Annotated in this window: 49 protein-coding genes (2 of these 49 running past the window's edge); 11 read left to right on the top strand and 38 right to left on the bottom strand. The window is 65.4% G+C overall.

The window, feature by feature from the left end; genetic code table 11:
• Together ACSQ25_RS00760 and ACSQ25_RS00755 are read right to left on the bottom strand one after the other, a co-directional pair.
• Positions 1-1,938 carry the 5' portion of a M3 family metallopeptidase gene (locus tag ACSQ25_RS00760; RefSeq protein WP_436103821.1) on the bottom strand. The gene continues 174 nt to the left of window position 1, outside the view, so 1,938 of the gene's 2,112 nt are visible here — the first part of the coding sequence; its start codon is at positions 1,936-1,938; its stop codon lies off the left edge, out of view.
• Positions 1,939-2,032: 94 nt separating this feature from the next.
• The gene (locus tag ACSQ25_RS00755; RefSeq protein ID WP_436103820.1) at positions 2,033-4,156 is read right to left on the bottom strand and encodes a M3 family metallopeptidase; all 2,124 of its coding nucleotides are present in this window, start codon (positions 4,154-4,156) and stop codon (positions 2,033-2,035) included.
• Positions 4,157-4,327: 171 nt separating this feature from the next.
• On the opposite strand from ACSQ25_RS00755, the gene ACSQ25_RS00750 reads away from it, so the two are divergent.
• Positions 4,328-5,635, top strand: coding sequence for an FAD-dependent oxidoreductase (locus tag ACSQ25_RS00750; RefSeq protein WP_436103819.1), 1,308 nt, complete (start codon positions 4,328-4,330; stop codon positions 5,633-5,635).
• Here the strand turns inward: ACSQ25_RS00750 and ACSQ25_RS00745 are convergent.
• From ACSQ25_RS00745 to ACSQ25_RS00735, 3 genes are all read right to left on the bottom strand, one after another.
• Positions 5,610-5,813 carry a SlyX family protein gene (locus tag ACSQ25_RS00745; RefSeq protein ID WP_231059241.1) on the bottom strand — a complete coding sequence of 68 codons (204 nt, stop codon included), beginning with the start codon at positions 5,811-5,813 and terminating at the stop codon, positions 5,610-5,612. The genes ACSQ25_RS00750 and ACSQ25_RS00745 overlap by 26 nt on opposite strands.
• Positions 5,814-5,866: 53 nt before the next feature.
• Complete coding sequence (locus tag ACSQ25_RS00740) at positions 5,867-7,981, bottom strand: DUF4214 domain-containing protein (RefSeq protein ID WP_436103818.1); 2,115 nt, start codon at positions 7,979-7,981, stop codon at positions 5,867-5,869.
• 148 nt (positions 7,982-8,129) lie between these two features.
• Entirely contained in the window at positions 8,130-10,190 is a 2,061-nt protein-coding gene (locus ACSQ25_RS00735) for a UvrD-helicase domain-containing protein (protein WP_436103817.1), read from the bottom strand.
• A gap of 67 nt (positions 10,191-10,257) precedes the next feature.
• On the opposite strand from ACSQ25_RS00735, the gene modA reads away from it, so the two are divergent.
• The 3 genes from modA (at position 10,258) to ACSQ25_RS00720 (ending at position 12,299) form a co-directional block, all read left to right on the top strand.
• Entirely contained in the window at positions 10,258-11,022 is a 765-nt protein-coding gene (gene modA, locus ACSQ25_RS00730) for a molybdate ABC transporter substrate-binding protein (RefSeq protein WP_436103816.1), read from the top strand.
• Complete coding sequence (gene modB / locus ACSQ25_RS00725; RefSeq protein WP_436103815.1) at positions 11,015-11,731, top strand: molybdate ABC transporter permease subunit; 717 nt, start codon at positions 11,015-11,017, stop codon at positions 11,729-11,731. Before modA ends, modB begins: the two co-directional genes overlap by 8 nt.
• An 82-nt stretch (positions 11,732-11,813) precedes the next feature.
• Positions 11,814-12,299, top strand: coding sequence for an SRPBCC family protein (locus ACSQ25_RS00720; RefSeq protein WP_436103814.1), 486 nt, complete (start codon positions 11,814-11,816; stop codon positions 12,297-12,299).
• A gap of 1 nt (position 12,300) precedes the next feature.
• Here ACSQ25_RS00720 and ACSQ25_RS00715 read toward each other — a convergent pair whose 3' ends face one another.
• The 4 genes from ACSQ25_RS00715 to hemE all read right to left on the bottom strand — a co-directional run bounded on the left by ACSQ25_RS00715 (position 12,301) and on the right by hemE (position 18,343).
• The gene (locus tag ACSQ25_RS00715; RefSeq protein WP_436103813.1) at positions 12,301-13,740 is read right to left on the bottom strand and encodes a dihydrolipoyl dehydrogenase; all 1,440 of its coding nucleotides are present in this window, start codon (positions 13,738-13,740) and stop codon (positions 12,301-12,303) included.
• Positions 13,741-13,774: 34 nt separating this feature from the next.
• Complete coding sequence (locus ACSQ25_RS00710; protein ID WP_436103812.1) at positions 13,775-14,629, bottom strand: hypothetical protein; 855 nt, start codon at positions 14,627-14,629, stop codon at positions 13,775-13,777.
• Between the two features lie 79 nt (positions 14,630-14,708).
• Complete coding sequence (locus ACSQ25_RS00705) at positions 14,709-16,715, bottom strand: primosomal protein N' (protein WP_436103811.1); 2,007 nt, start codon at positions 16,713-16,715, stop codon at positions 14,709-14,711.
• 545 nt (positions 16,716-17,260) lie between these two features.
• A complete protein-coding gene (hemE, locus tag ACSQ25_RS00700; RefSeq protein WP_436103810.1) occupies positions 17,261-18,343 on the bottom strand; it encodes a uroporphyrinogen decarboxylase in 1,083 nt (360 codons plus the stop codon).
• A 90-nt stretch (positions 18,344-18,433) separates the two neighbouring features.
• Here hemE and ACSQ25_RS00695 point away from each other — a divergent pair, with 90 nt between their 5' ends.
• The 7 genes from ACSQ25_RS00695 to ACSQ25_RS00665 all read left to right on the top strand — a co-directional run bounded on the left by ACSQ25_RS00695 (position 18,434) and on the right by ACSQ25_RS00665 (position 30,495).
• Positions 18,434-20,344: a S9 family peptidase gene (locus ACSQ25_RS00695; protein WP_436103809.1), complete on the top strand. Its 1,911-nt coding sequence runs from the start codon at positions 18,434-18,436 to the stop codon at positions 20,342-20,344.
• Positions 20,341-24,462 (top strand): DEAD/DEAH box helicase, encoded by a 4,122-nt coding sequence (locus tag ACSQ25_RS00690; RefSeq protein ID WP_436103808.1) that lies wholly within the window; start codon positions 20,341-20,343, stop codon positions 24,460-24,462. The genes ACSQ25_RS00695 and ACSQ25_RS00690 overlap by 4 nt, the downstream gene beginning before the upstream one ends.
• A 43-nt stretch (positions 24,463-24,505) precedes the next feature.
• Positions 24,506-24,988, top strand: a complete 483-nt coding sequence (locus tag ACSQ25_RS00685; RefSeq protein WP_436103807.1) for a hypothetical protein — start codon at positions 24,506-24,508, stop codon at positions 24,986-24,988.
• A gap of 129 nt (positions 24,989-25,117) precedes the next feature.
• The gene (locus tag ACSQ25_RS00680) at positions 25,118-27,034 is read left to right on the top strand and encodes a DUF885 domain-containing protein (RefSeq protein WP_436103806.1); all 1,917 of its coding nucleotides are present in this window, start codon (positions 25,118-25,120) and stop codon (positions 27,032-27,034) included.
• Positions 27,035-27,322: 288 nt separating this feature from the next.
• A complete protein-coding gene (locus ACSQ25_RS00675) occupies positions 27,323-29,059 on the top strand; it encodes an extracellular catalytic domain type 1 short-chain-length polyhydroxyalkanoate depolymerase (RefSeq protein ID WP_436103805.1) in 1,737 nt (578 codons plus the stop codon).
• 217 nt (positions 29,060-29,276) lie between these two features.
• Positions 29,277-29,567, top strand: coding sequence for a hypothetical protein (locus tag ACSQ25_RS00670; RefSeq protein ID WP_436103804.1), 291 nt, complete (start codon positions 29,277-29,279; stop codon positions 29,565-29,567).
• Between the two features lie 136 nt (positions 29,568-29,703).
• Positions 29,704-30,495, top strand: coding sequence for a CsgG/HfaB family protein (locus ACSQ25_RS00665; RefSeq protein WP_436103803.1), 792 nt, complete (start codon positions 29,704-29,706; stop codon positions 30,493-30,495).
• Between the two features lie 8 nt (positions 30,496-30,503).
• Here the strand turns inward: ACSQ25_RS00665 and tatC are convergent, their stop codons facing one another.
• The 29 genes from tatC to ACSQ25_RS00520 form a co-directional block, all read right to left on the bottom strand.
• Positions 30,504-31,259, bottom strand: a complete 756-nt coding sequence (gene tatC / locus ACSQ25_RS00660; RefSeq protein ID WP_436103802.1) for a twin-arginine translocase subunit TatC — start codon at positions 31,257-31,259, stop codon at positions 30,504-30,506.
• Positions 31,260-31,769 (bottom strand): Sec-independent protein translocase protein TatB, encoded by a 510-nt coding sequence (gene tatB / locus ACSQ25_RS00655; protein ID WP_436103801.1) that lies wholly within the window; start codon positions 31,767-31,769, stop codon positions 31,260-31,262. It lies immediately after the preceding gene.
• A 9-nt stretch (positions 31,770-31,778) separates the two neighbouring features.
• Entirely contained in the window at positions 31,779-32,033 is a 255-nt protein-coding gene (gene tatA, locus ACSQ25_RS00650; RefSeq protein ID WP_436103800.1) for a Sec-independent protein translocase subunit TatA, read from the bottom strand.
• A 102-nt stretch (positions 32,034-32,135) separates the two neighbouring features.
• Positions 32,136-32,510, bottom strand: coding sequence for a histidine triad nucleotide-binding protein (locus ACSQ25_RS00645; protein WP_436103799.1), 375 nt, complete (start codon positions 32,508-32,510; stop codon positions 32,136-32,138).
• A gap of 117 nt (positions 32,511-32,627) precedes the next feature.
• Positions 32,628-32,966 (bottom strand): phosphoribosyl-ATP diphosphatase, encoded by a 339-nt coding sequence (locus ACSQ25_RS00640; RefSeq protein WP_436103798.1) that lies wholly within the window; start codon positions 32,964-32,966, stop codon positions 32,628-32,630.
• Positions 32,959-33,372, bottom strand: a complete 414-nt coding sequence (gene hisI / locus ACSQ25_RS00635) for a phosphoribosyl-AMP cyclohydrolase (RefSeq protein WP_436103797.1) — start codon at positions 33,370-33,372, stop codon at positions 32,959-32,961. Before hisI ends, ACSQ25_RS00640 begins: the two co-directional genes overlap by 8 nt.
• A gap of 8 nt (positions 33,373-33,380) precedes the next feature.
• On the bottom strand, positions 33,381-34,142 hold the full coding sequence (gene hisF / locus ACSQ25_RS00630; protein WP_436103796.1) for an imidazole glycerol phosphate synthase subunit HisF: 762 nt from the start codon (positions 34,140-34,142) through the stop codon (positions 33,381-33,383).
• A gap of 130 nt (positions 34,143-34,272) precedes the next feature.
• On the bottom strand, positions 34,273-35,049 hold the full coding sequence (gene hisA, locus ACSQ25_RS00625) for a 1-(5-phosphoribosyl)-5-[(5-phosphoribosylamino)methylideneamino]imidazole-4-carboxamide isomerase (protein ID WP_436103795.1): 777 nt from the start codon (positions 35,047-35,049) through the stop codon (positions 34,273-34,275).
• Between the two features lie 43 nt (positions 35,050-35,092).
• Entirely contained in the window at positions 35,093-35,734 is a 642-nt protein-coding gene (gene hisH / locus ACSQ25_RS00620; RefSeq protein WP_436103794.1) for an imidazole glycerol phosphate synthase subunit HisH, read from the bottom strand.
• Positions 35,735-35,743: 9 nt separating this feature from the next.
• The gene (hisB, locus tag ACSQ25_RS00615) at positions 35,744-36,334 is read right to left on the bottom strand and encodes an imidazoleglycerol-phosphate dehydratase HisB (RefSeq protein WP_436103793.1); all 591 of its coding nucleotides are present in this window, start codon (positions 36,332-36,334) and stop codon (positions 35,744-35,746) included.
• A 45-nt stretch (positions 36,335-36,379) separates the two neighbouring features.
• Complete coding sequence (gene hisC, locus ACSQ25_RS00610; protein ID WP_436103792.1) at positions 36,380-37,468, bottom strand: histidinol-phosphate transaminase; 1,089 nt, start codon at positions 37,466-37,468, stop codon at positions 36,380-36,382.
• Entirely contained in the window at positions 37,465-38,286 is an 822-nt protein-coding gene (locus ACSQ25_RS00605; RefSeq protein WP_436103791.1) for a DNA-methyltransferase, read from the bottom strand. Before ACSQ25_RS00605 ends, hisC begins: the two co-directional genes overlap by 4 nt.
• Positions 38,283-39,602: a histidinol dehydrogenase gene (gene hisD, locus ACSQ25_RS00600; RefSeq protein ID WP_436103790.1), complete on the bottom strand. Its 1,320-nt coding sequence runs from the start codon at positions 39,600-39,602 to the stop codon at positions 38,283-38,285. The genes ACSQ25_RS00605 and hisD overlap by 4 nt, the downstream gene beginning before the upstream one ends.
• A gap of 5 nt (positions 39,603-39,607) precedes the next feature.
• Positions 39,608-40,282 (bottom strand): ATP phosphoribosyltransferase, encoded by a 675-nt coding sequence (gene hisG, locus ACSQ25_RS00595; RefSeq protein ID WP_436103789.1) that lies wholly within the window; start codon positions 40,280-40,282, stop codon positions 39,608-39,610.
• Entirely contained in the window at positions 40,279-41,532 is a 1,254-nt protein-coding gene (gene murA, locus ACSQ25_RS00590; RefSeq protein WP_436103788.1) for a UDP-N-acetylglucosamine 1-carboxyvinyltransferase, read from the bottom strand. The genes hisG and murA overlap by 4 nt, the downstream gene beginning before the upstream one ends.
• A gap of 2 nt (positions 41,533-41,534) precedes the next feature.
• Positions 41,535-41,771 (bottom strand): BolA family protein, encoded by a 237-nt coding sequence (locus ACSQ25_RS00585; RefSeq protein ID WP_436103787.1) that lies wholly within the window; start codon positions 41,769-41,771, stop codon positions 41,535-41,537.
• Between the two features lie 20 nt (positions 41,772-41,791).
• Entirely contained in the window at positions 41,792-42,559 is a 768-nt protein-coding gene (locus ACSQ25_RS00580) for an ABC transporter permease (RefSeq protein WP_436103786.1), read from the bottom strand.
• Complete coding sequence (locus tag ACSQ25_RS00575) at positions 42,556-43,479, bottom strand: ABC transporter ATP-binding protein (RefSeq protein WP_436103785.1); 924 nt, start codon at positions 43,477-43,479, stop codon at positions 42,556-42,558. The genes ACSQ25_RS00580 and ACSQ25_RS00575 overlap by 4 nt, the downstream gene beginning before the upstream one ends.
• Before the next feature lie 238 nt (positions 43,480-43,717).
• Positions 43,718-43,987 (bottom strand): STAS domain-containing protein, encoded by a 270-nt coding sequence (locus tag ACSQ25_RS00570; RefSeq protein ID WP_436103784.1) that lies wholly within the window; start codon positions 43,985-43,987, stop codon positions 43,718-43,720.
• Complete coding sequence (locus ACSQ25_RS00565) at positions 43,987-44,619, bottom strand: MlaC/ttg2D family ABC transporter substrate-binding protein (protein WP_436103783.1); 633 nt, start codon at positions 44,617-44,619, stop codon at positions 43,987-43,989. The genes ACSQ25_RS00570 and ACSQ25_RS00565 overlap by 1 nt, the downstream gene beginning before the upstream one ends.
• Positions 44,620-44,722: 103 nt before the next feature.
• Complete coding sequence (locus ACSQ25_RS00560) at positions 44,723-45,529, bottom strand: MlaA family lipoprotein (protein WP_436103782.1); 807 nt, start codon at positions 45,527-45,529, stop codon at positions 44,723-44,725.
• Positions 45,526-45,999 carry an outer membrane lipid asymmetry maintenance protein MlaD gene (gene mlaD / locus ACSQ25_RS00555; RefSeq protein WP_436103781.1) on the bottom strand — a complete coding sequence of 158 codons (474 nt, stop codon included), beginning with the start codon at positions 45,997-45,999 and terminating at the stop codon, positions 45,526-45,528. Before mlaD ends, ACSQ25_RS00560 begins: the two co-directional genes overlap by 4 nt.
• Positions 46,000-46,030: 31 nt before the next feature.
• Positions 46,031-46,813: a lipid asymmetry maintenance ABC transporter permease subunit MlaE gene (gene mlaE, locus ACSQ25_RS00550; protein WP_436103780.1), complete on the bottom strand. Its 783-nt coding sequence runs from the start codon at positions 46,811-46,813 to the stop codon at positions 46,031-46,033.
• Complete coding sequence (locus tag ACSQ25_RS00545; protein ID WP_436103779.1) at positions 46,810-47,613, bottom strand: ABC transporter ATP-binding protein; 804 nt, start codon at positions 47,611-47,613, stop codon at positions 46,810-46,812. The genes mlaE and ACSQ25_RS00545 overlap by 4 nt, the downstream gene beginning before the upstream one ends.
• Positions 47,614-48,060: 447 nt before the next feature.
• Complete coding sequence (locus tag ACSQ25_RS00540; RefSeq protein WP_436103778.1) at positions 48,061-49,524, bottom strand: glutamate synthase subunit beta; 1,464 nt, start codon at positions 49,522-49,524, stop codon at positions 48,061-48,063.
• A gap of 251 nt (positions 49,525-49,775) precedes the next feature.
• On the bottom strand, positions 49,776-54,503 hold the full coding sequence (locus ACSQ25_RS00535; RefSeq protein WP_436103777.1) for a glutamate synthase-related protein: 4,728 nt from the start codon (positions 54,501-54,503) through the stop codon (positions 49,776-49,778).
• A 322-nt stretch (positions 54,504-54,825) separates the two neighbouring features.
• Positions 54,826-55,536 carry a transposase gene (locus ACSQ25_RS00530; protein ID WP_436103776.1) on the bottom strand — a complete coding sequence of 237 codons (711 nt, stop codon included), beginning with the start codon at positions 55,534-55,536 and terminating at the stop codon, positions 54,826-54,828.
• A gap of 116 nt (positions 55,537-55,652) precedes the next feature.
• Complete coding sequence (locus ACSQ25_RS00525; RefSeq protein ID WP_436103775.1) at positions 55,653-56,333, bottom strand: response regulator transcription factor; 681 nt, start codon at positions 56,331-56,333, stop codon at positions 55,653-55,655.
• 12 nt (positions 56,334-56,345) lie between these two features.
• Positions 56,346-57,419: the 3' portion of an ATP-binding protein gene (locus ACSQ25_RS00520; RefSeq protein ID WP_436103774.1), read on the bottom strand. Its footprint extends 78 nt past the window's final position; the window shows 1,074 of its 1,152 coding nt (coding positions 79-1,152); its start codon lies off the right edge, out of view; its stop codon occupies positions 56,346-56,348.

Genomic DNA, 57,419 nt, shown 5'->3' with positions numbered 1-57,419 from the left:
GGCATCGAGGCGCTCGGCCCACAGGTAGCTGTAGTAGCCGGCCGAGTAGCCGCCCGAGAAGGCGTGCGAGAAGTAGGTCGAGCTGTAGCGCGGCGGGACCGGCGCGAAGTCCAGGCCCGCATCCTTCAGCGCCTGCTCTTCGAAGCTCTTGACGTCGGAAGGAATGGCTTTCGAGCCGAGCTGGTGCCAGCGCTGGTCGAGCACCGCGGCCGCCAGGTACTCGGTGGTGCGGTAGCCTTCATTGAACTGCTGCGAGGCGCGCAGCTTGTCCAGCAGTTCTTTCGGCATCGGCGCGCCGGTCTGGTAGTGCTTCGCATAGTTGGCCAGCACTTCCGGCCAGGCCATCCACATCTCGTAGACCTGCGAGGGCAGCTCGACGTAGTCGCGCGGTACGCTGGTGCCCGAGAAGCGCGGGTACTTCACCTTCGAGAACCAGCCGTGGGTACCGTGGCCGAACTCGTGGAAGGTGGTGCGCACTTCGTCCCAGGTCAGCAGGGTCGGCTCGCCCGGCGCCGGCTTGGCCAGGTTCAGGTTGTTGGTGATGACCGGCTTGTCGCCCAGCAGGGTGCTCTGGCTGACCAGGGCGCCCATCCAGGCGCCGCCGCGCTTGTTCGCGCGCGCATACGGATCGAGCACGAAGATCGCCAGGTGTTCGCCGTTCGCCTCGAACACGTCGTACACGCGCACGTCGGCGTCGTAGGTCGGCAGGTCCTTGCGTTCCTTGAAAGTGATGCCCCACAGCTTGTTGGCGGCGAAGAAGGCGCCGTCTTCCAGCACGCGGTTCAGCTCGAAGTAAGGTTTCAACTGCTTGGCGTCGAAGGCGTACTTCGCGGTGCGTACCTTGTCGCTGTAGTAGTTCCAATCGTAGGCCGCGACCTTGAAGTTACCCTTCTCGGCATCGATCATTTCCTGGATCTCGGCCGCTTCCTTCTTCGCATTGCGCACGGCCGGCACGGCCAGGTCGGACAGCAGCTTGTTGACGGCGGTGGTGTCCTTGGCGGTCTGGTCTTCCAGCGAGTAGGCGGCGTGGCTGGCGTAGCCCAGCAGCTCGGCGCGTTCGGCACGCAGCTTGGCCAGCTGCAGCACGGCTTCGCGGTTGTCGAATTCGCCGCCGCGCGAACCGCGCACCAGCGACACGGCCAGCAGCTTCTCGCGGGTGGCGCGATTGCTCAGCTGCGACAGCGGACCCTGCTGGGTGGTGTTCACGACCGGGATCACGAACTTGCCGTCCAGGCCGCGCTTCTTCGCTTCGGCGGCGGCGGCGTCGATCACCTTCTCCGGCAGGCCAGCCAGCTCCTCGCGGGTGTCGACCACGAAGGCCGAGGCATTCACTTCCTTCAGCACGTTCTGGCTGAACTGGGTCTGCAGCGCGGCCAGCTTGCCGTTGTACTCGCGCAGCTTGTCCTTGTCGGCGCTGGAGAGCTTGGCGCCGGCGCGCACGAAGTCCTTGTGGTAGCGCTCGATCAGGTAGGCCGACTCGGCGTCCAGGCCCAGCTTGGTGCGCTTGGCGTACAGGGTCTCGATGCGCTGGAACAGCTTCGGGTTCAGGCGGATCGCGTCGCCGTGCGCGGCCAGCTTGGGTGCCAGTTCCTTGTCCAGGGCCTGCAGGGTATCGTTGGTGTAGGAGCCGACCAGGGTGCCGAAGACCGCGGACACGCGGTTCAGGAGGCGGCCCGAACGTTCCATCGCGACGATGGTGTTCTCGAAGCTCGGTGCCGCCTTGTTGTTGGCGATGGCGTCGACTTCAAGAGCCTGCTCGCGCATGCCTTCCGCGAAGGCCGGTGCGAAGTGCTCGTTCCTGATCTTGTCGAAGGCCGGGTAGCCGTACTGGAGGGTGCTCGGCTTGGCGAAGGGGTTGGACGCGTCGAGCGGTGCGGCATAGGCCAGGTTGGCCATCGCGACGCTGGCCGCAATCAGGAGCATACGGGGACGATTCATGGTGTCTCGGTGTTGAATGAACTGCGTTGAAACACGCCCGCCCCGGCACCGCCGGGCTTGTGGCCCGGCGGCGCTGGACGTGCGCAGGAAAAGATTAGTTACCGGTCAGGCCACGGCGTTCGAGCAGCGGCTCGATGACCGGGTCGCGGCCGCGGAAGCTGCGGAACAGGTCCATCGCATCGGCGCTGCCGCCGCGCGACAGCAGGGTCTTGCGGAAGTGGTCGCCGTTCTTGCGCGACAGCCCGCCGCTCTGGGTGAACCATTGCACCGTGTCGGCGTCGAGCTTCTCGCTCCACAGGTAGGCGTAGTAGCCGGCCGAGTAGCCGCCGTTCATCGAGTGCGAGAAATAGGTCGTGCGGTAGCGCGGCGGAACCGGGGCGAAGTCGACCCCGGCTTCCTTCAGCGCTTTGGCCTCGAAGGCCAGCACGTCGCTCGGGATCTCGCTCGGCTTGAGCTGGTGCCAGCGCTGGTCGAGCAGCGAGGCGGCCAGGTACTCGGTGGTCATGTAGCCCTGGTTGAACTTCTTGGAAGCGACCACCTTGTCCAGCAGTTCCTTCGGCATCGGCGCGCCGGTCTGGTGATGCTTCGCATAGTTGGCCAGCACTTCCGGCCAGATCGCCCACATCTCGTTGACCTGCGACGGGTACTCGACGAAGTCACGCGGCACGTTGGTGCCCGAGAAATGCGGGTACTTCACGTTCGAGAACATGCCGTGCAGCGCGTGGCCGAACTCGTGGAAGGCGGTGCGCACTTCGTCGTAGGTCAGCAGGGTCGGCTCGCCCTTCGGCGGCTTCGGGATGTTCAGGTGGTTGCCGACCACGGGGCGCTTGCCCAGCAGCTGCGACTGCGACACGTACTCGTTCATCCAGGCGCCGCCCTGCTTGTTGCCGCGGGCGTAGGGGTCGAACAGGAAGATCGCCAGCTGCTTGCCGTCGTGGTCGAACACATCGAACACGCGCACGTCCGGGTCGTAGACCGGCAGGTCCTTGCGTTCCTTGAAGGTGATGCCGTATTCCTTGGTGGCGGCGAAGAACACGCCATCCACCAGCACGCGGTTCAGCTCGAAGTAGGGGCGCAGCTGGTTCTCGTCGAAGTTGTACCTGGCGGCGCGCACCTTGTCCTGGTAGATCGGCCAGTCATAGCTGGCGACCTGGAAGCCGCCCTTTTCCTGGTCGATCACCTTCTGGATCTCGGCCGCTTCCTTGCGCGCGTTATTCACCGCCGGCTTGGCCAGTTCGGCCAGCAGCTTGTTCACGGCCGCCGGGTTCTTGGCGGTCTCCAGCTCCTGCGAGTAGGCCGCGTAGTTCGGGTAGCCCAGCAGCGCGGCGCGTTCCGCGCGCAGTCTGGCCAGCTTGAGCACCAGCTCGCGCGAATCGAACTGGCCGCCACGGCTGCCGCGGTTCAGGGACGCGGCCATCAGGCGTTCGCGGGTCTTACGGTTGGTGAGGCTGGACAGCGCCGGCTGGCTGCTGGTGTTGACGATGGCGATCGCGTACTTGCCCTTCAGGCCGCGCTTTTCCGCTTCGCTTGCCGCCGCATTGATCTCGGCATCCGAGAAGCCGGCCAGTTCTTCGCGGCTATCCACGACCAGGGCCGAGGCATTGGCTTCCTTCAGCACGCGCTGCGAGAAGTCCGACTGCAGCGAGGCGATTTCGGCGTTGTACTTCTTGAGCTTGTCCTTGTTGGCGGCGGACAGGTTGGCGCCGGCGCGCACGAATTCCTTGTACACGCGCTCGAGCAGGTGCTTCGATTCGGCGTCCAGCCCCAGGGTGGCGCGCTTGTCGTGCAGGGTCTTCACGCGCTGGAACAGGGCCGGGTTCAGGTAGATCGCGTCGTTGTGCGCCGCCAGTTTCGGCGACATCTCGCGGTCGACCGCATCCAGCACGTCGTTGGTGTTCGCCGTCTGCAGGTTGGAGAACACCGCGGCCACGCGCGACAGCATCTGGCCGGTGCGCTCCATGGCGACGATGGTGTTGTCGAAGGTCGGCGCCGCCTTGCTCCTGGCGATGGCGTCGATCTCGCGCAGGTGCTCGGCCATGCCGGCGGCGTAGGCCGGCAGGAAGTGCTCGTTCTTGATCTTATCGAAGGCCGGGTAGTTCAGCGGCAGGCTGCTGGGCTGGGCGAACGGATTGGCGGCGTCGAGGGAAGGTGCGGCGACTGCGGCCGCATGCGATAAGGCGAGGCTTGCGGCAACGATGAACAGGGATGGTCGGTTCATTGGATCTTTCGGACGCTGGGGAAGGAGCTGCCGGGCGTGCTCGACAGCCGTTGCGCGAAGATCATAGCAACTAATACGCATGCCGTCACAACAAAAACGGTATGTATCAGGCATGTATCCGCATGTATCAGCCGTGTTTCAAAAGCGCGTGCTAGGATCCGCCTCGACACCATGGATTCTTCTACCGCACCCTCCTTCGACGCCATCGTCGTCGGCACCGGCCCCAGCGGCGCCAGCACGGCGCGTGAACTGGCGCGCGCGGGCGCCCGCGTCCTCATCCTCGAACAGGGCAGCGCCGCGCCCCTGCGCGGCACCCTGGGCCAGATGGCCACGATGGCGCTGCCCGGCCGCGGCGCCTGGCTGCACCGCGACGCCTCGCTGCTGGTGGCCGGCACGGGATTGGGCGGCAGCTCGGCACTGAACTTCGCCACCGCCGCCCCGCCCCCGCCCGCCATGTTCGCGGCCCATGGCATCGACCTGGCGCCCTTCCTCGCCGCGCTGCGCGAGGAACTGCCGCTGGCGCCCCTGCCCGACAGCCTGGTCGGCCCGATGGCTACCCGCATCATGCTTGCCGCGCGCGCCGCCGGCCTCACATGGGAAAAGCTCGACAAGATGATCCGTCCCCAGGCCTGCCGCAGCGGCTGCTGGCGCTGCGTGTACGGCTGCCCCTACGGCGCCAAGTGGAGCGCGCGCGATTTCGTCGACGAGGCCTGCGCCCACGGCGCCGTGCTGCTGGACCGCAGCCGGGTGCGGCGCGTGCTGATGGAAAACGGCCGTGCGGCCGGCGTGGCATTCCGGCGCGACGGCGCCGACCGCGAGGCGCGCGCGCCGCTGGTGGTGCTGGCTGGCGGCGGCATCGGCAGCCCGCGCCTGCTGCATGCCTCCGGCCTGGGACCACGCCTTGCGCCCTTCTTCAGCGACCCGGTGGTGGCGGTCATGGGCAGCGTCGAGGAACTCGACGGCGGCGCCGAAGTGCCGATGGCGGCCGGCGCCAGCTTCCATGAGGACGGGATTTCCCTGGCCGACCTGACTTTGCCGGCGCCGATGTACGCGGCCTTCGCGCTGCAGGCCGGCCGCGTCGACCGCCTCGCGGCGCACCGGCGCACGCTGAGCCTGATGGTGAAGATCCGCGACGACATCGGCGGGGCCGTCGGCCCGCGCTGGGTGGACAAGCGCCTGAGCCCAGGCGACCGGGGGCGTCTTGCAAGGGGTATCGGGATGGCGCGCACGATCCTGGAACAGGCCGGCGCGAAACAGCTGTTCACGACCCACCATTTTGCCGCGCATCCGGGCGGCAGCGTCCGTATCGGCGAGGGCGTGGACAGCGAGCTGCGTGCCGCGCCGGGACTCTACGTGTGCGATGCGTCGGTGATTCCGCAGCCGTGGGGATTGCCCCCTACGCTTACCCTGCTGTGCCTGGGCAAGCGGCTCGGCGCGATGCTGGCGAACGCGGTCAGTAGTGAGGCGGTTTCTCGTTGACCGGACCCTGGCGGGTGGATTGCAGGGTGCGGACGTGGTCCACCAGCGAGGCGACCAGGGCTTCGAGCTGGTCGATGCGGCGGCCCTGGCGGTAGATGGTCTCGTTCAAGGTCTCGACCAGGTCTTCCTGATGCGCGAGCTTGATCTCGATGTCGATAAAACGGTCTTCCTGGCTCACGATTGACTCCGGCGCAAAACCGGCATTATGCCAGTCTCGCGCCTACTCCTGCGTCAAGCGCCGGTCCAGGGAGTGTAGTCGATACCGCCGCTGATGGTGCCAATCACCTGGGCCTGGTTCTCAAAACCTTCGCTGAATTCCATCAGGATCTGCTCGCGACTGCTGTCGACGATACGCTCCACCCAATATGCGTAACCGGCAGCATCCGGTGCGCGGTCGAGGATGTTCTGATACAACTTGATCAGGAAATCGCCGTCGCTCGGGTTCGCGCCATACAGTTTGTCGAACTCTGGCTGGTTGGTGATGAATTCCTTGGATACCTGCAGCAGGCTGGTACCTTTTTCCATGCGATTGATCCAGTAGCCCATGCCGGTCGTGTCCGACGGGCGGCCAAAGACAGCCTCGTACAGGCGGTAGACCTGGCCGCCAATGCCATCGATGTCGATCGCCTTCCAGCCGTCGGCGAACTGGATACGTTCGACGTTGACCAGGTTATCAGTGCCCAGCGCACCGCTCTTGTCGGTGACGCCCACGCCATAGACACCGCGCTGGATCGTGAAATTGCTGATCGCGCCGGCGTACGCGACGGTGTCGATGCCACCCATGCCATCGATGGCGTTATTGCCGGCGCCCGGCGCGAAGCGGTTGGCGAGGCCGTCACCGGTCAGGTTGAGCGCACTGTCGATCGTGAAATCGAGGTAGGCCAGACCGCTTCGCGAGTTGTTCGCGATGTCGACCGACGACGGCAGGACCTTGTAGGTGCCGTTCGGCAGCGCAGGCGAATCGACGCGCCAGGTGCCATCCGCCTTGACGACGGTGCGCCCGATCTCGACGGCGTCGGTGACGCGTACCAGCTGGATCAAGGTGCCGGCTTCAGCCTTGCCCTCGAAGACCGGCTGGTTGGGGCTGGCGAAGCTCATCGACCCGGTGGGCGCGACCGGTGGCGTGGCGTCGACATTGAAGCTGATCGGCGCGCTGAACGCGGACACATTACCGGCAGCGTCGGTGGCGGTCGCGCGCACCGAGTAATTGGTGCCATCGGCGAAGACGCCTGCCTTGATGCTGAAGACCCCGGTGTTATCGATCCTGGTCTCGGAGATCAGCTGGTTGCCGCTATACACCCGCAGGAGCGAATTCGCTTCAGCCTGGCCGTTGACGACCAGGGTGTTGCCGGTCGAAAGATATCCTGTCGAGGCATTTTTTTGCACGACGATGACCGGCGTACCCGGCGGCGTCACATCGACGACGTTAGCGCGCTGCACGGTCATGTCGGCAAAGCGCAGTTGCTCGATCGATTTCAGGGTAACTGTGCTTCCCCCGCCGTTGACGGTCAGGTCGCCATTGCTGGTGGCAGCAATGTTGTAGGTGCTGCGGGCGCCGCTGAACAGCGCCGTGTCGTTGCCATCGCCTCCATCAATCACGTCATTTCCTCCCTTGCTTTGCAATGTGTCATCGCGGGTCGTTCCAGTGATGTAGCGTCCGGTCGAGTTCAGGCCCAGCGCGCCGCCCAGGCCGTCGCGGCCGTAAAGCCAGTTCAAGGCGGCGATATCGTAGGGGCTGAAGACGCTGTAGGGGCCACCCGCGTCGGTGTAGGACATCAGCGTGTTCGAGGTGTTGTCGCCGCCCGCCAACTGGACGCCTTCGTCGAACGGGTGCTTCAGGCCGAGCGCATGTCCCAGCTCATGCAGCAGGGTCTGGTAACCGGTGCTGCCTGGTGCGAGGCTGAAGTTGGCGTCGCGCCACTCTGCGTTGTCGAGATAGACATAGGCGTCCGGCTTGTAGTTGAGCAGGGTGGTCCCGGAATACGAATACGGGGCCAGCCAGCTGCACAGGCCGGTCGTCAAGGGGTCTTGAATATTCAGGTTCGCGAGGTGGAGCTGGGCACTGCTGCCGGTCGTAGTCTCGACGAAGTTGATGCCGGTGACCTCACGCAGGTAATTGAACGCGGTGCGCGCGCCAGCCTGCTGGGACAGGGTAAATGCCTCCTGCCCGGTGACCGCCACGCCGGTATCCGGATTCACCTCGTTGCCCGAGTTGATCGAGAACGTGTAGTAAATCGTATTGCCGCCCGCGGTCATGAAGTTCCAGTCGGGGCCGATGTCGAGCAGTGCGTCGATGTGGTTCAGCCCGGACAGGGGCGTAATTTCTAAATCGGAAACGGTTGCCATTGCGCGCTAACAGTAAAAAAGTGGACGCGAACGCTCGTACGCTGAGCTCGCTTTCCGGAAAGTATTTCCTGCGGCACAGTCGAAGTCAAATAAGAATTTCAATCGTGCGCAGCGATTGACAGCCCTACAAGGCTTATGCGCAACGTACTTATGCTTTCGGCATGGCCAGCAGGGCCTTCAGGCTGGCCAGTCTTTCCTTCGGGCTCAGGATCTCGGTCTCCTTCGGCGGGGCGTCGCCGACGTCCAGCGCCATCTCCTTGATGAAGCGGGAGGGCTCGCAGTGCACCAGTTCGCCGGCGCGCTTGCGCTTCTTGCACCAGGTCAGGCGCAGGGTGCGCTGGGCACGCGTGATCCCCACGTACATCAGGCGCCGCTCTTCCTGGATGCGGGCGGCGATGACTTCCACCGGCGCATCCGGGTCACCCTTGTGCGGCAGGATGCCCTCTTCCACCCCGACCAGGAACACGTGCGGGTATTCCAGGCCCTTGGACGCGTGCAGGGTCGACATGCGCACGGCATCCTGCTCCTCATCCTGGCCCTCGAGCATCGACATCAGGGCCACCATCTGGGTCAGTTCCAGCAGGTTCTTTTCTTCGCCGTCGCGGTCGCGCCCGCCCCGGCCGCGTTCCTTCAGCCAGTTGGTGAACTCGAGCACGTTCTGCCACTTGGCCTGGGCCGCGCGGTCGTCGAAACTCTCGTACAGGTAGTGCTCGTAGTTCATCTCCTTCATCATGTCGTCCAGCACCTCGGCGGCATTGTCGCCGCTGCCCGAGGGGCCCGGGCGGGTGGCGCGGTCTTCCAGCTCCAGCAGGAAGCGGCAGAAGTCGCGCAGCGGCGCCAGCTGGCGCTCGGCCAGCTTGGCTTCCAGCCCGTTCTTGCGCGCCGCCTCGAACAGCGAGCAGTTCCACTGCTTGGAGAACTCGCCCAGGGTCTCGAGCGTGGCCATGCCGACCCCGCGCTTCGGCGTCGTGACGGCGCGGATGAAGGCGGGGTCGTCGTCCTGGTTGGCGATCAGGCGCAGGTAGGCGATGATGTCCTTGATCTCGGCCTTGTCGAAGAAGCTCTGGCCGCCCGACATGGTGTAGGGGATGCGTTCCTTGCGCAGGGCCTGCTCGATCACGCGCGACTGGTGGTTGCCGCGGTACAGGATGGCGTAGTCGGTCCACTTGTTCTTGCGCTGGAAATGGTCGGCCGAGATCATGATGGCGATCTGCTCGGCTTCCGTTTCGTCGCTCTGCATGCCCAGCACCTCGATCGGCTCGCCCAGGCCGTGCTCGGACCACAGCGACTTCTCGAACAGCTTGGGGTTGTTGCCGATGACGGCATTGGCCGCCTGCAGGATGCGGGTAGTCGAGCGGTAGTTCTGTTCCAGCTTGATGACGCGCAGGTCGGGGAAGTCGGTCTGCAGTGTCTTCAGGTTTTCGACCGAGGCGCCGCGCCAGGCGTAGATCGCCTGGTCGTCGTCGCCCACGGCCGTGAACATCGGCTTTTTACCGAGACCCGTGACCAGCAGCTTGACCAGCTCGTACTGGCAGGTGTTGGTGTCCTGATATTCATCCATCAGCAAATAGCGCAGGCGGCGCTGCCAGCGGTCGCGGATCGATTCGTTGTTGCGGAACAGCTCCACCGGCAGGCGGATCAGGTCGTCGAAGTCGACCGCCTGGTAGGCCTGCAGCGTGGCCAGGTAGCTGCGGTAGACCCGCGCCGACATGGCTTCGTCTTCGTCCTTCGCATTGCGGATCGCGTCTTCCGGATCGACCAGGCCGTTCTTCCACAGCGAGATGGCGTTCTGGATGCGGCGGATTTCCTGCTTGTCCGTGGTCAGCGCCAGGTCGGACACGACCGTATAGCAATCGTCGCTGTCCATGATCGAGAACTTGTCCTTGAGGCCGACGCCGGCCGCTTCCTGGCGCAGGATCTTGACGCCCAGCGAGTGGAAGGTGGAAACGGTCAGCTGCTTGGCCTGCTTGGGCTGCTTGAGCAGCTTGGCGATACGCTCCTGCATCTCGAGGGCCGCCTTGTTGGTGAAGGTCAGGGCGGCAATCGTGCGCGGGTCGTAGCCGCGGTCTTCGATCATGTAGGCGATCTTCTGCGTAATGACGCGCGTCTTGCCCGAGCCGGCGCCGGCCAGCACCAGGCAGGGGCCGTCGAGATAGAGCACGGCTTCGCTTTGCGGCCCGTTGAGGCCGAATTTTGGTGCGTTGGACATGGGAAAGATTTCTGCAGAATGGCCGGGTATTGTAACGATGAGTCGGCCGGCGCGCTAAAATGAATCCATGAAAAAATTGCTTGTCATCTTGTTTGCAACACTGCTTGCGGGGCCGCTCCAGGCAGCCCCATTGCTGGTGGCCGCGGCCAGCGACCTGGCGTATTGCATCGATGAGCTGGCGGCCGCCTTCCGCAAGGAGGTGCCCGAGGCGGAAGTGAAGGTGTCCACCGGCGCTTCCGGCAATTTCTTCGCCCAGATCCGCCACGGCGCGCCCTTCCACGTTCTTCTCTCGGCCGACATGACGTACCCGACCCAGCTGGCGAAGCTGGGCGCGGCCGACGCCGCCACCCTGCGTCCCTACGCCATCGGCCGCATCGTACTGTGGACCCTCGATCCCCGCTTCGATGTGGCGCAGGGGCTGTCCGTGCTGCGCGACCCGCGGGTGGCGCGCGTCGCCATCGGCAATCCCGACACCGCTCCCTATGGCCGCGCCGCCAGGGCCGCGCTGGAACGCGACAAACTGTGGGACGCGGTGCAGCCGCGCCTGGTGATCGGCGAGAACATCGCCCAGGCCGCCCAGTTCGTCCAGACCGGCAATGCCCAGCTGGGCATCGTGTCGCTGGCCACCGTGCGCTCGCCGAAGATGGCGGGCGTGGGCCGCTACCACCTGATCAGCGACGCGGGCCTGGCGCCGATCGAACAGGGCGCCATCGTCACCCGCGCGGGTAGCGGCCAGCCGCTGGCCGCGCGCTTCGTGCGCTTCCTCGGTTCGCCGGCGGCGCGCGCCATTTTGGAGCGCAACGGTTTCGGCCTGCCCCCGGCGAATGACTGAGTTTTCCGCGGCCGGCTTCGCCTTTACGCCCGAGCTGTGGGACGCGCTCGCGCTCACCCTGCGCCTGTCGCTGGTGACCGCGCTGGTGCTGCTGGCGATCGCCATTCCCCTCGCCAACTGGCTGAATACCAGCCGCATGCGCGGCATCCTGTTCATCGAGACCCTGGTCAGCCTGCCGATCGTGCTGCCGCCGACGGTGATCGGCTTTTACCTCTTGATGCTGATGTCGCCGCAGCAGCCGCTGGGCGCGGCCTGGCTGTCGATATTCGGGCATCCCCTGCCCTTCTCGTTTGCGGGGCTGGTGGCGGGCTCGGTGGTATACAGCCTGCCCTTCGCGGTGCAGCCGATCCAGTCGGCCTTCCGCAACGTCAGCCGCGACCTGGTGCAGTCGGCCCTGGCCCTGGGCCTGACCCGGCGCCAGACCTTCTTCTCGGTGGTGCTGCCGCTGTCGCGCAACGGCATCCTGACCGGCCTGTCGCTCAGCTTTGCCCATACCATGGGCGAGTTCGGCGTCGTGCTGATGTTGGGCGGGAACATCCCGGGCCAGACCCGGGTGGCCTCGATCGCCCTCTACGACGAGGCGCAAAAGCTCAACTATGCGGCGGCGCATTCCTATGCGCTGGTGCTGCTGGCGATCTCGTTCGCGATCCTGGTGGCGATCGCCTTTTTCCAGCGCAAGCAGCATGCCCTATTTTTAGGCAATAACTGAGACCAAGGCGACGGAGCGTCCCACGATCGGGTACCATCTCTCCCTTGTGGCGCCCCGCGCCAAGGCTTATGTGGACTGCACCATGAAATTTGAACATCTCATCCAGATCAACGATCCGCTCAATCCGCTGATCGACACCATTTCGATCGAACAGCTGTGGCGCGGGCTGGTGCTGCGCGCCGAATCGCCGACCATGTTCGTGCCGCACCTGGACGAATGCACGATCGGCGAACGCAGCAGCGGCAGCTTCCATCGCCGCCTGCGCTACGGCGACCTGGTGATCGACGACGTCGTGCACATGACGCCGCTGAAGGAAGTGCGCTACGAAGTGCCGGCCCAGGGCGAAATCGCCGCCTCCAGCCTGAAGATGGTCATCGAGGCGCCCGGCGATGCCGTGCTGCTGCTGCGCTTCTGCTACGACGACGGCCAGGGCGAGCATACCGACCCGGCCAACGCCATGTACGACGACTTCAAGCGTTCGGCTTACCAGGAAGCCGACATCGACACGGTGCGCATCCTGCGCCAGCTGGCCGGCGAAGGCAAGCTGGATGCCAGCTATTTGAACTGATTTACGTTCCCGGCTCGCTGTCCGCCGCGTCGACCTCGCTCTCGCCCCTGGTCAGGCATTGCGCCAGGTCGCGCAGGGCGGTGCGCACGCCTTCCTCGATCACCGGATGGTAGAAGGGCATGTCCAGCATCTGGTCCACCGTCATGCGCATCTGGCAGGCCCAGGACAGCGTGTGCGCCAGGTGCTCGGCGCGCGGCGCGATCATCTCGGCGCCCAGGAAGCGGCGCGAGCCGAATTCCGCATACACCCGCAGCATCCCCTTGTTCTGCAACATCACCCGGCTGCGGCCCTGGTTCGCGAAGGAGACTGCGCCCACCGCGAACTTGCGCTTGCCGCCTTCGCAGAGCTGGCGGTAGCTGGCGCCCAGGGTGGCGATGTTCGGGTCGGTGAAGGCCACCGCGATCGGCGTGCGGCGCAGGCCGGGACGCACGTCCGGGTAACGGCCTGCGTTGTCGCCGGCGATCTTGCCGTGGTCGGCCGCGTCGTGCAGCAGCGGGCGCTCGTTGTTGGCGTCGCCGGCGATGAAGATGTGGCTGGTCCCGCATTGCATGGTGCGCGCGTCGAACAGCGGGATGCCGTCGGCGCCGCGCTCCAGCCCTGTGTGCTCGAGGCCGATGCCGTGCACGTTGGGGGTGCGGCCGGCCGCCATCAGCACATACTGGAAGCGCTCGGTCTTTTCCTCGCCCAGGGCGTCGCTGACGGTGAGCGCGACCTCTTCGCCGTCCTGCACCGCGCCCACCACCTTCGACTGGAACTGGATGTCGAGTTCTTCGGTGAGCACGCGGGTGGCGCTGCGCAGCACTTCCGGGTCGCTGAGCTGGGCGATGCTGCCGCCGCGCGCGAACAGCTTCACGCGCACACCCAGGCGCTGCAGGGCCTGGCCGATTTCCAGGCCGATCACGCCGGTGCCGATCACGGCGACCGACTTCGGCAGGTCTTCCCAGTAGAACACGTCGTCGCTGGTGACGATGCCGGGGCCGACGTTTTCCAGCGCCGGCAGGCGCAGCGGCGTGGAGCCGGTAGCGATCACGATGCGTGCGGCGTTGATCTCGGTGTGCTCGTCCACCATCAGCGTGTGCGGACCGGTGAAGCGCGCATGGCCGCGCAGCTTGTCTTCGTCGGCGAAGGAGTCGACGCCTTCCAGCACGAAGCCGACGAAGCGGTCGCGCTCGCGCCGCACGCGTTCCATCACGGCGGGCCCATCGATGCGGACCTGGCCCGCGTGCACGCCGAAAGGCGCGCTGTGCTGCATCGTATGGGCCGCTTCCGCCGCGGCGATCAGGAGCTTGCTCGGCATGCAGCCGACGCGCGCGCAGGTGGTGCCGTAGTGACCGCTTTCGATGACCACGGTGCGCGCGCCCTGCGCCTTCGCCGCCCGGTAGGCCGTCATGCCGGCGGTGCCGGTGCCGATGATGGCGACATCCACGTCCAGTTTCTTCATCGCGTCCTCCGCAAAATCACAGCGGAACGATACGCTAATTCGGGGAACAGGGTTGGGAGACCGTGCAAGGCTTCCTGTCGTGCTCCATGCCGAAGCTGTATTTCACCGTAATCAAAGCGTCTTCAGGTATGCCGCCCGGGTGGGGATAGCGCGCCAGGGCGCGGTTGCCGACGGTGCTGAGGGCGGCCTGGAAACCGTCGGCCATCCTGCGTGACTTGCGGTCGCGCAGCGCATCGGCATTGACCCAGCCCACCATCTCGTATTCGCGTGATTCGCCGCGCTGCAGCTCGATCCGCGGCACACCCGGCAGGAAGCGCAGGGTCACGTCGCCGCCGATCGCATGGGCCGCCGCCAGTTCCGGATACTTCACCTCGGCCGCAATCGTGGACATCACGCCGGCCAGGTAATTGCAGGTCGACAGCCGCGCCTGCGGCCAGGCCTTGAGTTCCGCCACGAAGCGGTCGGGATCGGCCAGGGCCTCTTTCGGGACCGTGCAAGGGGCTGGCCGGAATGGCGTATGTTTCAGGGCCCACCACAGGGCGGCGGCGACGTCCGGACCGTTGGCCGGGTCGGCATAGCCGGCCGCGATCCGGGCCGCCGCATCCTTCTCGCCGGCCGCGTGCGCCCGCGCGTAGAAATCCACCGCGCGCGGCCAGTCGCGCTTGACGCAGATGCCGTTCTCGTACAGCGAACCGGCCAGCAGCAGGACTTCCGGGTATTCGTTCTTCAGGCCGCTCTTGAGCCGGTCCACGGCCAGGCTGCAGTCGCGCGCCGCAATGCCGTTGCGGATCCCATCGACGGCCAGGGCGCCGGAACGGGTGCCGGCATGGGCACTGGCTGCCGCGCCGAGCATGGCAAGCAGCAGGATGGCGGTGGTCGGTGCGCGCATGGTGATTGACTCCGGTCGTGGTGGCGAACCAGTCTAGCAGGACGGATGACGGCGAATTCTCACCGAAGGCCACATGCGCTCAGATATCGAGCGGATCGACCTCGAGCGACCAGCGCACCCGCGACTTCATGGCGCGCAGGATCTCGACCCATTCGCGCAGGAAAGCCTGCAGCGCCGGACGCGATGCGGACTCCACCAGCAGCTGGGCGCGGTCGACGTTGTGCACGCGGGTCATCGTCATCGGGATCGGGTCGTTGATCATCACCGCGTCGAACACCAGGCTGTCGCGCGCCGCCTCCAGGAAGGCGATCGCCGTGGCCAGTTCGGGCGCCTCCGCCCGCAGCAGCGCCTGGTACATGAAGGGCGGCAGCCCGGCCTGGCGGCGCTCTTCCAGCAGGCTGCCGGCGAAGCGGTCGTAGTCGTGGCGCATCAGGGCGCCGTACAGCGGGTGGCTGGCGTAACGGGTCTGCACCAGCACCTCCGAGGCCGCCCCGGCACGTCCGGCGCGCCCCGCCACCTGCATCAGCTGGGCGAACAGGCGCTCGCTGGCGCGGTAGTCCTGCGAGAACAGCGCGGTGTCCGGGTTGAGGATGCCGACCAGGGTCAGCTTCTTGAAGTCGTGGCCCTTGGCGACCATTTGCGTGCCGACCAGGATGTCCACCTCGCCCCGGTGCACGGTGTCGAAGGCCGCCTGCGCGCTGCCCTTCAGGCGCGTGGAATCGGCATCGATGCGCAGGATGCGCGCTTCCGGGAACATCGCCTGCAGGCCCTCTTCGACGCGCTGGGTGCCGCGCCCGAGCGGCTGCAGGTCGACGTTGCCGCAGGTCGGGCAATGGCGCGGAATACGCAGCTCGAGGCTGCAGTGGTGGCAGCGCAGCCGGTGCTCGGGACGGTGCAGCACCATGAAGGCGGTGCAGCGGGTGCAGTTGCTGATCCAGCCGCAGGCGTCGCAGCAGATCACCGGGGCATAGCCGCGCCGGTTCAGGAACAGCAGCGATTGCTCGCCGCGGTCCAGGCGCCCGCGCAGCGCCGCGATCAGGGCGCCCGTCAGGCCGTCCTTGGGGCGGTCGCGCTCCATGTCGACCAGCTTTACGGTGGGCAGCACGGCGTCGCGCACGGCGCGCTCGCGCAGCTCCAGCTTGCGGTAGCGGCGCGAGCCGGCGTGGTGCCAGGTCTCGAGCGAGGGCGTGGCCGAGCCGAGCACGATCGGGATCGCCAGCTGGTGGGCGCGCCAGACCGCCAGGTCGCGCGCCGAATAGCGCAGGCCTTCCTGCTGCTTGTACGAGGGGTCGTGTTCCTCGTCGATGACGATCAGCTTCAGGTGCGGCAGCGAGGACAGGATGGCCAGGCGCGTGCCCAGCACGATGCGCGCCCTGCCCTGGTGGGCGGCCAGCCAGTGCAGCATGCGCTCGCCCTCGGACAGGCTGCTGTGCAGGGTGGCCAGCATCACGCCGGGGAAGCGCGCGCGGATATTCCCTTCCAGCTGGGGCGTCAGGTTGATCTCGGGGACCAGGATCAGGATCTGGGCGTCGGCATCGCGCGCCAGCACCTGGGCGCAGGCCTGCAGGTAGACCTCGGTCTTGCCGCTGCCGGTGACGCCGTACAGCAGGATCGGCGTGAAGCCCTCGGCCCCGCCGATGGCGTTGGCCGCCTCCTGCTGCGCCGGGTTCAGCACGGGCATGCCGGAGGGCGTGGGGTCGTGCGCGTCGTCTTCCTTTGCCAGTTTTTTGAGCGCGCGGTCGAGCGCCACGGTCTTCGGCACCCGCAGGTTCTTGGGCAGGCCGGGCAGGGCCACCTCGCCCAAGGGGCGCTGGTAGTAGTCGGCGGCGAAGCGCACCAGCGCCAGCCAGCGCTCGGGCAGCGGCGCCAGCTGGCTGCGCACGGCGATCGCATCCTTGAGCTTGTCCGGCGGGACCTCGCTGTCCTGCTTCACGGCGACGATGATGCCCACCACCTCGCGCCGCGCGAACGGCACCAGCACCAGCTGGCCCACCGCCGGCGCTTCGCCCGGCTGGCAATCCCAGCGGTAATCGAAGCAGCTGTTGAGCGGCGTATCGAGCGCGACCTGGAGGAAGCAGTGTGCCAAATTCAACCTTCTTTGTTTGCAGTAAAGCTGTGGAAAACTTTGTGAATAGCGCTGTACTTGACCCCGTTCGAGGTTTACGTTAGATCAACTCGATTCGGGTGATTCACTGGAACAACAAGAAATTACCCAATAAATTCAATCACTTGCAAACCACGAGTTATCCCTGTTAACAAGTCGGTCTGGAATCGGCTTGCTGTGCATAACTGCACATGTGCACTGGGAAAACTCGCTGCGCTGCACCAGAATCTTCAGACCTTACTTGAAGAGTTGAGCTAAGTCCGCGTAAACCAAGCACTTTTCCCAACTCATCCATCATCCTGTGCATAACTTTGTGAACAATGGACAGGAAGCCGGGACAATTTACATGTGGACCATCATCCCTACTGTGTATACCTACAGTTCGCCATGAAAAAAACCCTTAATAATCATTAGCTTATGTATTTTCATACTCAGCGAAGATGTCCACAGGAATAATTTTGAGGTTTGACGAACTTGTGAACAAGTGTGATTTTGCTGCGGAAATACACCCCGCAGCAGGGATCACATCAGGCGGCGCGCTGCTTGCGGCTGAAGCTGTGCACAGCCTCGACCATGGCCGTCACCGACTCCGGCGGGGTGAACTGCGAGATGCCGTGACCCAGGTTGAATACGTGGCCATGGCCGCTCGACGGCTTGCCGTAAGCGGTCAGCGAGCGCTCGACCTCGGCCTGGATCTGCTCCGGCGCGGCGAACAGGATGGCCGGATCGAGGTTGCCCTGCAAGGCCACGCGGTCGCCCACCAGCGCCCGGGCCTTGCCCAGGTTGACGGTCCAGTCCAGGCCCAGCGCATCGGCGCCGATGTCCGCCATTTCGTCCAGCCACAGGCCGCCGCCCTTGGTGAACACGATGGCCGGGATGCGGACTCCATCCTTCTCGCGCTGCAGCTGGCCGAGCACCTGGCGCATGTAATTCAGTGAGAATTCCTGGTAGGCGCCGTCGGCCAGCGCGCCGCCCCAGGAATCGAAGATCATCACGGCCTGGGCGCCGGCATCGATCTGGGCGTTCAGGTACTGGGCCACGGCGCGCGCATTGGTGTCCAGGATGTGGTGCATCAGGTCCGGGCGCTGGTACATCATCTTCTTGATGGTGTGGAATTCGCGCGAACCGCCGCCTTCGACCATGTAGCAGGCCAGGGTCCAGGGGCTGCCCGAGAAGCCGATCAGCGGCACGCGGCCGTTGATGGCGGTGCGGATCTGGGTCACCGCCTTGAAGACATAGTCGAGCGACGCCATATCCGGTACCTGCAGGGCGCGCACCTCCGCTTCCGTGCGCAGCGGACGCTCGAACTTCGGGCCCTCGCCGTCGGCGAAGTAGAGGCCCAGGCCCATCGCATCCGGCACGGTCAGGATGTCCGAGAACAGGATCGACGCATCCAGCGGGTAGCGGTCGAGCGGCTGCAGGGTGACTTCGGTGGCGAAATCCGGATTCTTTGCCAGCCCCAGGAAGGAACCGGCCTGCTGGCGCGTGGCGCGGTATTCCGGCAGGTAGCGGCCCGCCTGGCGCATCAGCCACACCGGGGTGTAGTCGGTCGGCTGGCGCAGCAGCGCACGCAGGAAGGTGTCGTTCTGAAGCGGGGCGAATTGTGGCATGGCTGGCAATGAATGCGGAGGGAAAACCTCTATTATCGCATCACCGGGGCGCCACTTATAATGCGATTTCAGTCAACGAAGGAACCCGTCATGACCAAACAGCAAGCTCCCTGCGGCACCTGGACGTCCCCGATCACCGCCTCGGTCGTCGCGGCCGGCGCCACGCCGCTGGCCTCGCTCATGCTCGACGGCGCCAGCCTGTATTGGCTGGAAGGTCGGGCCAGCGAGGCGGGGCGCTCGACGCTGGTCGGCAGCAGCGGCGAACTGACGCCGGCGCCGTTCAACGTGCGCAGCAAGGTGCATGAGTACGGCGGCGGTGCCTATGCGGTCTCCGATGGCCTGGCCTGGTTCTCCAACCATGGCGACAGCCGGCTGTACCGGGTCGAAGCCGGCGCTGAACCAGTGCCGCTCACCGCCGAAGGCAATGGCCGGCGCTATGCCGACTTCGTGGTCGATGCAGGGCACCGCCGCCTGGTCAGCGTGCGCGAGGACCACTCGGCCGGCGGCCACTATCCGGAAAACACGATTGCCGCCATCGGCTTCGACGGCAAGGAGACCGTACTGGTCGACGGCAACGACTTCTATGCGGCGCCGCGCATCTCGCCGGACGGCCGCCACCTGGCCTGGCTGTGCTGGGACCATCCGCGCATGCCCTGGGAAGGCAGCGAGCTGTGGCTGGCCGACATCCAGGAAGACGGCAGCCTGGCCAATGGCCGGCTGGTGGCGGGCGGGCCGCAGGAATCGGTCTGCCAGCCGGAATGGTCGCCGGGCGGTGTGCTGCACTTCGTGTCCGACCGCAGCGGTTGGTGGAACCTGTACCGTTTTGAACATGGCGTGGTGCAGCCGCTGTGCCCGCGCGAGGCGGAGTTCGGCGGGCCCTTGTGGACCTTTGGCGGCTCGCTGTACGGCTTCCGCTCGGACGACGAGATCGTGTGCGCCTACGTCGAGGGCGGCGTCAGCAAGCTGGCGCGCCTGCGCGGCGGCGTCCTGACCGAGGTCGCGACGCCCTATGAAGAAATCCGCGAACTGCGCGTGAATACACAGACGGTGGCGCTGCTGGGCGGTGCGCCGACCCTGGCGCTCGAACTCGCCCGCATCGACCTCGAGGGTGGTACACATGAAGTGCTGGCGCGTTCGATCGCCCAGTTGCCGCCCACGGGCTACCTGTCGATTCCGCAGTCGATCAGCTACCCGAGCGCGAACGGCCGCAGCGCCTACGCCTTCCATTATCCGCCAACCAATGCCGATTTCGCCCCGCAAGACGGCGAACTGCCGCCCCTGATCGTCATTGGCCACGGCGGCCCGACCGGCATGGCGGCCAGCACCCTGAAGCTGGCGACCCAGTTCTGGACCAGCCGCGGTTTCGCCGTGCTCGACGTGAACTATGGCGGCAGCACCGGCTTCGGCCGCGCCTACCGCGACCTGCTCAAGGGCCAGTGGGGCGTGGTCGACGTCGAGGACTGCGTGGCCGGCGCGCGCCACCTGGCGCAACAGGGCCTGGCCGATCCGGCGCGCCTGCTGGTGCGCGGCAGCAGCGCGGGCGGCCTGACGACCCTGTGCGCCCTCGCCTTCCACGACGTGTTCAAGGCCGGCGCCTGCTACTACGGCGTGTCCGACCTGGCCGGGCTGGATGCGGACTCGCACAAGTTCGAGTCGCACTACAACCAGTACCTGATCGCGCCGCCCGAGCAGGCCGAACGCGTCTACCGCGAGCGCTCGCCGATCCACCACACCGACAAGCTGAAGCGGCCGATGATCTTCTTCCAGGGCCTGGACGACATGGTGGTGCCGCCCCAGCAGTCCGAGACGATGGTCGAGGCGCTGCGCGCGCGCCAGGTGCCGGTGGCCTACATCACCCTGGAGGGCGAAGGCCACGGCTTCCGCAAGGCCGAGAGCGTGGTGAAGACGCTGGAAGCGGAGCTGGTGTTCTACCTGCGCGTTTTTAACATCCCCGTACCTGCCGGTCTGCCGGCGGTGGAGATCGAGAACCTGCCTGCATGAGTGTTTCCGAACTCGACACGGGCGAACAGGCGATCCTGTCCCTGCTGGCCCTGATCGGCGAGCCGATGGGCCGCCAGCGCATCCTCGAACACCTGATGGCGGCCGGCCTGCCGCTGCCGCCCGAACAGTGGGCGGCCGAGCTGGCGCGCCTGCGCGAGGCCGGTCTCGTCAACGACGTCGTCGGGCGCGGTTTCACGATTGCGCCTGCCGCCGTCTGGCCCGCGCTCGCACTGGCGCTGGAGAATGGCAGCTTCGACGCCCTGCGCAGCGCCTACGAACAGGTCACGCCGCTGCGCCGCGACTGGCAGGGCGCGCCCGTGCTGCGCAGCTACCGCCAGGGACTGGCCCTGCTGCGCATGGCGCTGCTGGCCGGCGAAACCGGTTCCAGCGTCACGCCGCTGCTGGCGGCCTGCCTGCGCTGCCATGAAGCCTCCTACCTGCACCCGCTGGTCGAGGTCTGCGCCCGCCCCTTCGATCCGGCCCTGCTGGACCGCATCGATCCCTCGCTGCGCGACGGCGTGCTGGCGGTGCTGGTCCAGCATGCGCAGCGCGAACCCGGGCTGGCGCCCGCGATCCGCGCCGCCGCCGAACGCCACGCGGCCCAGGGCGATCCCTCGATCGCGCTGCGCATCGCGCTCGGCGAACACTTGATCCTGTGCGGACGCCTGGACGAGGCATCGGCGCTGCTGCTCGATGTCGACGATGCCGCCGGGCTGTTCCTGCGCAGCGTGATTGCCCTGCTGCGCGACGATCCTGATGCCGCCCTGCCGGGCGTCGAAGGGGCACTCAAGCAGCTGCGCCGCGAGACCGGCAAGCGCAAGGCCATCTTCGACGGCATCGGCGCCCACCTCTACCTCGCCACCCTCCTGCGCAGCAAGCAGCCGGCACAGCTGAAGCTGGCCGATGCCTGGCTCGACATCGCTACCCGCGCGGTGCAGCGTCCCGAAACCGCCGTGGTCTTCCAGCTCAGCATGCTGCAGGAGATCAGGCGCGGCACGGTCGACGCCGCGGTGCTGGCCTCGCGCAGCTGGGAGATGGCGCTCGAGCCTTTCACCTTCCGCGCGCTGATGCACCACTGGCTCGGCCTGCCGCAACTGCAGGGCAAGCGCAAGGACATCGAGGACATGCTGGCGCAGTCGGAAGGCGCCGGCTTCGACCTGCTGTCGGCCCAGCTGGCCGCCCTGCTGGGCCAGATCGGCGGCGCCGACGCCGTCAGCCATGAAGGGCGCGCCGCCGAACTGCGCAGGGCAGGCCGCTTCACCGACCTGACCCACTGGTTCGAGCGCGAGGAACCCTGGGAACGCCAGCTCAACGCCCTCATCAACCTGCAGCCGGCCCTGAACGCCGAAGTGGTGCGCGAGTCGCGCCTGGTGTGGATGATCCGCTACGACGAGCACATGGGCGTGCGCGAGCTGGAACCACGCGAACAGAAGCGCGATGCGCAGGGCGGCTGGAGCCGCGGCCGCGCCATCGGCCTGAAGCGCCTGGCCGAAGACGCCCGCGAACTCGACTTCCTCACCGCCCAGGACGTGCAGGCCGCCGCCAGCATCGCCGGGCGGCGCTACTACGGCAGCACCGGCATCCGTTTCGAGTTCGAGCTGGACAAGGCGGTCGCCGCGCTGGTCGGCCATCCGCTGCTGTTCTGGATGGACTCGCCCGGCACGCGGGTCGAACTGCTGCCGGGCGAGCCGGAGCTGCACGTCAAGGCGCGCGGCGGCAAGGTCACGATCTCGCTGCGCCCTGCCCCGGGCGAACAGGACGGCGAGGTCATCGTCACCCGCGAAACGCCGACCCGCCTGCGCCTGGTACGCATCGGCGAGGAACACCGCCGCATCGCCGCCATCGTCGGCGATGGCCTGGAAGTGCCGCTTGATGCCGAGCGCCGCGTCCTGCGCGCGATCAGCGCGATTTCCTCGATCGTCACGGTGCAGTCGGACATCGGCGCCAGCCCGGGCGACATCGAGCAGGTGGCGGCCGATCCGCGCCTGCACCTGCACCTGCGTCCCTACCAGCAGGGCCTGAGCATGCAGGTGCTGGTGCGCCCGCTCGACAAGGGCGCCTACTATGCGCCCGGCACCGGCGCCGAAAGCGTGATCGCCGACGTGAACGGCGTGCGCACGGAAGCACGGCGCGACCTGAACGCGGAGCGCGAAGCCGAGCGCCAGCTGGTCGGTGCCTGCCATGCGCTCGAACACGGTGAATTCGAGCACGGCGAGTGGCTGCTGGGCCAGCCCCTGCTGTGCCTGGAGCTGGTGGAGGAGCTGCGCGGCCTCGACCCGGCGAAGGTAGTGGTGGCCTGGCCGGAAGGCGAGAAGTTCCGCGTGGCGAAGCGCGCGACCTCGAAATCGGTGCGCATCCAGATCCGGCGCGACCGCGACTGGTTCGCGGCCAATGGCGACATCGTCGTCGACGAGCAGCGCGTGCTCGACCTGCGCACGCTGCTCGAACGCGTACGCGAAGGGAAAAGCCGTTTTGTCGCGCTGAGCGACAACGAATACCTGGCCCTGAGCGACGAGCTGCACCGGCGTCTGATGGAGCTGGCCGACTACGGGACCATGCACGGCGACGAGCTGCGCATGCATCCGCTGGCGAGTTTTTCGCTGGCCGAACTAGCCCGCGATGCGGGTGGCGTGGAGAGCGATGCGGCCTGGCGCCGGCACCTGCAGCGCATCGCGGACAGCGAAGCTTTTACGCCGGCCCCGCCCTCCACCCTGCAGGCCGAACTGCGCGACTACCAGCGCGAGGGATTCGAATGGCTGGGACGCCTCGCGCATTGGGGCGTGGGCGCCTGCCTGGCCGACGACATGGGCCTGGGTAAAACGCTGCAGGCGCTCGCCCTGCTGCTCACGCGCGCCCCCGAGGGTCCGGCGCTGGTGATTGCGCCGACCTCGGTCTGCCTGAACTGGATCGCCGAAGCCCAGCGCTTCGCGCCGACCCTGAACCTCAAGCTGTTCGGGCCGGGCGACCGTGCAGCGATGCTGGAAGAAGCCGGCCCCTTCGACGTGGTGGTGGCGAGCTACGGCCTGCTGCAGCAGGAAGCGCCGCTGTTCGCGAAACGTCCATGGCACAGCATCGTGCTGGACGAGGCGCAGGCCATCAAGAACATGCATACCAAGCGCTCGCAGGCCGTGATGGCGCTGCAGGGGAACTTCCGCATGGCGGCCACCGGCACGCCGCTGGAAAACCACCTGGGCGAGCTGTGGAACCTGTTCAGGTTCATCAACCCCGGCCTGCTGGGCAGCGCCGACCAGTTCCAGCTGCGCTTCGCCGGCCCCATCGAAAAGGCGCAAGACAAACGTGCCGAACTCGGTGCGCGTACGCGCCTGCGCCGGCTGACGCAGCCCTTCATCCTGCGCCGCACCAAGGCGCAGGTGCTGACCGAGCTGCCACCGCGCACCGAGATCGTGGTGCCGGTCGAGCTGACCCAGGAAGAAAGCGCCCTGTACGAATCGCTGCGCCGCGATGCGCTCGACAAGCTGGCCGCGCTGGAAGCGCCGGAGAGCCAGAAATCGATCGAGATCCTGGCCGAGATGATGCGGTTGCGCCGCGCCGTCTGCAATCCGGAACTGGTGGCGCCCGGCGCCGGCATCGCCAGCAGCAAGCTGATCGCCTTCGCACGCCTGGTCGACGGCCTGCTGGAGAACCGCCACAAGGTGCTGGTGTTCAGCCAGTTCGTGGACCATCTGAGCTTGATCCGCAAGTACCTCGACGGCAAGCACGTCCCCTACCAGTACCTCGACGGCGCCACCCCGATGCAGGAACGGAAGCGCCGCGTGGATGCCTTCCAGGCCGGCGAGGGTGAGCTGTTCCTCATCAGCCTGAAGGCGGGCGGCGTCGGCATCAACCTGACCGCGGCCGACTACGTGATCCACATGGACCCGTGGTGGAATCCGGCGGTGGAAGACCAGGCCTCGGACCGCGCCCACCGCATGGGCCAGCAGCGGCCGGTGACGATCTACCGCCTGGTCGCACGCGGCACCATCGAGGAAGGCATCGTCGAACTGCACCACCGCAAGCGCGACCTGGCGGACAGCCTGTTGGAAGGAACCGAGATCGCGGCGCGCATGTCGCCCGGCGAGATGCTGGCGATGCTGAAGCAGGGCCTTGGCGCTGCATGACATTCCATGTGATCATGCCACTTTTATGGATGAGTAAAGACGCATGGAACTGGACAAAGCGGCAACGGCACCCCAAGCCCGTGTCATCGGCATCAAATCCTGGACGGCTTATGCGGGCATCCTGGTGCTGGCGGCGCTGCTGTTCTTCGTCGCGCTGCCTGCCGCCTTCCTGTGGAACGAGATCGCCGCCGCCGCGGTGCTGGCCGGGTCGGCCCTGCTGGTCGCCTACCAGTTCCTGCAGGTGCGCAGCGTGCAGCTGTACTACGACGACGTCGGCGTCTGGGTGGTCTCGGGCTTCCTGCCGTGGAAGCGCGGCGTGTCCGGCGTGAAGTGGCGCGACATGGACGAGGCCAGCTATGTCAACGGCTTCGTCAGCTGGGCGACGCGTTCGTACACGGTGCGCATCGGCCACCGCTTCACCAGGGACAGCGAGATCGTCCTGCACCACATCGCGCATGGCCGCAAGGCTGTCGAAACGGTCAACGCCATGCACCAGCAGATGCTGCGCTCGGGCGCCGTCGATTAAGTATGGGCTAAGTGTCCGAATGTTTCAGGCCGCCGCAAGCGGGCTGAATGGTGCTACTCTTCCGTGGCTCAGCCTTGCGCCTGCCGCGCAGGCGAGCGCCGACCTTTATATTTGCAGGGTTCGAACAGAATGATGAAAACAAAGATCGCGCTGGCAGTCCTGCTGGCGAGTTTCGCGCTGGCGCCGGCCAGCGCCAAGCCGAGCAAGCCTGCCAAGGGCAAGGCGAAAGCCACGAAAGTGGTCAAATCGAAAACGAAGAAAGTCAAGGCGCCGGTCAAGAAGGCTGTAAAGAAAGCTGCTGTCGCTAGCGCCGCCACGGCGGTTGCTGCGACCGCGGTCGCTGCGGCACCAGTCGCTGCGGCACCGGTCGCAAACGCCAACGAAAAGCGCCTCGACCGCCGCTTCGATTCCATGAGCATGCAGTACCTGACCGCGCTGTGGCGCGTCGACCCGGAAGGCGGCATCTACGTCGGCAAGTTCGACCAGGCCGCCAACCTGACCATCCCGGATGCCGCCACCCGCGCGAAGAAGCTGGCCTTCGCCAACGAGTGGCTCGACAAGTTCAGCAAGCTCGATACCCGGCAGCTGTCGGCGCGCCAGCGCACCGACCTGGCCCTGCTGGTGAACAAGCTGGAGAAGGACCGCTGGAACCTCAGCACCTGGCGTGAGTACGAGTGGAACCCGTCGATGTACAACATCGCCCAGCCGCTCGACCTGATCCTGAATACCGAATACGCGGCCAAACCGCAGCGCCTGCGCACCATCCTCAAGCGCCTGGCCACGGTGCCGGCCTATTACGAGGCGGCGCAGGCCTCGATCGTGAATCCGACCCGCGAGCACACCCAGCTCGCCATCGCACAGGCGCCGGGCACCATCGCGGTGCTGGCCGACCTGGGCAAGGCGGCGCAGGAATCGATCCTGAATACGCAGGAAAAAGCGATCTTCGCGCAGCGCATCGCCAACGCCGGCAGCGCGGTGCTGGCCTACGTCGACTTCCTGAGCGCGCTCGACAAGGACATGGCCAAGCCGCGCCCCTTCCGCGCCGGCAAGGAGCTGTACGAGCAGAAGTTCGCGCTCGAGATCCAGTCGTCCAGCAGTGCCGAACAGACCTTCCGCAAGGCCCTGGCCACGCGCGAAGAGCTGCTCACCCGCATGGACAGGATCTCGGACGAACTGTGGCCGCGCTACATGGAAGGCAGGGCCAAGCCGCGCGACCGCTTCCAGAAGATCGGCATGATGATCGACAAGCTCTCGAGCCGCCACGTCTCGCGCGAGAACTTCCTGCCCGAGATCCGCCGCCAGATCCCGGCCCTGCACAAGTTCGTCACCGAGAAAAACCTGCTCACGCTGGACGCCGACAAGCCGCTGGAAGTGCGCGAGACCCCGATGTACCAGCGCGGCGTGGCCGGCGCCAGCATCGACGCGCCCGGCCCCTACCGCCCGAAGGACAAGACCTACTATAACGTCACCCCGCTCGACGGTCTGAGCCCGGAACAGGCCGAGAGCAGCCTGCGCGAGTACAACGAATGGATCCTGCAGATCCTGAACATCCACGAAGCGATCCCGGGCCATTACGCGCAGCTGGTGTATGCGAACCGTTCGCCCTCGCTGGTGAAATCACTGTTCGGGAACGGCGCCATGGTCGAGGGCTGGGCGGTGTACGGCGAGCGCATGATGCTGGAAGCCGGCTATGGCGACAACGCGCCCGAGATGTGGCTGATGTACTCGAAGTGGAACCTGCGCAGCGTGACCAACACCATCCTCGACTACAGCGTCCACGTGCTCGGCATGGGCCAGCAGGAGGCGATCGACCTGCTGGTGCGCCAGGCCTTCCAGACCCGCCAGGAAGCCGACGAGAAGTGGCGCCGGGTGACGCTCACCTCGGTGCAGCTGACCAGCTACTACAGCGGCTACGAGCAGATCATGGAACTGCGCGAGCGCCGCAAGCAGCAGCTGGGCGAACGCTTCGACCTGAAGGAATTCCACGACCAGTTCCTCAGCTACGGCAACGCGCCGGTGAAGATGATTTCCGAGCTGATGCAGTGACAATGTGTTGATTTTGCACAGGCAATCGCCTGTGCAAAAGCGCACAAGCGGCGTGCTCGCGTGCCCGCTTGTGCGCAATGTCTCCAAAGCTAGAATGGACGTCTTACAAGCATAAGCCGGAGACGACCATGATTTCCCCTCCCGCGCCGGCGTCCTAGCCGCGCACTCCGCCAGGTTTTCCTCTCGTTTCACCTGTTCCACCGATTCCCGGTTGCGGCATCGGCGTGGCCCCGTCACGTCCCTGCCACGCCGGTCCCGCAGTGCCGACAAACAGAACGGAGACTTTCAATGGCATGCAAACTCAAACAGGTGGCGCTCGCCGCCTGCCTGGCCCTGGCCGTCGCGGCGCCGGCGTCCGCGCAACTCCAGGCCGGACCCGCTACCTGGAGCGCCAACCAGACCTGGGCCACCGACACCACCAACGGCGGCGCCCTCACCGGCTACTACTACTGGCCGGCGACCACGCCTGCCCTGGGCGGCAAGCGCGCGCTGGTGCTGGTGCTGCACGGCTGCGCCCAGACCGCGGCGAATGACGTGATCGCAGGGACGAGCGACGCCGGCTACAACTGGAAGGCGGCCGCCGACCAGTACGGCGCCGTGATCCTCGCACCGAACGCCACCGGCAACCTGTACGGCGCCCATTGCTGGGACTGGGCCGCCACCAACCGCAGCCGCAGCTACGGCCACAACGCGGTGCTGCTCGACCTGATCAACCGCTTCGTCAGCAACCCGCAGTATGCGATCGACCCCAAGCAGATCTACGTCACCGGCCTGTCCTCGGGCGGCGCCAAGACCATGGTGATGGGCTGCGTGGCGCCCGACATCTTCGCCGGCATCGGCATCAATGCGGGGCCGGCGCCGACCGTGTCGACCTCGCAGATCTCGACGGTCCCCTCCGGCACCACGTCCAGCAGCGTGGCCGGCAGCTGCACCAGCTGGGCCGGTACCAACACCAGCCACTTCTCGACCCAGGTCGCCGGCGTGATCTGGGGCACCAACGACTACACGGTGGCGCAGGCCTACGGCCCGCTCAACGCAGCGGCGATGCGCCAGGTCTACGGCGGCACATATACGAAGGGCGCGGCGGTCACGGTGCCGACCGGCGGCAGCAATGTGCCCTACACCGACAGCAACGGGAACACGCGGACCTCGGAAATCGTGGTCACGGGCATGGGCCACGCCTGGCCGGCCGGCACCGGTGGCCAGAACAGCAACTACGTCGACGCCACCAAGGTCAACTACCCGGCCTTCGTGATGGACTTCTGGTTCAAGAACAACCTGCGGGTGGCGCGCGCGGCGCCTCCAAGCATGAGCTCGTGCAGCGCCAGCGTGTCGGGTTCGACGGTCACGGTAAGCGGCGCCGCCACCGATGCCGGCGGCGCGATCGGCAGCTACCGCGTGGTGCTGAACGGCCCGACCCCGGTGGACGACAGCGCGGCCGGCAGCGGCGCTGGCTTCAGCAAAGCCTATGCGGCGCGCGCGGACGGTTACTACTCGGGTACGGTCACGGCCACCAACAACAGCACCGGACTGACGTCGAGCGCCTGCAGCATCGCGCAATTCCTGGTCGGGTCGGCGCCGGCGCTGCAGCCTCCTGCCGGCCTGGCGGTCGGCATGCGCACGGCGAACAGCATCGCGCTATCCTGGAATGCCTCGAACGGCGCCATCGGCTACAACCTCTATCGCAATGGCGCCAAGGTCAACGGCACGCCGCTGACGGTCACGAGCTATACCGATGGCGGCCTGGCGGCGTCGACCAGCTACACCTACCAGGTCTCGGCAACCGGCAACGGCGTGGAGAGCGCGAAGTCGGCGGGCGTCACGGGCACGACGACCTCCGGCTTTGTGTGCACCACGACGACGGCCAGCAACTACGCCCACGTGACGGCCGGGCGGGCGCACAACAGCGGTGGATACGCGCTGGCCAATGGGTCGAACCAGAACATGGGGCTGAACAATACGTTCTATTCCACGACGCTGGCGCAGACTTCGAGCGGCTACTACGTCATCGGGAATTGCCCGTAAGCGCAGCGCGGCATGCACCAGCCTGAATGCCGTCCAGCCTGGCCTGGACGGCATTTTTCAATCACTGGAACAATCACTGGATTCAGGGGTCGAACGCATGCAGTGCGTTGGAACAATCCTCGGCGACGCCGTTGGGGAGGTGCTTATGCGGTACCCATGTCACCTTTGTAATGCGACCGGCGTGCGGCCAACGCTGGGAGGCAGCACGGCAACCTGCATGCTGTGCGGCGGTACAGGTTACGTCGAGGAAGCAGATCCTGCCCCTCACGGCAGCGCGCTTTCCCCGGAAATCCTGGTGTCCCTGCTGTGCGGAGCTGCTGCTGCATATCTTGCCTATCGCGACGGCTCGATGTCGCTCAGCGAAGCATGGGGCGTCGCCATCGTCGTCGCCATCGTGGTCCAGCTCACCATCGCGAAATTGATTGCCCGGGTAATGGCATTTGCCATCCGGGTAGGGATGGTCATTGGCTTGATTGCGGCGCTCGCCTACTGCAGCACACAGCCTTAGCCGAACGACATAAGGGATCGCTCCGGCCTTGTCTTGGGTCGTCGGCGCCGGACAGGCCGCTTGAGGAAGGATAAGCTGCACTGAAGCACTGTTCGTAGCATTGGTGTCCTGCCCATCCGACCACAAGGACACCTGCATGAAAGCGCTTCTCCTGCTGCTTGCCTCGCTCTCCGCCACCGGCTGCGCCACCGCGCCCAGCATCGGCGCCTCCGGCGCTAAGACCGTCGCCACCGGTTCGGTCGGCGGCACGACAGCGCTCGATGCCAACAGCCGGCTCGAGCGCTGTGACAAGAGCCTCGGCACGCTGTCCATCGTCGAGGAAGCGAACCAGCCCTGGCTGAACCAGTTCACCGCCGAATACCGCATGCAGAGCACGGTGCCGTTGCTGCGCATGATCATCCAGCAGTCGAACTGCTTCGTCATCGTCGAGCGCGGTCAAGCCTTCCGCAACATGCAGGGCGAGCGCGCCCTGATGGAGTCGGGAGAACTGCGCAAGACCAGCAATATCGGCAAGGGCATGATGGCGGCAGCCGACTACAGCATGACGCCCTCGATCACCTTCAGCCAGAAAGGCACAGGCGGCTTGGGTGGCCTGGTGGGCGGCAAGATCGGCGTCGTGGCCTCGCTGATCGGCGGCTCGATGAAATCGAACGAGGCCTCGACCATGCTGCTGCTGACGGACAACCGCTCGGGCGTCCAGCTTGCGGCGGCCGAGGGCAGCGCCCAGAAATGGGACTTCGGCATGCTGGCCGGCTTCTTCAAGGGCGGACTGGCGGGCGCGCACGGCTTCAGCAACTCACCTCAGGGTAAGGTGCTGGCCGCCTCCTTCATGGATTCGTACAACCAGATGGTGAAGGCGGTCAGGGCCTACAAGGCCCAGTCGGTCGAAGGGGGACTCGGGAACGGCGGCGTCCTGAGGTCGAACTAGCGTGCTGCTTACGCGTGCTCTTCGGGAGCACGCGTGACGCGCGCAAAGATCGGAGCCACCAGCAGGCCCAGTTCATAGAGCAGGCACATCGGGATGGCCAGCGCCAGCTGGCTGACCACGTCCGGCGGCGTCACGATGGCGGCGATGACGAAGGCGCCGACGATCACGTAGGAGCGGATTTCCTTCAGTTTCTCGATGCTGACGATCCCCATGCGCACCAGGATCACCACCACCACCGGCACCTCGAAGGTGCAGCCAAAGGCCAGGCACATCGACATGACGAAGTCGAGGTAGTTCTCGATGTCCGGCGTCACCGCGATCGAGGATGGCGCGAATTCGCCGATGAACTGGAACACGCGGCCGAACACGAAGAAGTAGCAGAAGGCCACGCCGCCGATGAACAGCAGCGAGGACGAGATCACCAGCGGCAGCACCAGGCGCTTTTCATGCGCGTACAGGCCGGGCGCGATGAAGGCCCACATCTGGTAGAACACCCAGGGCAGCGCCAGGATGAAGGCCAGCAGCAGCGTCACCTTCATGGGCACCAGGAAGGGCGAGATGACGCCGGTGGCGATCATCGTCGAGCCGGCCGGCAGCGAAGCGACCATCGGCGCGGCCAGCAGGTCGTAGACGTGCGACGGCCCCGGCCAGATGAACAGGGCCGCGCAGGCGATGGCGATCCCGATCGACGCCTTGACCAGGCGGTCACGCAGTTCGACGAGGTGGGAGATGAAGGTTTCTTCGCCTGCGGCTTCTTCGGTCATTTAGAAAAACGAACTCTTGGATTTGCTGGAGCTTGGGCGGAACTTGCGCACGCGCGCGGCACCGGAAAGCACATGGGTCTTGCCGCCGTTGCGGTGCTTGTACCAGGCCGGCACGGCCGAGGTACGCACCAGCTTCTTGCGGCGGAAGTCGCGCGCCTTGCGCTCGATGTCGCTGGTGCTGACGAAGGACGCGCCCGAGGAGGAAGACGATGAGGACACGTGCTCCCTGCCGTCCCACAGCGCTTCGACCTCGTCGACGTGGCTGGACATGGACTGCTCGACCTCGGACTTGAACGATTCTGCGCTCTCGTGCACTTCCTTGTGCAGGTTGCGCAGCTCGTCGAGCTCGATCTCGCGGCTGACCTCGGACTTGACATCGTGCAGGTAGCGCTGGGCGCGCCCGTACAGGGTGCCCGCCATGCGCGCCACCTTCGGCAGCTTTTCAGGGCCGATCACGATCAGCGCGACAACGCCGATGATCGCCAGTTTCGACAGTCCGAGATCGATCATGCCCGTCGATTACTGGCGGGTCTTGTCGCGGGCTTCGACGTCGATGGTCGACTTGTCACTCACTTGCTGAGGCTGCTGCGGTGGCTGGGTGGTCGACGGGTTGGCGTTCGGATTCGCCTTGTCGTCCTCGCCCTTCACGCCATCCTTGAACCCTTTTACTGCCTTGCCGAGGTCGCCACCGATATTGCCGATCTTCTTGGTGCCGAAAATCAGCATCACAACGACCAGGACAATTACCCAGTGCCAAATACTCATCGAACCCATGTTTGTCTCCTAGCGGGCGCAGCGCGCCTGTAAATCGGGAAAGTCTAAGTTTCAGTATACGCCATGCAGGACATCTTGCCCGCATTAAAAGTTTTGTTGCGCTCAGGTACCGAGGCCGCGCCACGGACGCTTGCCGCCGTACATATGCAGGTGCAGGTGATAGACCTCCTGCCCGCCGTCCGGCCCGGTATTGATCAGGGTCTTGAATCCACCGCTGCGTCCGCCATTGCCGTCGCTCTTCACGGCAACGCCATGCTCTTCTGCAAGCTTCGGCACCAGGGTCAGCATCTTGGCCAGCACGGCGGTGTGCTCCGCGGTGCAATCGGACAGGGTGGCCACGTGCAGCTTCGGGATCACCAGCAGGTGGACCGGAGCGGCCGGGTTGATGTCCTTGAAGGCCAGCACGTCGTCGTCTTCATACACGACGCTGGCCGGAATCTGTTTGGCGACGATCTTGCAAAAAATGCAGTTATCCATCTTGTCTCCAGATCTTTGTTACACCATGCATCCTAGCGGCGTCCCATGACACCGTTATGACGGCGAACGCTGATTATGACACCGCCTGAGAGCATGACAAGTGTAAGTAGGCGCTTACTAATCCTTGCGCGCCGCTTTTTCGTCGAGGCCGGACAGGCCTTCGCGCCGGGCCAGCTCGTCGATCACCTGCTGCGGCGTCAAGCCGAACTGCGCCAGCAACACCATCGTGTGGAACCACAGGTCGGCGGTCTCGTACAGCACTTTGGAGGCGTCGCCCGAGACGCGCGCGTCCTTGGCGGCCATCACGGTTTCGGTGGCTTCCTCGCCGATCTTCTTGAGGATGGCGTCGTCGCCCTTGCTGAACAGCTTGGCGACGTAGGAAGTCGCGGGATCGCCGCCGGCTTCCGGCTTGCGCGATTCGATCACGGCCGCGACGCGGGCCAGGATGTCACTCATGGGATGTCTTGTTCGGGGAATAGATGGTGTCGGGATCCTGCAGCACCGGGTCGACCGCCTGCCACTCCGCGCCGTCGGGGTTGAATCTTTGGAAGAAGCAGGAATGGCGCCCGGTGTGGCAGGCGATGCCGCCGGTCTGCTCGATCTTGAGCAGCACGACGTCTTCGTCGCAGTCGAGGCGGATCTCCAGCACCTTCTGGGTGTGGCCGGACTCTTCGCCCTTGTGCCACAGCTTCTTGCGCGAGCGGCTCCAGTAGACGGCTTCGCCCAGCTCCACCGTCCTGGCGAGCGCGTCGCGGTTCATCCAGGCGAACATCAGGATGTCGCCGCTTGCGGCCTCCTGGGCGATCACCGGCACCAGGCCGTTCTCGTCCCAACGGACCTTGTTGAGCCACTTGTTCGGCATGGTATTCGTTACTCGAGACGCATGGGAATGCCACGCTCGGCCATGAAGCGCTTGGCTTCGCCGACCGTGTGCTGCCCGTAGTGGAAGATGCTGGCGGCCAGGACCGCGTCGGCGTGGCCCTGCAGGATGCCGTCGGCCAGGTCTTGCAGGCCGCCCACGCCGCCCGAGGCGATCACGGGGATGCCGACCGCGTCGGACACGGCGCGCGTCAGGCCCAGGTCGAAGCCGGACTTGGTGCCGTCGCGGTCCATCGAGGTGAGCAGCAACTCGCCGGCGCCCAGGCTTTCCATTTTCTGCGCCCATGCGACGGCGTCGAGGCCGGTGGCGTTGCGGCCGCCGTGGGTGAAGACTTCCCACTTGCCGGGTGCGACCTGCTTGGCGTCGATCGCCACCACGATGCACTGCGAGCCGTGCTTCTGCGAGGCGTCGAACACCAGCTGCGGATTGGTGACGGCCGAGGTGTTCATGGACACCTTGTCGGCGCCGGCATTCAGCAGGCGGCGCACGTCTTCGACCTTGCGCACGCCGCCACCGACGGTAAGCGGGATGAACACGGTCGAGGCCACGGCTTCGATGATCGGCAGGATCAGGTCGCGGCCGTCGCTCGAGGCGGTGATGTCGAGGAAGGTGATCTCGTCGGCGCCCTGGCCATCGTAGCGGCGCGCGATCTCGACCGGGTCGCCGGCGTCGCGCAGCTCGGTGAAGTTGACGCCCTTGACCACGCGGCCGCCGGTGACGTCGAGGCAGGGGATGATGCGTTTTGCGAGCATAAAATTCTTTGCGTTAGCTTTAGCACGTCATCCCGGCGAAGGCCGGGATCCAATTTTGCATGAACAGTCGAAACGCAAGCAGAAATTGGGTTCCGGCCTTCGCCGGAACGACGGTCTTTAGGCTGGTGGCTTACGCCTGCGCCCCTTCAGTCAGTGCGTCGGCGCGTTCCTGGGCCGATGCCAGGTCGAGCGTGCCTTCGTAGATCGAACGGCCGCAGATCACGCCTTCGATGCCTTCGTCCTGCACCGCGCACAGCGCTTCGACGTCGGCCAGGTTGTGCACGCCGCCCGAGGCAATGATCGGGATGCGCACCGCCTGGGCCAGCTTGACGGTGGCTTCGATGTTCACGCCGGCCATCATGCCGTCGCGGCCGATGTCGGTGTAGACGATCGATTCGACGCCGTAGCCTTCGAACTTCTTGGCCAGGTCGATGACTTCGTGGCCCGACATCTTGCTCCAGCCGTCGGTCGCGACCTTGCCGTCCTTGGCATCCAGGCCGACGATGATCGAGCCCGGGAAGGCGCCGCAGGCGTCGTGCAGGAAGCCCGGATTCTTCACCGCGGCGGTGCCGACGATGATGTAGGTGATGCCGTCGTCCAGGTAGCGCTCGATGGTGTCGAGGTCGCGGATGCCGCCGCCCAGCTGGACCGGGATCTCTTCGATGCCGTTCTCTTCGGCGTAGTCCTGCACCACGCTCAGGATGGACTTGATCGCTGCCTCGTTCTTCGGCTTGCCGGCGAAGGCGCCGTTCAGGTCGACCAGGTGCAGCCGGCGCGCGCCCTTCTTGAGCCAGTGCAGCGCCATTTCGGCGGGGTCTTCGGAAAACACGGTGGCGAGGTCCATGTCGCCCTGTTTCAGGCGAACGCAGTGACCGTCTTTCAGGTCGATGGCGGGAATCAGCAGCATGGTCGTTGTCGGTTGGTTGACGTTGGGGTTGGCGTGAACGCGTTCACGGCTTCCAGTGGATGAAATTACGGTACAGGCGCAGGCCGGCGGCAGCGCTCTTCTCGGGGTGGAACTGGGTGGCGACGAGGTTGTCGCGCGCGACGGCGCAGGTGTAGTGCCCGCCGTAGTCGGCTTCGCCGATGGTATCGGCCGCTTCAAGAGGCGCAGCGTAGTAGCTGTGCACGAAATAGAAATAACTGCCGTCCTCGACGCCTTCCCAGAGCGGGTGGGCGCGGGTCTGGCGCACGCGGTTCCAGCCCATCTGGGGCACCTTGAAGCGCGAGCCGTCGGCCTGCAGCTTGCCGTCCAGCTGGAAGCGCACCACCTTGCCCGGCAACAGGCCGAGGCCCGGCGTGCCCTCGTTTTCTTCGCTCGCGTCGAACAGCATCTGCTCGCCGACGCACACGCCCATCACCGGGCGGTTCTTCACCGCGCGCAGCAGGGCCTCTTCGGCGCCGGATTCGCGCAGGCTGCGCATGCAGTCGCGCATCGCGCCCTGGCCCGGCAGCACGATGCGGTCGGCGGCGTCGATGTCGGCTGGATTGTTCGACACCAGGATGTCGGCCTCGGGCGCGGCGGCGCGCAGCGCCTGCGCCACCGAACGCAGGTTACCCAGGCCATCGACCACCACAATCTTGTTCGTCATGATGGTCGCTTACAGGCTGCCTTTGGTCGAAGGGATGATGCCGGCGGCGCGCTCGTCCAGCGTCGTCGCCATGCGCAGCGCGCGGCCGAAGGCCTTGAACACGGTCTCGCACTGGTGGTGCGCGTTCACGCCGCGCAGGTTGTCGATGTGCAGGGTCACGCCGGCGTGGTTCACGAAGCCGCGGAAGAATTCGCCCGTCAGGTCGACGTCGAACGTGCCGATCATGGCGCGCGTCCAGGGGATATGCATTTCCAGGCCGGGACGGCCCGAGAAGTCGATGACCACGCGCGACAGCGCTTCGTCCAGCGGCACGTAGGAGTGGCCGTAGCGCACCATGCCCTTCTTGTCGCCCACGGCCTTGGCCACCGCCATGCCGAGCGTGATGCCGGTGTCCTCGACGGTATGGTGGGCGTCGATGTGCAGGTCGCCGACGGCGTCGACCTCGAGGTCGATCATGCCGTGGCGCGCGATCTGGTCGAGCATATGGTCGAGGAAGGGGACGCCGGTATTGAGCTTCTGGCGGCCGGTGCCGTCGAGGTTGATCGCGACGCGGATCTGCGTCTCGTTGGTGTTGCGCGTGATTTCGGCGGTGCGGGTCATTGCTAGGTGCTCATCTGGGCGGCTTTCCGAATGGAAGAGCTGCGCTTATAGGGATGCTTTCAGGGCATTCAGGAATGCGGTGTTTTCGTCGGGTGTACTGACCGTGACGCGGATGCAGTTGGTCAGCATCTTGTCCATTTTACCCAAATTCTTAATCAAGACCTTTTCGGCGCGCAGTTCTGAACAGGCCTTGTCCGCATCCGGCACGCGCATCGAGATGAAATTCGCGGCCGACGGAAACACTTCGACTCCCGGCAGCGCCGCCAGTTCGGCGGTCAGGCGGCTGCGCTCGGCGTTCAGCAACTCGGCCTGCTGGTCGAGCACGTCGAGGTGGTCGAGCGCGAACTCGGCGGCCACCTGGGTCAGCACGTTGACGTTGTAGGGCGGACGCACCTTCTCGAACTGCTCCAGCAGTTTCGGGTCGCCCGACAGGTAGCCGAGGCGGATGCCGGCCAGGCCCAGCTTGGACAGGGTGCGCATCACGACCAGGTTCGGGAACTCCGGCAGGCGGCCCATGAAGCTCTTCTTCGCGAAGGGCTGGTAGGCCTCGTCCACCACCGCGATGCCGGTCTCGCCCAGCGCGCGGATGATGGCCGTCATGGCCTCGGCGTCGAACAGGTTGCCGGTCGGGTTGTTCGGGTAGGCCAGGAATACCAGCGCCGGCCGGTGCTGTTCGATCGCGGCCAGCATGGCCGGCAGGTCGAGCGAGAAGTCGGCTTTCACCGGAATGCCGACGAAGTCCGCGCCCGCGAACTGGGCCGAGCGCGAGAACATCACGAAGGCCGGGGTCGGCGCCATGACGACTGCCCGCTTGTCTTGCCGCGCCACGGCGGTCGCCATGATCGAAATGAGCTCGTCCGAACCGTTGCCGAGCAGGACGTCGTAGCCGGACGGGACACCCAGGCCGGCGCAGATCTTGCCCTTCAGGGTGGCGTAGGAAGCCACCGGATAGCGGTTCAGGGCGGCATCGGCCAGGCGCTGGCCGAGTTCCGCACGCAGCGCGTCGGGCAGCTGGTAGGGGTTCTCCATGGCGTCGAGCTTGATGTAGCCGCTCGCATCCGGCACATGGTAGCTGGCGATGTTGCGGACGTCTTCGCGGATGGTGCTCTCGATCAGCTTGTCAATGGCGCTCATGCGGTTTCCTCGTTCAGGGGGCTGCTCTTCGCGGCAGCCTTGCGTTTTTTACCTGCAACCGGTACCTCGGGCGCGGCCAGGCGCGCGCGGATGATGTCGCAGTAGTCGGGGTTCAGTTCGAAGCCGGTGAAATGGCGGCCGGCCTGGCGCGCGGCGATGGCGGTGGTGCCGCTGCCCATGAAGGGGTCGAGCACGATGCCGCCGGCCGGGCAGGACGCCTTGACCATGCGCTCGATGATCTCGAGCGGCTTCTGGGTCGGGTGGTCGGCGCGTTCCGGATGTTCGCGGTGCAGGCGCGACACGCTCCACACGTCCTTCGGGTTGTAGCCCACTTCCAGCCACTTGGCGCCAATGAAAATCGAGCGCGAGCGCGCCTTCTTGGTCTCGGCGTCGTAGGGGATGCGGACGGCGTCGAGATCGAAGTAATAATCCTTGCGGTTCACGAAGAAACCGATGGTGTCGTGCACCGAAGAGAAACTGCGCACGCTGCCGCCCATCGAGGGCACGCGGCGGTCCCAGATGATCTCGTTCATCATCGTCATGCGCTTCTTCAGCATGACGAAGATCTCGGGCGCGAAGCGCCAGGTCAGGAAAATATAGAGACTGCCATTCGGCTTGAGTTTGGGCAGCGCGGCATCGATCCAGCGCTCGGTCCAGGCCAGATACTCCTCGACGCCCTGCTGGTCGGAGGTGTTACCGTAGTCCTTGCCGAGGTTGTAGGGCGGGTCGGTCAGGATCAGGTCGATGGACCCATCGGGAATGCGCGCCATCCCCGACAGCGCATCCTCGCAGAACACCTGGTCGACCCAGCTGCTCATGATTTGATTCTCAGCTCGGCACTGCGGGCGTGCGCCTGCAGTCCTTCGCCGTAGGCCAGTTCGGCCGCGACCTTGCCGAGCGTCTGGGCGCCCTGCTCGCTCACCTGGATGATGGACGAACGCTTCTGGAAGTCATACACGCCCAGCGGCGACGAGAAGCGCGCGGTGCGCGAGGTCGGCAGCACGTGGTTCGGGCCGCAGCAGTAGTCCCCCAGGGACTCGGACGAGAAGCGGCCCAGGAACATGGCGCCCGCGTGGCGGATCTTGTCCGCCCACTGCAGTGGCGCTTCGGCCGAGATCTCGAGGTGCTCGGCCGCGATGGCGTTGGCGATCTCACATGCTTCGTCCATGTCGCGCACCTTGACCAGGGCGCCGCGGTCGCTCAGCGAAGTCGTGATGGTTTCATGTCGCGGCATGGTCGGCAGCAGCTTGTGGATGCTCGCTTCCACGCGGGCGATGTAGTCCGCATCGGGGCACAGCAGGATGGCCTGGGCCAGCTCGTCGTGCTCGGCCTGCGAGAACAGGTCCATCGCCACCCAGTCCGGGTCGGTGGTGCCGTCGCACAGCACCAGGATCTCGGACGGGCCGGCGATCATGTCGATGCCGACCGTGCCGAACACGCGGCGCTTGGCCGCCGCGACGTAGGCATTGCCGGGGCCGACGATCTTGTCCACCGCCGGAATCGTTTCGGTGCCGTAGGCCAGGGCGCCGACGGCCTGGGCGCCGCCGATGGTGATCACGCGGGTGACGCCGGCGATCGCGGCGGCGGCCAGCACCATCTGGTTCTTCACGCCGTCCGGGGTCGGCACCACCATCACGATTTCCCGCACGCCCGCCACCTGGGCCGGGATCGCATTCATCAGCACCGAGGACGGATAGGCGGCCTTGCCGCCGGGGACGTAGATGCCGACGCGGTCCAGCGGGGTCACGCGCTGGCCCAGCACGGTGCCGTCAGGCTCGGTAAAGCTGAAACCCTTGAGTTCCTGCTTCTGGCGCTCGTGGAACACGCGGATGCGCTCGGCGGCCGTGCGCAGGGCGGCGCGTTGGGTCTCCGGCAGCGCGGCCAGGGCAGCGTCGAGTTCGGCCTGTCCAATGTCGAAGGCGGCCATCGAAGCGGCGCCGCCATTCGGGATGCGGTCGAACTTGTTCGTGTATTCGAGCACGGCAGCATCACCGCGATGCTTCACGTCCGCCAGGATCTTCGCGACCGCCGATTCGATGGCGTCGTCGGTCTCGGCCTCGAAGGCCAGCAGCGCGTCGAGCGTCTGCCTGAAGTCGGGTGCGGTGGAGTCGAGCTTGCGGATCTGTACTGCCATTTGCTTCAGCCTTGTTGTGACGACGCCCGTTGGAAGGCGTCGAGGATGGGTTGCAGACGCTCGCGCTTGAGCTTGAGCGCGGCCTGGTTCACCACCAGGCGCGAGGAGATGTCCATGATCTTTTCGACTTCGACCAGGTTGTTGGCACGCAGGGTGCCGCCGGTCGAGACCACGTCGACGATGGCGTCGGACAGGCCGACCAGCGGTGCCAGTTCCATCGAGCCGTACAGCTTGATCAAGTCGACGTGCACGCCCTTGCTCGCGAAGTGCTCGCGCGCGGTGTTGACGAACTTGGTCGCCACGCGCAGGCGCGCGCCCTGGCGCACCGCGGTCTCGTAGTCGAAGCCGGCATTCACCGCCACCGACATGCGGCAGCAGGCGATGCGCAGGTCGATCGGCTGGTACAGGCCTTCGCCGCCATGCTCGAGCAGCACGTCCTTGCCGGCCACGCCGAAGTCGGCGGCGCCGTGCTGGACATAGGTCGGCACGTCGCTGGCGCGCACGATCAGCACGCGCACGCCCGGGTCGTTGGTCGGCAGGATCAGCTTGCGCGAGGTTTCCGGATTCTCGGTGACGGTGATGCCCGCCGCCGCCAGCAGCGGCAGGGTGTCCTCGAAGATGCGGCCCTTGGACAGGGCCAGGATCAGGCCCGGCCCGCCGTTTTTACCGATCTCGCTCATTTGATGCGCACGATGTCCGCGCCCACGGCCGATAGCTTCACTTCCATGCGGTCGTAGCCGCGGTCGAGGTGATAGATACGGTCGATCAGGGTCGTGCCCTCGGCCGCCATGCCGGCGATCACCAGCGAGGCCGAGGCACGCAGGTCGGTCGCCATGACCGGCGCGCCGACCAGGCGGTCCACGCCCTTGATGAAGGCGGTGTTGCCCTCGGTGGAGATGTGGGCGCCGAGGCGGTTCATCTCCTGCACGTGCATGAAGCGGTTCTCGAAGATGGTTTCGGTGACCTTGCTCGGGCCCGAAGCCAGGATGTTCACGGCCATGAACTGGGCCTGCATGTCGGTCGGGAAGCCCGGGTATTCCGTCGTGCGGAACGAGACCGGGTTCGGACGGCCGTCCATGCGGGCGCGGATGGTGTTCGTGCCCACGTCGAGCTGCAGGCCGATCTCGCGCAGCTTGTCGAGCGCCACGTCGAAGATGTCGGTACGGGTGTTGGTCAGGACGATGTCGCCGCCGGTGGCCGCCACCGCGCACAGGAAGGTCGCGGCTTCGATGCGGTCCGAGATCACGGCGTGCTGCGCGCCGTGCAGGGCGTCGACGCCCTGGATCACCAGGCGGTCGGTGCCGATGCCCTCGATCTTCGCGCCCATGGCCACCAGCAGGTTGGCCAGGTCGGTCACTTCCGGCTCGCGCGCGGCGTTCTCCAGCACGGTCTCGCCTTCGGCCAGCGTGGCCGCCATCAGCAGGTTTTCGGTGCCGGTGACGGTGATCATGTCGGTGTGGATGCGCGCGCCCTTCAGCTTGCCGTTGGTCTTGGCATAGATGTAGCCGCCTTCGATCGTGATCTCGGCGCCCATCTGGCGCAGGCCCTTGATGTGCTGGTCGACCGGACGTGAACCGATCGCGCAGCCGCCCGGCAGCGAGACCTTGGCCTGGCCGAAGCGCGCCAGCAGCGGTCCCAGCACCAGGATCGAGGCGCGCATGGTCTTGACCAGCTCATACGGCGCTTCCAGCGAGCTGATGTTGGCGCCGTTGAGCGTCACGCGCTCGTCGTCCTGGGTGACCTTGAGGCCGGTCTGGGCGAGCAGCTTGAGGATGGTGCGCACGTCATGCAGGCGCGGCACGTTCGACAGTTCGACGTCCCCTGCGGTGAGCAGGCCGGCGCACAGGATGGGCAGCGCGGCGTTCTTGGCGCCCGACACCGAAATCTCGCCATTCAGGCGCTTGCCGCCGACGATCTGGAGCTTGTCCATAATTATCCTTGGTACTCTTCAGGAGTGAGGGTTTTCATCGACAGCGCGTGGATTTCCTCGCGCATGCGGTCGCCGAGCGCGGCGTACACCAGCTGGTGGCGCTGGATCGGACGCTTGCCGGCAAAGCTCGGGGACACGATGACCGCCGTGAAATGCTGGCCGTCGCCTTCGACATGAAGGTGGGTGCATTCGAGGCCGGCGCTGATGTAGCTGTGGATCAGTTCAGGTGTGGTCGACACGGGTAACTCCGGTGAATTCTTTAGTGACGTAGCTTGTAGCCACGCTTGAGCATATTGATCGCAATGGCCGCCAGCACCACGAAGAACACCGACACGATGGCCAGGCTGGTCCAGGGCGAGACGTCGGACTTGCCGAAGAATCCATAGCGGAACCCGTCAATCATATAAAAGAACGGGTTGAAATGCGAGACCGCCAGCCAGAACGGCGGCAGTTTTTGGATGGAATAGAACACCCCGGCCAGGAAGGTGGCCGGCATGATCAGGAAGTTCTGGAAAGCGGCCAGCTGGTCGAACTTCTCGGCCCAGATGCCGGCGATCACGCCCATGGTGCCGAGGATGGCGGCGCCCAGGAAGGCGAACACCAGGATCCACAGCGGCGCCACGAAACTCAGGTGGGCGAACCAGGCGGTGATCACGAACACGCCGAAGCCGACCACGACACCGCGCAGGATTGCGGCGCCCACGTAGGCCGACAGGATCTCGGCATGCGACAGCGGCGGCAGCAGGATGAACACCAGGTTGCCGGTGATCTTGGACTGGATCAGCGACGAGGACGAGTTGGCAAAGGAGTTCTGCAACACGCTCATCATCACCAGGCCCGGGATCAGGAAGGCGGTGTAGCTGACGCCGTCCAGCATCTCGACGCGGCCGTCCAGCACGTGGCCGAAGATCAGCAGGTACAGCATGGCCGTCACGACCGGCGCGGCGATGGTCTGGGTCGCCACTTTCCAGAAGCGCAGCGACTCTTTATAAAACAGGGTGCGGAAACCCACCGAGAACAGGTTCATTGCGGGCCCCCTTCCTGCTTGTCGCCGACCACTTGCAGGAAGATGTCTTCCAGGTCGGCCTGCTCGAGCTGCATCTCGTCGATCACGGCACCGCCGGCGCGCAGGCTGGCCAGGATAGGCTCGACTTCGTTGACGTCGTTGACGCGCAGCGTGTACTTGTTGCCGTTGTTGTGCTCGTCGTGCGAGACCAGATGGCGCAGGCCTTCCGGCAGCGTGCCGCTCTTCAGGTGCACCACCAGCTGCGAACCCGACACGCGGCGCAGCAGCGCCGACATGGTGTCCAGCGCCACCACTTCACCGAGCTTGAGCATGGCGACGCGCTGGCACATGGCCTGGGCTTCTTCGAGATAGTGGGTGGTCAGCACCACGGTATGGCCTTCGCGGTTCAGGCGCGAGATGAACTTCCAGAGGGTCTGGCGCAGCTCGACGTCGACGCCGGCGGTCGGCTCGTCCAGCACGATCACCGGCGGCTTGTGCACCAGCGCCTGGGCGACCAGCACGCGGCGCTTCATGCCGCCCGACAGGGCACGCATGTTGACGTCGGCCTTGTTGGTGAGGTCGAGGTTGTGCATGACCTCGTCGATCCAGGCCTCGTTGTTCTTGATGCCGAAGTAGCCCGACTGCAGGCGCAGGGTCTCGCGCACGGTGAAGAAGGGATCGAACACCAGTTCCTGCGGCACCACGCCGAGGCGCTTGCGCGCTTCGCGGAAGTCGCTCACGACGTCGTGGCCATGGATCTTGACGCTGCCGACGTCCGGGCGGATCAGCCCGGCGATGGTGGAAATCAGGGTGGTCTTGCCGGCGCCGTTGGGGCCGAGGAGGCCGAAGAACTCGCCTTCCTCGATGCTCAGGGAAACGCCCTTGAGGGCTTTGAAGCCCTTGTAGCTTTTCTCGACGCTGTTAATCTGGATCGCTGTCATTCTTGTTGGGAGCGGCGGCGCGGGCGCGCAAGGCCGTGCGGAAGAAACGACCCATTATAGGGGAAATCGCAAATACAAGAGGCCGGCGGGGAATTTTGCTGCGGGCGGGGTTCGTAGGGTGGGCGGGGGAAAACAGTCCAGTGGACTGTTTTCCCGCCCGCGCGTTCAAATCACCTTCGAACAGACGATACGAATGATCTTGAGCTGGTTGAACGCGCGGACGGCGAAGCCGTCCACCCTACGACAGGAGCTGGTCGACGCCGTACAGCGCGGCCAGCTTTTGCACGTTGCAGGGAACGTTGATGAAGCTGAGGCGCTGGCCGGCCGCCAGCGCGCGGCGCTGCCAGGCCAGCAGCACGGCCACGCCGGACGAATCGGCGGCGCTCACGCCGCCGAGGTCGAACACGGTTTCGCCGGCGGCGATCGCCGCGCAGCCCTGCTCCAGCGCACCGCGGGCGCTCTGGAAAGTCAGGGCATCGAGCGAGAGCATGGGATTGGCTTCGGCCATTACTTCGGTGCCTTCAGCGGGCGCGCAGCCAGCTGCTGGTTACGCTCGGCCAGCTTCTTGACCAGGCCATCGACGCCGCCCTTGTTGATCTCGCTGGCGAAGGTGCCCTTGTAGGTCTCGACCAGCCACGCGCCCAGCACGTTGATGTCGTAGATCTTCCAGCCCTGCGGGCCGTTGGCCAGGCGGTAGTTCAGGGTGATCGGCTCGCCGCGGGTGACGTTCACCTGCGAGCGCACTTCCACGTCGGTGGCGCCGGCTTCGGCACGCATCGGCTTGAATTCGACGGTCTCGTTCTTGATGGTCGACAGCGCGCCCGAGTAGGTGTACACCAGCAGGGTGGTGAATTCCTTGGTCAGTGCTTTCTGCTGCTCCGGGGTGGCCTGGCGCCAGAAGCGGCCGGCCGCCTGCTGGGTCATCTTTTCGGCGTCGACGTGCGGCAGGATCTTCGAGTTCACCAGATCCATGATCTTGTTGCGGTTGCCGGCCTGGATGTCCTTGTCGGCCTTGACGGTGTCGATGACGTCGGCGCTGATGCGCTTGACCAGCGCGTCCGGGGCTTCGGCGGCGATGGCCGAGGTGGCGAAGGCGATGGTGGCGCTTGCTGCTGCGATCAGTTGGATGATGGGCTTCATGTGGTTTCCTTATTTGTGGGACCCGCCGCGCCACATGGCCGGCGGGACATCCCCTGTTAACTCTTCTTGCCGGTTACGGATGACACCGGTGTGTAAGGACTTGTTACTTCGACGGCGTTTTTTCGGACGGCTGCGCCGTCCCCTTGCCCGCCGGGTCGGCGGCCGGTTCGGCATTGCTGGTCGCCGCCTCCGCGTCTTCAGCCTGGCGCGGCACGTTGCCGTCGTAGACCTGGCTCTGGCGGCGCTGCATGTAGCCGTCGCGGATGAACTCGTAGCGGTCGAGGGCGGCATCTTCCAGCAGCTTGCCCGCATCCAGCAGGCTGGCGCGCTTGTCGACCACGCGCACCGCGGCGCCGATGTTGCGCCAGTTGGCCGGCTCCTTGTACTTCCAGATGTCGCCGCCGATATCGGCCGGTAGTGCGGCGGTGTCGCGTACCGTAGATGGGCCCAGGATCGGCAACATCAAGAAGGGGCCGCTTGGAACGCCCCAGACGCCCAGGGTCTGGCCGAAGTCTTCGTTGTGCTTCTGGATGCCGGCTTCCGAGGCGATGTCGAGCAGGCCGAAGATGCCGAAGGTCGAGTTCACGGCGACGCGGGTGACGTCGCCCATGCCGGCCTCGGGCTTGCCTTGCAGCAGGTTATTCACTGCGCTCCAGGCGTCGGACAGGTTGCCGAAGAAATTGTTCACGCCGGTCTGCAGGAAGCTCGGGGTGACGTTCTTGTAGGCGGTGGCGGTCGGCTTCAGGACGCTGCGGTCGACTGCATCGTTGAACGTGAAGACGGCGCGGTTATAGCCTTCGAGCGGGTCCTGCGGATTCTGCGTCGTGGCGCAGCCGGTCAGCAGCATGGCGGCGGCGATTGCCGCAAGCCCGTGGATACGGCCGGTGGTACGGTGTGGTGCGTGTTTCATTCACTACCTTCCTTTCCTTCAGCGGCCTTGCTATAGATGAATTGGTTGATCAGGTCTTCGAGCACCGTTGCCGACTGGGTACGGTTGATGCGGTCGCCGTCGACCAGGTTCTGGGTGTCGCCACCCGGTTCGATGCCGATGTACTGCTCGCCGAGCAGGCCGGCGGTCAGGATCTTCAACGAACTGTCTTTCGGGAATTTATATCCTGGCTCCATATCGAGGCGCACGAGCGCCTGGTAGGTCTTGTCGTCGAAGCTGATTTCACCCACGCGGCCGACCACCACGCCGGCGCTCTTGACCGGCGCCTGCGGCTTGAGGCCGCCGATGTTGTCGAACTTGCCGGTCACGGCGTAGGTCTTGCTGAACGAAATCGTGCTCATGTTGCCGGCCTGCAGGGCCAGGAACAGCAGCGAAGCCACGCCCAGCAGGACGAACAGGCCAACCCAGACATCGATAGTTTTGCGGTGCATACGAATACCCTAGTAAATCTTGTTTAATTTATTACTTATTGAACATCAAGGCGGTCATGATGAAGTCCAGGCCCCAGACCATCAGCGACGCAATGACGACGGTGCGCGTGGTGGCGCGCGACACGTCCTCGGGGGTCGGCTTGGTCTGGTAACCCTGGAACAGCGCCGTGAACGTGACCGCGATACCGAAGATAAAGCTTTTGAGTACACCGTTCAGTACGTCAGCACGCACATCCACGCCGGACTGCATCTGCGACCAGAACGCGCCTTCGTCCACGCCGATCAGCTGCACGCCGACCAGGTAGCCGCCGAACACGCCCACGGCCGAGAACACGGCAGCCAAGATCGGCATCGCGATGACGCCGCCCCAGAAGCGCGGCGCCAGCACGCGCTGGACCGGATTAATGGCCATCATTTCCATGGCGGACAGCTGCTCACCGGCCTTCATCAGGCCGATCTGGGCGGTGAGCGAGGTGCCGGCGCGGCCCGCGAACAGCAGCGCGGTCACCACGGGACCCAGTTCGCGCACCAGGGCCAGGGCCACGACCTGGCCGAGCGCCTGTTCGGCGCCGTATTGGTTCAGCGTGTAATACCCCTGCAGGCCAAGGACCATGCCGACGAACAGGCCGGACACGATGATGATCACCAGCGAATAGTTGCCGATGAAGTGGATCTGCTCCGAAATCAGGGCCGGGCGCCTGAAGGCGCCGGGGGAGACGCCGAGCAGGTTGAAGAAGGCACGGGTGGCGAAACCGACGCTGGCGATGGCTTCGCGCACGGTGCGGCCGACGGTTTCCAGGAGGCGCGTGATCATTTGCGCACTCCCAGGCCGAGGTCGTCGGCCAGCGACTTGCCGGGGTAGTGGAAGGGCACTGGTCCGTCCGGCGCGGCGTTCACGAACTGCTTCACGTACGGGTCTTCCGACACGCGCAGGTCGGCCGGCGTACCTTCGGCGACGATCTTGCCTGCCGACATGAAATACACGTAATCGGCGATCGCGAAGCACTCGTGCACGTCGTGCGAAACCAGGATCGAAGTCGAGCCGAGGGCGTCGTTCAGGTTGCGGATCAGGTTGGCGGTGACGCCCATCGAGATCGGGTCGAGGCCGGCGAAAGGCTCGTCGTACATGATCAGTTCGGGATCCAGCGCGACGGCGCGGGCAACGGCGACGCGGCGCGCCATGCCGCCCGAGATCTCGGCCGGCTTCAGGCGATGCGCATTGCGCAGGCCGACGGCATTCAGCTTCATCAGGACCAGGTCGCGGATCAGCTCTTCCGGCAGGTCGGTGTGTTCGCGCAGCGGGAAGGCGACGTTGTCGAACACCGACAGGTCGGTGAACAGCGCACCGAACTGGAACAGCATGCCCATGCGGCGGCGCAGGCGGTACAAGCCTTCGGTATTCAGCTGGTGCACGACCTCGCCGCCCACGCGTACCTCGCCGCGCTGCGGACGGATCTGGCCGCCGATCAGGCGCAGGACCGTGGTCTTGCCACAGCCCGAGCCGCCCATGACGGCCACGAGCTTGCCGCGTGGAAAGTCCATGCGGAGGTTCGACAGGATGGAACGCTCTCCGTACGCAAAGTGCAGATCGCGGATTTCGACTAGGTTGGACACAGCGTGTTTGGTATTTAGGTAATCCGTTATTGTAGTGCAGAAAGTTACATCCCCGCTTGAGGCAGGCCATTTTGGGGCGCTTCCTGGCGATGTTGATGCAATAAAAATAACCGATGGGTCAGATATTCGCGCTTGTAAGGCCCTGTTTTTTAAGGGATATGTATATCTCGCAACATAGTATTTATTGAATCATATCAATAAATACCATAGGGCAACTTACCATACATTTGCGGATGTATCTTTTTTGCCGCATGTTATTTTATGTCATCTGATGCACTGCAATAAGGCTTAGCGTACGGACATTGCTCGGTTGGCCATCGTGCGGGCACGCACACAAGTCTGGCCGTCAGCGGTAAATACCACTGGGCTGTTGGACGCTGTCCACAGTATTCCGGAGCCGCCAAAAGAAAAGGCGGCCTTAGCCGCCTTGGTTCTTGTTCGCTGGAATCAGCGCGGCAGCACCGAACTGCCCATCAGGAATTCGTCGACCGAACGGGCGCACTGGCGGCCTTCGCGGATCGCCCACACCACCAGCGACTGGCCGCGGCGCATGTCGCCGGCGGCGAACACCTTCGGCTTCGAGGTCTGGTAGGAACGCTCGCCCTCGGTGGCGGCGCGGGCATTGCCGCGCGCATCCTTCTGCACCCCGAAAGCGTCCAGCACGTTCTGCACCGGCGACACGAAGCCCATTGCCAGGAAGACCAGGTCGGCCTTCATCTCGAACTCGGAATCCGGCACCTCGACCATCTTGCCGTCTTTCCATTCGACGCGGCAGGCGACCAGCTTGTCGACCTTGCCGCCCTTGCCTTCCAGGCGCTTGGTCGCCACCGCCCAGTCGCGCTGGCAGCCTTCCTCGTGCGAGGACGAGGTGCGCAGGCGGGTCGGCCAGTAAGGCCAGACCAGCGGCTTGTTTTCCTGCTCCGGCGGCATCGGCATCAGTTCGAACTGGGTCACCGAGGCTGCGCCGTGGCGGTTCGAGGTACCGACGCAGTCGGAACCGGTGTCGCCGCCGCCGATCACGACCACATGCTTGCCGGTGGCCTTGATCTGGTCCTTCAGCTTGTCGCCGGCATTCACCCGGTTCTGCTGCGGCAGGAAGTCCATCGCGAAGTGCACGCCCTTCAGTTCACGGCCGGGCACCGGCAGGTCGCGCGGCTGCTCGGCGCCGCCGGCCAGGACCACCGCGTCGAAGTCCTTCTCCAGGTCTTCCGGGAAGATGGTGTCGCGCGCCATGTTGCTGACGGTGGCCGGGAAGTCCTTGCCGATCAGGACGCTGGTGCGGAAGGTGACGCCTTCCGCCTTCATCTGTTCGACGCGACGGTCGATCAGGTCCTTCTCCATCTTGAAGTCGGGGATGCCGTAGCGCAGCAGGCCGCCGATGCGGTCGCTCTTCTCGAACACGGTCACGTCGTGGCCGGCGCGCGCCAGCTGCTGGGCGGCGGCCAGGCCGGCCGGGCCCGAGCCGACCACGGCGACCGTCTTGCCGGTCTTGACGGCGGGCGGTTGCGGCACGATCCAGCCGTGCTCCCAGCCGGCGTCGGCGATCTTGCGTTCGATCGACTTGATGCCGACCGGTTCGTCATTGATGCCGAGCGTGCAGGCCGACTCGCAGGGCGCCGGGCAGATGCGGCCGGTGAACTCGGGGAAGTTATTGGTCGAGTGGAGGTTCTCGACCGCCGAGCGGTAGTTGCCGTGATAGACCAGGTCGTTCCAGTCCGGGATCTGGTTGTTGACCGGGCAGCCCGTGTTACAGAAGGGGATGCCGCAATCCATGCAGCGCGCGCCCTGGACCTTGGCCTGGCCGTCGGTCAGGGTCAGCACGAATTCCTTGTAGTTCTTGACGCGATCGGTCGGCTCGAGGTGGCCCTCTTCCTGCCGTTCGAATTCCATGAAGCCGGTAATTTTGCCCACGTTGTTTTCCTTTTGTCGGTCGGGAAGCAGCTCCGCCACTTCCTTTATTCCTGCCATCACCGTCACCCCACCACCGTCATTCCCGCGAAGGCGGGAATCCAAGTTCGCTGCGTATCGTCAGCTCTCGCAAAATTGGGTTCCCGCCTGCGCGGGAACGACGTGCTAGGTGTCGTGATCCGGTTTTACGTTATCGGTGCGCTAGCAACTTGGGTCCCGGCCTGCGCCGGGACGACGTTGCTTGAGTGCGTTGGTTAAGCTGCCAGCTCGATCTTGTCGTTCGCTTCTTCCATGCTCGAGTTGTGCATCTCCTCGAGCGCGCGCTTGTAGTCGGTCGGGAAGACCTTCACGAACTTGCCGCGGCTGTTGGCCCAGTCGTCCAGCAGGTTGCGCGCACGGGTCGAACCGGTGTGCTTGAAGTGGCGCTCGATCAGGCGGCGCAGGATGATTTCGTCCGACTCGCGCTCGCCGTTGCGGGTCTGGCTGTGCCAGCCGGCCGGGCCAGCCTGGCCCTGCTGCTTGGTCGTCAGCACCGGCTCCAGGTTCACCATCGTGGTATTGCACTTGCCTTCGAACTCGCCCTTCGGGTCGTACACGTAGGCGACGCCGCCCGACATGCCCGCCGCGAAGTTACGGCCGGTCTCGCCCAGCACCACCACGGTACCGCCGGTCATGTATTCGCAACCGTGGTCGCCGCAGCCCTCGACCACCGCGACGGCGCCCGAGTTACGCACCGCGAAACGCTCGCCGGCCACGCCGTTGAAGAAGGCTTCGCCGGAAATCGCGCCATACAGCACGGTGTTGCCGACGATGATGTTGTCCACCGCCCAGCCGCGGAACTCGGTGTTCGGACGCACGATGATGCGGCCGCCCGACAGGCCCTTGCCGACGTAGTCGTTGCCTTCACCCACCAGGTCGATCGTGATGCCGGCCGCCAGGAAGGCCGCGGCCGACTGGCCGGCGGTGCCCTGCAGCTGGATGTGGATGGTGTCGTCCGGCAGGCCGGCATGGCCGTAGCGCTTGGCCACTTCGCCCGACAGCATGGTGCCGACGGTGCGGTTCAGGTTCTTCACCGGCGAGATGAAGGACACGCGCTCGCCCTTCTCCAGCGCGGCCTTGGCCTGCGCGATCAGCTTGTGGTCCAGTGCCTTGTCCAGGCCATGGTCCTGGGCGTCGGTGTGGAGCAAGGCGCGCGGCGAGTCGACCTTCGGCTGGTAGAAGATGTTCGAGAAGTCCAGGCCCTGCGCCTTCCAGTGCCCGACTGCCTTGGCCTTGTCGAGCAGGTCGGTACGGCCGATCAGTTCGTCGTAGCTGCGGATGCCCAGCTGCGCCATCAGCTGGCGCGCTTCTTCGGCGACGAAGAAGAAGTAGTTCACCACGTGTTCCGGCTTGCCCTGGAACTTGGCGCGCAGGACCGGGTCTTGCGTCGCCACGCCCACCGGGCAGGTATTCAGGTGGCACTTGCGCATCATGATGCAGCCTTCCACCACCAGCGGTGCGGTGGCGAAGCCGATTTCGTCGGCGCCCAGCATCGCAGCGACGACCACGTCACGGCCGGTACGCATCTGGCCGTCGGCCTGGACGCGGATGCGGCTGCGCAGGCCGTTCAGCACCAGCGTCTGCTGGGTCTCGGCCAGGCCCAGCTCCCATGGGGTGCCGGCGTGCTTGACCGAGGACAGCGGCGAAGCGCCGGTGCCGCCATCGTGGCCGGCGACCACCACGTGGTCGGCCTTGGCCTTCGAGACGCCCGCGGCGACGGTGCCGATGCCGACTTCCGACACCAGCTTCACCGAGATCGAGGCGTTCGGGTTGGCGTTCTTCAGGTCGTGGATCAGCTGCGCCAGGTCTTCGATCGAATAGATGTCGTGGTGCGGCGGCGGCGAGATCAGGCCTACGCCCGGCACCGACACGCGCAGCGAGGCGATGTACTCGGTCACCTTGTGGCCCGGCAGCTGGCCGCCTTCGCCCGGCTTGGCGCCCTGCGCCATCTTGATCTGGATCTGGTCGGCCGATGCCAGGTACTCGGCGGAGACGCCGAAGCGGCCCGACGCCACCTGCTTGATCTTCGAGCGCAGCGAGTCGCCCTCTTCCAGCGGGATGTCGGCCACCACGCGGTCCGAGCCCAGGATCGAGGCCAGGGTCTCGCCCTTGGCGATCTTGATGCCCTTGAACTCGCCCATGTAGCGGCGCGGGTCTTCGCCGCCTTCGCCGGTGTTCGATTTGCCGCCGATGCGGTTCATGGCGATGGCCAGCGTGGCATGCGCCTCGGTCGAGATCGAGCCGAGCGACATGGCGCCGGTGGCGAAGCGCTTGACGATTTCCTTGGCCGGCTCGACTTCTTCCAGCGGGATGGCTTTCGACGGATCGATCTTGAACTCGAACAGGCCGCGCAGCGTCAGGTGGCGGCGGCTCTGGTCGTTGATGATCTGCGCGTACTCTTTATAGGTGTTGAAATTGTTGGCGCGGGTCGAGTGCTGCAGTTTCGCGATCGCGTCCGGGGTCCACAGGTGGTCTTCGCCGCGCACGCGGAAGGCGTATTCGCCGCCGGTATCGAGGGCGTTGGCCAGCACCGGGTCGTTGCTGAAGGCCAGTGCATGCAGGCGCAGCGCTTCTTCCGCCACTTCGAACAGGCCGATGCCTTCGACGGTCGACGAGGTGCCGCGGAAGTACTTGTCGACCAGCGACTTGTTCAGGCCAACGGCTTCGAAGATCTGGGCGCCGCAATAGGACATGTAGGTGGAGATGCCCATCTTGGACATCACCTTCATGAGGCCCTTGCCAACCGCTTTGGTGTAGTTGTAGATCGCCTTGTCGGCGTCCATCTCGTGCGGCAGGTTGTGCGCCAGGTCGGCCAGGGTTTCCAGGGCCAGGTAGGGGTGCACGGCTTCCGCGCCGTAGCCGGCCAGCAGGGCGAAGTGGTGGGTCTCGCGCGCCGAGCCGGTTTCGACCACCAGGCCGGTGGAGGCGCGCAGGCCGCGGCCGACCAGGTGCTGGTGGATGGTCGAGGTGGCGAGCAGCGCAGGAATCGCGACCTGCTCGGACGACATGTTGCGGTCCGAGACGATCAGGATGTTGTGGCCCGACTTGACCGCGTCCACGGCTTCCGCGCACAGCGAGGCCAGCGAGGCTTCGATGCCTTCCTTGCCCCAGGCGACCGGGTAGCAGATGTTCAGCTCATACGACTTGAACTTGCCGCCGGTGTGCAGGCTGATGGAGCGCAGGCGCGCCATGTCGTCGAAGCCGAGGACAGGCTGCGAGACTTCGAGACGCATCGGCGGGTTGACGTTGTTGGTGTCCAGCAGGTTCGGCTTCGGTCCGATGAAGGACACCAGCGACATCACCATGGCTTCGCGGATCGGGTCGATCGGCGGGTTGGTCACCTGGGCAAACAGCTGCTTGAAATAGTTATACAGCGGCTTGAGCTTGTTCGACATCACCGCCAGCGGCGAGTCGTTGCCCATCGAGCCGGTGGCTTCCTCGGCCAGCACGGCCATCGGCGCCATCAGGAACTTCAGGTCTTCCTGGGTATAGCCGAAGGCCTGCTGGCGGTCGAGCAGCGGGACCGCGGTCTTTTCGCCCTGGGCCGGCTGGTCTTTGGTGCGGTTCTGGGCCAGCTGGGATTCGGACAGCTTGATTTCGTTGAGCTTGATGCGCACCGACTTGATCCAGGCTTTATACGGCTTGGCGTTCGAGTAGGTGTCCTTGAGTTCCTTGTCGTCGATGATGCGGCCGGCTTCGAGGTCGATCAGGAACATCTTGCCCGGCTGGAGGCGCCATTTCTTGACGATGCGCGATTCCGGGATCGGCAGCACGCCGGATTCGGAAGCCATCACCACCAGGTCGTCCTCGGTGATGACGTAGCGCGCCGGACGCAGGCCGTTGCGGTCCAGGGTGCCGCCGATGTGGCGGCCGTCGGTGAAGGCCATGGCGGCCGGGCCGTCCCATGGTTCCATCATCGCGGCGTGGTATTCGTAGAAGGCGCGGCGGTTGTCGTCCATCGAGGTGTGGTTCTCCCAGGCTTCCGGGATCATCATCATCATCGCCTGGGCGACCGGATAGCCGGCCATCACCAGCAGTTCGAGCGCGTTGTCGAAGCAGGCGGTGTCGGACTGGCCTTCATAGATCAGCGGGAACAGCTTGCCCAGGTCTTCGCCCAGCACGGCCGATTTCAGCATGCCTTCGCGGGCGCGGGTCCAGTTGAAGTTGCCCTTGACGGTGTTGATCTCGCCGTTGTGCGCGATCAGGCGGTAAGGGTGGGCCAGCGGCCATTCCGGGAAGGTGTTGGTCGAGAAGCGCTGGTGCACCAGGCTGAGTGCCGAGATGCAGCGCGGGTCCTGCAGGTCCTTGTAATAGACGCCGACCTGGTCGGCCAGCAGCAGGCCCTTGTAGACGATGGTGCGGGCCGACATCGAAGGCACGAAGAACTCCTTGCCGTGCAGGAGTTTCAGGGCCTGGATCGCGTGGCCGGAGGATTTGCGGATCACGTAGAGCTTACGCTCGAGCGCGTCGGTGACCATGATGTCCGGGCCACGGCCGATGAAGATCTGGCGGATCACCGGTTCTTTCGCTTTCACGAAGGGCGACATCGGCATGGTCTCGTCGACCGGCACGTTGCGCCAGCCGAGCACGACCTGGCCTTCGATGCGCACGGCGCGTTCGATTTCCTGTTCGCAAGCGATGCGCGAGGCGTGCTCTTTCGGCAGGAACACCATGCCGACGCCGTATTCGCCGGGCGGCGGCAGTTCCACACCCTGCTTGGCCATCTCGTCGCGGAAGTACTGGTCCGGGATCTGGATCAGGATGCCGGCGCCGTCGCCCATCAGGGCGTCTGCGCCGACCGCGCCGCGGTGGTCGAGGTTCTTCAGAATCTGCAGGCCCTGCTCGATGATCGAGTGGCTCTTGTTGCCCTTGATATGGGCGATGAAACCGACGCCGCAGGCATCGTGTTCATTGGCGGGATCGTACAAACCTTGGGCAATCATGAGGCAATCTCCACAACTTTTTCGGGGGTCGAAGATCGAGAATAGTGCAATGCAGCAGAACTCGCAACCCTAATAATTAGGGTCAGAGTCGAATTGTTTGACAACTTTTTGAACTCGCTATTAATTAGGGACAGAGTCAATCAAGGCTGAACGATCGGCCATTTTGTATAGATAAGTCCTTGATTTGTATGGCTGAGCAGTGCGCTGCTTACGGCCCCGGCATCGCACCTGGAGTTCACAAAGTGCCGGGTTTACCGTGCTCCAGCAGGCTTTGAATAAAAAAGGGCACGAATAATCGTGCCCTTGATCGATTGGTGATTGCTTATGCTTGCGGAAGCGGCGGAATCGGCTCCCGGAATGGCCGTCCGCGTTTGGCAGGCAGGATCTGGCGCTTGGTCTTGCGCTCCAGTTCCGCCTTGAAAGCATCCGAACCCAGAGGCTGGTTCTTCAACACCGAGGTCGTCAAGAAGTCGACCTCCTCCTGGGGAATGCCCTGCATGACCAGTTCGGTATAGGCCGCTTCGCGCTGGAAAGGCGTGTTGCCCAGGCCCCAGTAGAGCAGATGGTCGGTGACGATGCCGTCGGCACGGACGCCGGCATGGTGGGCATAGCTCGACCAGGGATAGTCGAGCGGCCCCGCCGCCAGGCCGGCGCGCACCGGGTTGAGCTCGATGTAGCGGCTGCAGGCCAGGAAATAGTGCTCGGTATCGATCAGCGAGGTACGGAAACGCCCCTCGAACAGGCCGCCGCTGCGCTCGTACTTGTGGTTGAACCAGGGGACGTAGAAGCGCCCGACCTTCTGCATCATCAGCGCCAGCCCGGCATTGTCCGACGGCGTGGCGAGCAAATGCAGGTGGTTGGGCATCAGCACATAGGCATGGATCGCCACCTCGTAGAAGCGTGCCGCTTCCTTCAGCCAGGCGAGGAAGCGCTGGTAGTCGATCTCTTCGCGGAAGATGGGCTGGCGGTTGTTGCCGCGCTGGATGAGGTGGTGCGGCTGGTTCGGGATGATGAGTCGGGGAAGGCGTGCCATGGCGTGCTCAAAAGTCGAGCAGGCATTTTAGCCCAGAAACTTCACTCTGTCCCCAATTAATCTCGAGGCAGCCGAAAATCCGGCTGACTCTGTCCCCAATTAGCGTTTTCCCAGACTCAGGCGAGCGTAAAGCCGGCGGACAGGCTGTAGCCTTCGCCGTAGGCGCTGCGCAGGGGCAGGTCCTGGCCGAGGCCGGAGCGGGCTTTCTTGCGCAGGCGGTAGACCAGCATGTCGACCCGGCGGCTGGCGTCCGGGTCTTCGCCGCCCATGCCGGCCACGATCACCTGGCGCGGCACCGGACGGGTGTTGATGGTCAGGAGGTGCAGGAAGTTGCACTCCTTTTCGGTCAGGTCGATCACCTTGCCGCCCAGCTCGAGCTGGCGCGCGCTCACGCGCAGGGTCCACTTGCTCGGCGCCGGTGCCGGGTCGGCCGGACGCACGCGGCGGTCCAGCGCTTCGATGTGGGCTGCCAGTTCGGGGAACTTGATCGGCTTGGTCAGGTAGTGGTCGGCTCCCAGGCGCAAGCCGAGGATGCGGTGGTCGAAGGCGACGCGGCCCGTCAGCACCAGCAGGCCGATCTCGGGATACAGCTGGCGCATCCGCGGAATGACGTTGAAACCGTCTTCGTCCGGCAGGCCGAGGTCGAGAACGACGACCGCCGCCGGCGTGCGCGTCAGCGCCGCCCACATTTCGCTCGCGGTCTTGGCGATCGTGACCTCGTGGTCGAGCTCCCTCAGGAACTCGGCCATGTCGTCTGCGTATTCGCCATTGTCTTCAACAATCAGTATCTGCGTCATGGATAAGCCATGTTAATGATCGTTCCGATTATCACTGTTGGGAGAGGATGAGGCAAGTTGTTGTTGCCCGCTAATATCCATGGCGGGTAGCCAGAGCTTAAATTCTGCGCCGCCCCTCGTGTTCGCGAGGCGCAGCAGGCCGCCATGGACGTCGACGATCGAACGCGCCAGGTACAAACCGAGGCCGCTGCCCGGCAAGCCGGCGGCATTGGCGCCGCGGTAGCCCTTGTCGAAAATGTGGACGGCGTCCTGCGCCGGTACGCCTCTGCCCTGGTCGCGCACCGTGAACTCGATCCCGTTGCCGCTGCGGCGTGCACCCAGCGCCACCGGGCTGCCGGCCGGCGAGAACAGCAGGGCATTGTCGACCATGACCTTCAGCGCCAGCCGCAATCCTTCGGGCTCGCCGCGCAGTCCCAGGCTCAGTTCGTCCGCCTCGACCAGTGCCTCGCGTCCCGCTTCGCGCAGCTGCTTCACGCCCTCCTCCAGCAGCGCGCGCGCGGCGATGGTGTTCGGCTGGCGCACTTTGCCGATCGCAGCCATGCGGTCCGGCGACAGGTATTCGTCGAGCATGGCGATCAGGCGGTCGGTCGCGACCGCGATCTTGCGGTAGCGCTGGCGCAGGGCTTCGTCGGCACCCTGCGAGGTCGCTTCCAGGCGCTGGATGGCGCCGTCGATGGTCGCCAGCGGCGTGCGGAATTCGTGGTTCAGCATGCTCGCGAAGCGGCGCTGCTCGGCCAGGAGGGCGCGCTGCGCCGACAGGTCACGCAGCAGTCCCACCAGCGAGCTGCTGCCGTCCGCGTTGCGCAGCACCGTCGTGATCACCTGCAGCCCGACCGGATGGCCGTCCGCGTTGCGCACCTCGACTTCCTGCACGCGGCGTGCGCCGGGCTCGCCCTCGCTGCCTGCCGCCAGGTGCAGGCCGAGCGCACCCAGGGCTTCACGGGGGCCGCTGCCGGCGATCGCCTCCTGCAGCGCAGCGGCGTCGTAGCCCAGCAATGCGGAGAAGGCCGGGCTCAGGTAACGCAGGCAGAGGGTGGGCAGATCGATGCTGAGGGCGATGTCGCCGGCGAGTTCGGCGATGGTGCG

The sequence above is a fragment of the Massilia sp. LjRoot122 genome (assembly GCF_964252725.1).
GTDB lineage: Bacteria > Pseudomonadota > Gammaproteobacteria > Burkholderiales > Burkholderiaceae_D > Telluria.
This window is presented reverse-complemented; position numbering and strand designations above follow the sequence as displayed.

Bases quoted from the DNA above. Each gene is read 5' to 3' on its own strand.
- hisD (WP_436103790.1), bottom strand. From the start codon at position 39,602: ATGGCAGTACAGATCCGCAAGCTCGACTCCACCGCACCCGACTTCAGG.
- ACSQ25_RS00575 (WP_436103785.1), bottom strand. From the start codon at position 43,479: ATGACAGCGATCCAGATTAACAGCGTCGAGAAAAGCTACAAGGGCTTC.
- ACSQ25_RS00720 (WP_436103814.1), top strand. From the start codon at position 11,814: ATGAAATTTGAACATCTCATCCAGATCAACGATCCGCTCAATCCGCTG.
- hisC (WP_436103792.1), bottom strand. From the start codon at position 37,468: ATGAGCGCCATTGACAAGCTGATCGAGAGCACCATCCGCGAAGACGTC.
- mlaE (WP_436103780.1), bottom strand. From the start codon at position 46,813: ATGATCACGCGCCTCCTGGAAACCGTCGGCCGCACCGTGCGCGAAGCC.
- ACSQ25_RS00695 (WP_436103809.1), top strand. From the start codon at position 18,434: ATGACCAAACAGCAAGCTCCCTGCGGCACCTGGACGTCCCCGATCACC.
- tatA (WP_436103800.1), bottom strand. From the start codon at position 32,033: ATGGGTTCGATGAGTATTTGGCACTGGGTAATTGTCCTGGTCGTTGTG.
- ACSQ25_RS00755 (WP_436103820.1), bottom strand. From the start codon at position 4,156: ATGAACCGACCATCCCTGTTCATCGTTGCCGCAAGCCTCGCCTTATCG.
- ACSQ25_RS00605 (WP_436103791.1), bottom strand. From the start codon at position 38,286: ATGAGCAGCTGGGTCGACCAGGTGTTCTGCGAGGATGCGCTGTCGGGG.
- hisH (WP_436103794.1), bottom strand. From the start codon at position 35,734: ATGACGAACAAGATTGTGGTGGTCGATGGCCTGGGTAACCTGCGTTCG.
- ACSQ25_RS00675 (WP_436103805.1), top strand. From the start codon at position 27,323: ATGGCATGCAAACTCAAACAGGTGGCGCTCGCCGCCTGCCTGGCCCTG.
- ACSQ25_RS00645 (WP_436103799.1), bottom strand. From the start codon at position 32,510: ATGGATAACTGCATTTTTTGCAAGATCGTCGCCAAACAGATTCCGGCC.
- modA (WP_436103816.1), top strand. From the start codon at position 10,258: ATGAAAAAATTGCTTGTCATCTTGTTTGCAACACTGCTTGCGGGGCCG.
- ACSQ25_RS00580 (WP_436103786.1), bottom strand. From the start codon at position 42,559: ATGAACCTGTTCTCGGTGGGTTTCCGCACCCTGTTTTATAAAGAGTCG.
- mlaD (WP_436103781.1), bottom strand. From the start codon at position 45,999: ATGCACCGCAAAACTATCGATGTCTGGGTTGGCCTGTTCGTCCTGCTG.
- hisB (WP_436103793.1), bottom strand. From the start codon at position 36,334: ATGACCCGCACCGCCGAAATCACGCGCAACACCAACGAGACGCAGATC.
- ACSQ25_RS00670 (WP_436103804.1), top strand. From the start codon at position 29,277: ATGCTGTGCGGCGGTACAGGTTACGTCGAGGAAGCAGATCCTGCCCCT.
- hisA (WP_436103795.1), bottom strand. From the start codon at position 35,049: ATGCTGCTGATTCCCGCCATCGACCTGAAAGACGGTCACTGCGTTCGC.
- ACSQ25_RS00530 (WP_436103776.1), bottom strand. From the start codon at position 55,536: ATGGCACGCCTTCCCCGACTCATCATCCCGAACCAGCCGCACCACCTC.
- ACSQ25_RS00565 (WP_436103783.1), bottom strand. From the start codon at position 44,619: ATGAAGCCCATCATCCAACTGATCGCAGCAGCAAGCGCCACCATCGCC.
- ACSQ25_RS00535 (WP_436103777.1), bottom strand. From the start codon at position 54,503: ATGATTGCCCAAGGTTTGTACGATCCCGCCAATGAACACGATGCCTGC.
- ACSQ25_RS00570 (WP_436103784.1), bottom strand. From the start codon at position 43,987: ATGGCCGAAGCCAATCCCATGCTCTCGCTCGATGCCCTGACTTTCCAG.
- ACSQ25_RS00685 (WP_436103807.1), top strand. From the start codon at position 24,506: ATGGAACTGGACAAAGCGGCAACGGCACCCCAAGCCCGTGTCATCGGC.
- hisI (WP_436103797.1), bottom strand. From the start codon at position 33,372: ATGCCGAACAAGTGGCTCAACAAGGTCCGTTGGGACGAGAACGGCCTG.
- ACSQ25_RS00525 (WP_436103775.1), bottom strand. From the start codon at position 56,333: ATGACGCAGATACTGATTGTTGAAGACAATGGCGAATACGCAGACGAC.
- ACSQ25_RS00640 (WP_436103798.1), bottom strand. From the start codon at position 32,966: ATGAGTGACATCCTGGCCCGCGTCGCGGCCGTGATCGAATCGCGCAAG.
- ACSQ25_RS00665 (WP_436103803.1), top strand. From the start codon at position 29,704: ATGAAAGCGCTTCTCCTGCTGCTTGCCTCGCTCTCCGCCACCGGCTGC.
- hemE (WP_436103810.1), bottom strand. From the start codon at position 18,343: ATGCCACAATTCGCCCCGCTTCAGAACGACACCTTCCTGCGTGCGCTG.
- hisF (WP_436103796.1), bottom strand. From the start codon at position 34,142: ATGCTCGCAAAACGCATCATCCCCTGCCTCGACGTCACCGGCGGCCGC.
- tatC (WP_436103802.1), bottom strand. From the start codon at position 31,259: ATGACCGAAGAAGCCGCAGGCGAAGAAACCTTCATCTCCCACCTCGTC.
- ACSQ25_RS00690 (WP_436103808.1), top strand. From the start codon at position 20,341: ATGAGTGTTTCCGAACTCGACACGGGCGAACAGGCGATCCTGTCCCTG.
- ACSQ25_RS00740 (WP_436103818.1), bottom strand. From the start codon at position 7,981: ATGGCAACCGTTTCCGATTTAGAAATTACGCCCCTGTCCGGGCTGAAC.
- ACSQ25_RS00715 (WP_436103813.1), bottom strand. From the start codon at position 13,740: ATGAAGAAACTGGACGTGGATGTCGCCATCATCGGCACCGGCACCGCC.
- ACSQ25_RS00750 (WP_436103819.1), top strand. From the start codon at position 4,328: ATGGATTCTTCTACCGCACCCTCCTTCGACGCCATCGTCGTCGGCACC.
- murA (WP_436103788.1), bottom strand. From the start codon at position 41,532: ATGGACAAGCTCCAGATCGTCGGCGGCAAGCGCCTGAATGGCGAGATT.
- ACSQ25_RS00680 (WP_436103806.1), top strand. From the start codon at position 25,118: ATGATGAAAACAAAGATCGCGCTGGCAGTCCTGCTGGCGAGTTTCGCG.
- modB (WP_436103815.1), top strand. From the start codon at position 11,015: ATGACTGAGTTTTCCGCGGCCGGCTTCGCCTTTACGCCCGAGCTGTGG.
- ACSQ25_RS00560 (WP_436103782.1), bottom strand. From the start codon at position 45,529: ATGAAACACGCACCACACCGTACCACCGGCCGTATCCACGGGCTTGCG.
- ACSQ25_RS00735 (WP_436103817.1), bottom strand. From the start codon at position 10,190: ATGTCCAACGCACCAAAATTCGGCCTCAACGGGCCGCAAAGCGAAGCC.
- ACSQ25_RS00710 (WP_436103812.1), bottom strand. From the start codon at position 14,629: ATGCGCGCACCGACCACCGCCATCCTGCTGCTTGCCATGCTCGGCGCG.
- hisG (WP_436103789.1), bottom strand. From the start codon at position 40,282: ATGAGCGAGATCGGTAAAAACGGCGGGCCGGGCCTGATCCTGGCCCTG.
- tatB (WP_436103801.1), bottom strand. From the start codon at position 31,769: ATGATCGATCTCGGACTGTCGAAACTGGCGATCATCGGCGTTGTCGCG.